A 53898-nucleotide genomic window follows, 5' to 3' on the forward strand; every position below is an offset into this window, starting at 1 on the left:
AGGAATAATGTCATTGAGATATTTTAAGGTTTTATTTTTGTTGAGCAATTCCTGCTGGCGTTCCTCAAAGTCCCAGAATCCTTTTTGTCCCATAGTCCTGATGAGAAATGAGTGATTTATATTATCTATGATCTCATCTTTTTGTGTCTATCGACTATCTCTTTAAGAATCCAAATACTAATGATCAAATATTGGACTATTAGCAAATATTTCAGGAGTTTGGATTTCGGCGTGAGTCTCATTGTGAGACAGTGTCTTCAGTATTTTTCGAGGTGCCCTATTAGCAAATATTTCAGGAGTCTGGATTTCGGCGTGAGTCTCATTGTGAGACAGTGTCTTCAGTATTTTTCGAGGTGCCCACCAGATGGTGCAGTACTACCGCTGCCGAAGCTGCGTTCACAACTTTAACGAACGCACAGGCACCCCAATGGCTCGCCTGCGTACCTCGTCCACGGTGGTCGAATACGCCCTCAAGAGTCGGAGCGAAGGGATGGGGATGCGGGCCACCGGACGGGTGTACGGCAAGTCCCATGCGACGATTATACGGTGGGAAGAGCGGTTAGCCCGTCAGGGAGAGGCGTGGTCACCGCCCGCCCCTGAGGGGAGCGAGATCACGCTAGAAGGGGATGAACGGTACACTCGCGTGGGCGAGAATTTTCCCCCCTCAGGCGAGTCAGGGTTGGACGCTGACGTTTTTGGAGCGGGAGAGTCGTTACTGGGTAACAGCGCAGGCGGGGCGCAAAGATGAGACCCTGTTTACCCAGGGGACTCAGGACACCTGGGCCTGGGCGCAAGGGGCCAGCACCATCCGCTGGTTCACCGACGGGGAGCGACGGTATGGCAAAGCCCTCTGGCCTCTGGCCAGTGAGCGGTTGTCCCACCAGGGTTTAGCGGCCACCTATCCCTTCCGCAAGGTGTGGCGGGAAGGCTTGGAAGTAGCGATCAAGATTAAGGGTTCCCAAGGGCAACGGCGGGTCGTCTGGCTCAAGGTGGATCATCCTTTCACCGCCCTAAGTCCGGCATCCGAGGTCCATGCGAATCATAACGAGGCGAACAATGCGGCCCTAAGGCGACGCTGTAGTGCCTACCGCCGCCGCCAAAACCTCTATGCCAAAACCACCGAGGGCTTACAGCGCAGTTTGGACGTTCAGCGGTTGATTCATAATTGGGTACGCCCCCACTGGGGACTCCAGGGCAAGCAGACCCCCGCGATGGCGATGGGCTTCACGACTCGCCCCATCTCGATGGCTGAATTGCTCAATCCCAGGGGCTTTGAAGCCCTCCCACTTTAACGAACCAGTGCCCTGTGGAAAAGTCGACTTTGACTTTTTTACCGCTCTTATGTGATTAGATTCATGCAAAACTTAGCCGTTGGTCAAAATCATCTTGAATAAAATCGACATTCCGCAGGTTGGCATTTATTTTTTCTTGTGTGGGCACCTCGATTAATTCCTTATTGCGACTCCCTGGATTTCAAAACCATTGAAATCTTGTTGTCATTCTCAATAGGATTTGTATTTTTCGAGGTGCCCCGCTCAGAAGCGTTCAGATGGGTATAACTCATAGGGTGTCTTTTTGTTGTGGTAAACATCAGACTATCCTATGAGCCCCTCTACGGGACGCTTCTAGGTGTTGCACTTCATTCTAGAATTGGCGACCCTTTGAAATCTTGAGTCAGCACCGTCTTTCCACCAATGATACTGTTGGCGAAGACATTCTAATGCCCCAATATCCTAAACAAAGGTGTCCCTGGATGGAGGCTCTACTCATCGTAGGCATAGCTCAAAATGGCTAAATGGCTCGCCGTGCCGCTGCAAAGTCATCCTCTCAGGGCAAACGTATACTAAATCGATTTCGGCGCAAGAATAAGGCTTTCAGCCATTGGAAGCCATCAAAATGGCCCCATTATTCTCAACAAGCTAGCTTTTCAGGCTCCTTATTGAGAAAAGCGCGAGTATGCGTTTGCCCTGGGGGGGCGCAGGTATTGATTGCTTAACCTATGGCTTTTGTCGTATGCTGGTAAGGTTGTAAAGTTTATCGTATTGCAGCCATGGCGGTTCCTAAGAAGAAAACCTCCAAACAAAAGCGCGACCAGCGTCGGGCTACATGGAGACGCACCGCTACCCTTCAGGCCCAAAAGGCGCTGTCTTTGGGTAAGTCGGTGTTGACGGGTCGTTCCACCAGCTTTGTCTACCCCTCCGATGAGGACGACGAAGACGAAGAGTAGCCGCTCCCTTTCGCACAGGCGTAACCATGGGAATCCGACTATTGGTGAGCAGGGCAAGCCTTTTGCCCTGCTTTTTGCGTAGGTTGAATCATGCCTAGCCTCGGCCAAAATGATCCGGTTATCGCCCTCAGGTTCCTGAAGCGCTGAAATGTACTACTATTCACTGTCATGACCTCAGACCTCCAAACCATTCAATCCACCCAAGGCGCTGTGTTTGATGCACCCCAGGGGCCACCGCTCAGCTTTGGCAATGACGAGGTGGCCTTGGCGGCCGTGACGACCGGAGTCGTTCTCGTGGATCGTAGCCATTGGGGGATGTTGGAGATGACCGGGGCGGATCGGCTGCGGTTCATCCACAATCAAACTACCAACGCCTTTACCCAACGCCAACCAGGGGAGGGCTGCGACACGGTGTTTGTCACCGCAACGGCCCGCACCCTAGATTTGGCAACGGTCTACGCCACGGAAGACAGTCTGTGGATTGTGACGTCTCCCGGCCAGGATCAGCGGCTACTGGACTGGATGGATCGCTACATTTTTCCGGCGGATAAGGTGCATTTGACCAACTACACCGGACAGATGGGGCTGTTTTCCTTGCTGGGGCCAGGGAGCCAAGCCCTAGTGCAATCCCAGGGGATTCGCCTAGCGCCGAATAGCCCCTACGGCCAGCATTCTCCCCTGGGGGCAACCGGATGGCGAGTAGCGGTGGGCGGTGGCCTGGGTGGGGCGGGATATACCCTGTTTGGCCCGCTGGCTACCGCCGCTGAGGTGTGGCAGCGCTGCACCCAAGGCGGAGCCATCCCTGCCGGAGAACGCCTTTGGGAAGGGTGGCGGATTCAGCAGGGGCGTCCGGTGCCCGGTGCCGAACTTACCGAGGAGGTGAACCCCCTGGAGGCAGGGCTGTGGCACACCCTGTCCTTTGATAAGGGCTGTTACATCGGCCAAGAAACCATTGCCCGCCTGAATACCTATCGGGGGGTGAAGCAACAGCTTTGGGGGCTGCGCCTCAGCCAGGGGGTTGCCCCCGGTGATCCCCTCTACCTGGGGGAGAACAAGGTAGGATGGGTAACCAGCGTTATTGACACCGAATCCGGTGTTCTGGGTTTGGGGTATCTACGTACCAAGGCCGGGGGGCAGGGGTTAACTGTCACCGCTGGGTCTGCCGTGGCCGAGGTGGTCGAGGTTCCCTTTTTATCACGGGGCTATCTCGCGGAGGAAAGCCTGACCAGCCAAGTCTAAGGCTGGAGGTTCACAGGCAGGACGCTTGGGTCGTTGCTGCTAACTTCTGCGGCTTCCGTGGGTACCCTGAAAAGTAAGGTGATTCTTGTATTGATGGCCCCACGGTCGGATGGACGCAAAGCCGCCCCGGTGGAGAAAACAGCGGTGACCTAACCACACCAGAGCCCGTCTCTGCCCAGTCCATCACCTTCGCATTACCGATTTGTATATGAGATAAGACAGCTATGAGCCAACGCAAGCGTGCATTATTGACGGGTATTACGGGGCAAGACGGATCCTATCTAGCCGAGTTGCTGCTAGAAAAAGGCTACGAAGTGCATGGCATCATCCGCCGCACCTCCACCTTCAATACCGACCGCCTGGATCATGTCTACGTTGACCCGCACAACGAAGAAGCACGGCTATTTTTGCACTACGGCGACCTCACGGATGGTACCATGATGCGTCGTTTGCTGGAGCAGGTGGAGCCCCAGGAGGTCTACAACCTAGGAGCCCAGTCCCATGTACGGGTCAGCTTCGATTCGCCGGAATACACCACCGACACCGTGGCCATGGGCACCCTGCGCCTACTAGAGGCCATCCGCGATTACCAACATCGGACGAACTCTGAGGTGCGCTTCTACCAGGCTGGATCGTCGGAAATGTTTGGTAAGGTGCAGGAAATCCCCCAGAAGGAAACCACCCCCTTCTATCCCCGCAGCCCCTACGCCTGTGCTAAGGTCTACGCCCACTGGCAAACCATCAACTACCGCGAGTCCTACAACCTGTTTGCCTGCAACGGCATTTTGTTTAACCACGAATCCCCCCGTCGGGGCGAAACCTTTGTGACTCGCAAAATTACCCGCGCCGTGGCCCGCATCGTGGCAGGGCAACAGAAGAAGCTGTACCTAGGCAATTTGGACTCGAAGCGCGACTGGGGCTACGCCAAGGACTATGTAAAGGCCATGTGGCTGATGCTTCAGCAAGACCAGCCCGACGACTACGTGGTGGCCACCAACGAAACCCACTCCATCCGCGAGTTCCTCGATATCGCCTTCAACCACGTCAACCTCGACTGGCATGACTATGTGGAGTTCGACCCCCGCTACCTACGCCCCGCCGAGGTGGAACTGTTGATTGGCGACTCCACCAAAGCCCGCCAGCAGCTCGGATGGGAACCCACCGTCACCTTCGAGCAACTGGTGCATCTGATGGTCGAGGCGGATCTGGAAGCGGTGGGCATCACCCACGGCAATGGCCCCACCAACGACGTGGCCACCCTGCGCAAGGAAATGCTGCATCTGTCGCCCCAGGGCTAGGGGAGCGGCGTTTTCTCGGGTGCTTTTGGGAGACGCCTTTTGGGGGCACTTTTTGGGGGCGCTTTTCTGGACACTTTTCTGGGGGAAAGGTCTTTTCGCGAGAGCTTTCCCTTAGTATGGAGGTGTCCCATGGGCTGAGGGGGATCATCATCTGTTTACTGGAAGGGCTTTTCCCCGACCCCAGGGCTGACGGATTCGATGATCCTGTCTCGGTTGTCCAATTTCGGTTGTCGATTTAGTACTGCGATCTATGGCTGACGAAAAGACTCCTCAAGCGGCCCCTGCTGCCGATGCCAAGCCCGCCGCCAAGGCTCCTAAAAAGGAAAAACCCCCGGCCCTAGAGGATAAACCCTTCCCGGAATTTATCCAGCAGCACTTCCTGCCCACCCTCGAAGCCGCCCTGAAGGACAAGGGCATGGGCGATATCAAGCTCAGTTTTGCCCAGCAGCCCCTCGCGGTGTTTGGGGTTGCCGATGGCGAAGCCTACTGGCAGGTGAAGGGCCAATGGCTAGGGGATAGCCGCCAGTTCACCATCGCCTTTCTGAAGGACAGCATCACTAGCCCCAAGCTGTTTTACCTAGCCGATGGCGGTAGCGAACCCAGCACCATCGAGCAATTCATGGGCGACGAGCGCAAAATCACCCTCGATTTGATGGTGCTCTACACCCTGCAACGACTCAACGGCCAGAAGTGGCTGGTGCGCAATTAATCCTGTCATGCCCAAAGGGTTGGAGAAACATCGCGTAAGGGTTGGGCTGCATAGGCGGGGCTGGCTAGGGCTGCCCTAGCCCTAGCCACTGCTGCAACTGTTCCCACAGATCGGCGGGGCCAATGCCCCACAGCACATAAAGGGCGGTGAACAAAAAGGCCACCAGCAGGATGGTTTTGACGGTATTTTTAATCAGCTTAAACACCCACCCCACAATCAGCAGGGCCAGGATGATGGCTCCCAGAACAATCGCCCACTCCATCGGACACCTCCCTCGTGCGGTTTGAAGTTAGTGGGAAACGACCGTGGGCCTCGACAAGGACTGACTGACGCTAATCACCTCAGATCTGGCCCATTGGTCAGCCGCCAGGATATCGGCCAAAACGGGCTGGGCGACGTTGTGGGATTGGTGTCGCTCACAGACTCCTTCGATCACCTTGGGAATGTCCAGGAAGCGGATTTTTTCGTCCAGAAACAGGGCGACAGCTTGCTCGTTGGCGGCGTTGAGCACGGCGGTCATGGTGCCCCCGGCCCGTCCGGCGGCGTAGGCCAATTCCATGCAGGGATATTTGGCGTGGTCGGGTTCGCGGAAGGTGAGATTGCCCGCCTTCACCAAATCCAGCGGTTCCCAGTCGGTGTAGATGCGCTCTGGCCAGGAGAGGGCGTAGAGCAGGGGCAGACGCATATCCGGCCAGCCCAGTTGGGCCAGCACCGAGGTATCTTGCAGCTCAATCAACGAGTGAATGATACTCTGAGGATGGATGACGATGTCGATATGGTCGTAGTCTAGGCCAAACAGATAGTGGGCCTCGATCACCTCCAGGCCCTTGTTCATCAGGGTGGCGGAATCGACGGTGATTTTGCGGCCCATCGACCAGTTGGGATGCTTGAGGGCATCAGCCACGGTGACTTGAACCAGCTTTTCCACGGGCCAATCCCGGAAGGCACCGCCGGAAGCCGTCAACAAAATGCGCCGCAGCCCACCCTGGGGCACCCCCTGTAAGCACTGAAAAATGGCGGAATGCTCCGAGTCGGCGGGGAGTAGCTTCACCCCATGCTTTTCCACCAGGGGCAACACCGCTGGGCCTCCGGCGATCAGGGTTTCCTTGTTGGCAAGGGCAATATCTTTCCCGGCCTCAATCGCCGCCAGGGTGGGCAACAATCCGGCACAGCCCACAATCCCAGTGACAACGGCCTCCGCATCGCCATAGCGGGCCACCTCCACCACGCCCTCTTCCCCAGCCAAAATTTGGGGCATCGGGTCTAACCCCGCCAACGCCTCGCGCAGTTCGCCCACCCGTTCCGCATTGCAAATCGCCACCATTTCGGGCCGAAACTGCCGCACCTGCTGGGCCAACAGATCTACGTTATTCCCTGCCGCAATTCCCACCAGGCGAAACTGATCGGGGTGGTGCTCCAGAATATCCAAGGTCTGGGTACCAATCGACCCGGTTGATCCAAGCAGGGTGATAGCTTTCACAGGCGTCCTCAGGGCTAGGTGGGCAATGACTCTAGAATCTCATGTTACGGGAATCAACACTCGGCTCCAACGCCCAAAGGCTAAAAGCTTTACAGGCGCTTGAAGGCCGAGGGCGGCGTAGCCTCCATTCAGTGCATGGGGGTCTTTGCCTAGGGGGGTGGCCCAGGTTTCCTGCTGACGTTAGGGCGGCGATGAGGGGAATAACCTGCGAGGGGTAGGGCCGTCTGAGCCGAATGGCGGATGGTGGGGCTGGCGTCGGGCTAGGGGGTGAATTTTAGGTTTGGGCTGGGCACACTAGCGATGGCATTTGCAAGGGGACGCACCATGTTGGCCAGAGTTTGGAGTGCATCGTTGATGGGCATTGATGCCCTCAAGGTTGGGGTGGAGGTAGACTTATCCGGTGGATTACCAGGGGTGGTGATTGTGGGTCTGCCCGATACCGCCGTACAGGAATCGCGGGAACGGGTGAAAGCGGCACTGAAAAATGCGGGCTTTCCCTTCCCTATGCGCAAGGTAGTGATTAACCTTACCCCAGCGGACTTGCGGAAGGAAGGGCCAATTTTTGACCTACCCATCAGCGTGGGCATCCTCGCTGCCGCCGAACAGGTGCAAACCGACGCCCTGAATGATCTTCTCTTCCTAGGGGAAGTTTCCCTGGATGGCAGTTTGCGGGCTGTAGCTGGGGTGTTGCCCATTGCTGCCGCTGCCCAAAAATTGGGAATACGTGGCCTTGTGGTACCTGCCGACAATGGCCGAGAAGCCGCTGTGGTGCCCGGTCTAACGGTTTACGGCTTCAAACATGTTTCGGAAGTCGCAGATTTTCTCAATAATCCTGGCAACCATAGCCCCGTGGTCAACGATGAACGCAGCCTAGAAACCAACCACGCCGGAGCCCTCGATTTGCGGGATGTAAAGGGCCAAGCCCAGGCCCGACGCGCCCTGGAAATTGCCGCCGCTGGGGGCCATAATCTGATCTTCGTGGGGCCACCCGGTAGTGGCAAAACCATGCTGGCTCGGCGCTTACCCTCCATCCTGCCGCCGTTGCAGTTTGAGGAAGCCCTGGATGTCACCCAAATTCATTCCGTGGCCGGACTGCTGAAGGAAAAGGGCACCCTGGTCAACACTCGCCCCTTTCGCAGCCCCCACCATTCCGCCTCTGGCCCTTCCCTGGTGGGCGGCGGCAGCTACCCCAAACCGGGGGAAATCTCCCTGGCCCACCGTGGCGTCCTTTTCCTAGATAGCTAGACAATGGTAAATTCATTGGCTATGGCTAAACAGATTGGTTACGCAAGGGTTAGCAGTAGGGAACAGGCCGAAAACAGCCATGCCCTAGAGCAGCAGATGCAGCGGCTCCGGGTAGCTGGGGTGGAGGAAATCTACTCTGATGTGGAGTCTGGCACCAAGGACGACCGCAAGGGCTTCAACCTGGTCATGGACTTGGTGAGAAGCAGGGCCATCGATGAGGTGGTCATTACTCGACTTGACCGTTTCACCCGCTCACTGATTACCCTACGCAAAGTGCTAGACGAGTTCCGCGAGAATGGGGTCAACATGAAGGCTCTCGACGACAGCGTGGACTTATCCACCGCAGCAGGGAAGTTTCACCTGAATATGCTGGGTGCCCTCGCAGAGATGGAGGTGGATCGGCTATCTGAGCGGGTACGGCATGGGTGGTCACATTTGAGGAAGCGACAGGTTGCGATGAATCCTCCCTTCGGCTATGTCAAGCTAGGCGATAAGCATTGTCTCGACCATGAGCCATGCCTATGCCTCCTAGATACCAGGCAAGAACGATCTAGGGCTGAGATCGCCCGTGAGATTGTAGAGACCTTTCTAACGGAGAAAACCCTGAGAAAGTGCCTGCGGGTGATTAACCAGAAGTACGGCATCTACACTTTTTCACATAATCAAGGCCCACATCGCCGAGGTGGGCGAGCGGCACGAGGGCTATTCCACTTCAGTCCTGGGGGGCTGCGAGAGTGGTTAATCAATCCTGTCCTTCAGGGACACCTCTGCTACCTACGAAAACAGGATGGCCAACGTTTACCTAGGCAAGATTGGACAATCCACCACAATACGCACCCCGACCAGCGGATGGTGTCGGATGAAGAGAGCCGAAAAATCGAGGCTATTTTGCAGCACAACCAGCGGGTGAGGGGATTTGGCAGTACAGCTTTGAAGTATCCCCTGTCGGGACTGGTGATCTGTGGTGAGTGTCGGAGTTCCTGCTACTCGCTCACTGGGCAGAGGAACTACCATCGAGCCAAGCGCCTGGGCATTGAGCCGGAGATTAACTACTACTTTCAGTGCAAAAACTGGCGGATGCGGTCATGCAATCAGAAATCAGTCGTGCGGATGGAAAAAGTAGAAATAGCGGTCATCGAAGCTTTAGTCAGTCGGGCGGGAACGATTAGTGCGACGGCTGAAGCCACCGAGGAACAGGTCGATCCCCCCGAACTACAGGCTCTCAAGGTAGAGTTGGCCTACTACCTCAATGCTCCAGGCAGTCGTGCGGCGGTAATTGTGGCAGACCTAAAACAACAGATTGACGCTTACCGACACAAACAGCAGGCATCCACTACCCTCAGTTCAGGGCAACGGGATCTTTTGCTCCAGACCTTTGGTGATCCCCTGTACTGGAAAACCCTCACCCCTGAGCAAAAGCGCGACCTCTACCGAGAATTGGTGGAACGGGTGATCGTCAGGGATGGACAGGTAGAGCGAGTGGAGCTACGGGTTTAATGCCCCACCCACTGAAGGGGGATCGTTAGACTGAAGGAAATAGCACAGGTTAGGCCATGAAGCTAAGTCAGGGACTATTGGTGTTGGGGGTGATTGCCCTTGGCGTTACTGTGCTGGCCCTGGGGGTTCGTAGTGCGGCCTCCGCGCCCCTGCCAGACGGGTTTCCAGCCCCTAGCCCAGAGGGACAGATTGAGGTTAAGCATTACCCACCCTACCGAGCCGCGACCGTCCAGATGACGGGCGACTTAGAGGATGCCCCCTCCCGTGGCTTCTCCCCCCTGTTTCGCCATATCAGCAGCAATGATATTTCCATGACCGCCCCCGTTGAGACCCGTTACCCCGTGGCCACCCTAGAAGGACAGACCACCGAGGGAGAAGCGGCAGTATCTTTCCTCTACCGCAACCTCGACATCGTGCCCAGTGAGGTGGCCCAGAACATTGTGGTTGAAGACATCTCAGCCATGACCGTGGTGAGCATTGGCACCAGGGGTCGCTACGATATAGCCAGCTACAGCACCAGCCTGCAACAACTTCAGGCATGGTTAGCGGCTCATCCAGAGTATGAAGCCATTGGCCAACCTCGGCGGTTCTTCTACGATGGCCCCTTCCTACCCGACATAGTGAAGCGTAGCGACGTACAGATTCCCGTTCAGGTCATTGATAGGACAGCAACAGGCGGCTAGGTGATGGAGATATGGGTTGACGCGGACGCTTGCCCCAATGTGATTAAGGAGATCCTATTTCGAGCCGCAAAACGGGTTGAGATCAAAACAACATTGGTGGCCAACCAGGAGCTACAAATTCCTGGCTCCCCCTACATTGAATTTGTGCAGGTGCGCTCTGGCTTAGACATTGCCGATAACTACATCGTGCAGCATCTACAGGCCGGGGATCTCGTCATTACGGCTGATATTCCCCTTGCTGCTGAAGCCATCGATAAAGGAGCCTTTGCCCTGAATCCCAGAGGCGAATTCTACGACCAGGGCAATATCCGAGAACGATTGTCCATGCGAAATTTCCTAAATGAATTACGCAGTTCTGGCGTAGATACGGGTGGCCCTGCCCCCTTTAATCAGCGGGTCACAGGAGCCTTTGCGAATCAACTAGACCGTTTTTTGACCAAACATTGCCGCTAGTGGTGGCAACGATCTACTACACAGGGCACCTCGATTAATTGCCTTATTGCGAATCTGAAGAGCCTGGAACCATTGGAGTCTCGTGCCCATTCTCAATAAGATTTGTATTTTTCGAGGTGCCCTACCAATTACCATCTTACCCGAACACCTCGTCCATCAACATGAACTGCATTGGGAACCGTAGATGATTTAGCTAGACCACCACGACTACCCCACCAGGAATCGAGTTTTTCATAAAGCTCTTGGCTTGACATCCCTTCTGTAGAAATAATAACCGCATCTCCCAAAAGATGTCTTGACAGAGAAGCCCCACCAATACTGGTATTATATTCAGGCGATCTAAACCATGAATGTATAGTGACAGGCTTACCAACAAGACTTTCTACCTCTTTCAAGACAAGGGCCATCTTAACAATGTTGTCAACAATATTTTGGCTAGTAGGAATAGACTCCTTTCCTGTCGGTGAAATAATAGCATCCTTCCATAAAAATCGTGTTTCCTCAGTGATAGGAGAATTAGAATCATAGGTAAACATAAATCCTGAAGAGGGAACCGTCACGGTTTGCGAATCCTGGAAACGCTTCAAATCTCTTTCTTTCTCACTAATTAATCTTTCAAGGCTTTCAATCTCCTCTTTATTCTTGGCTGGATCTAAGGATAATTCAGCAATTTGATCCCTTAGCTCATCGATATCTGCTTCTTTGCTTTCCTCTAGCCTGATAGCGGATTGAACTCTATCCTTGTAAGCAGTCCACCTAGCCCGCGAACTCTTAGAGTGAGCGATTGTTGAAAGATAATCTGCAAAGGCATAACGATTTCTTAGGTCAGCCTGTAAGGCTTGCTCAGCAAAGCCAGCGATGTATTGTTGTTCACTAGATAGTCGTTCTATTTCAACCTTTTGATTTTGAAGCTGCCAACTTATGATGCTAGTTATCAAAGTGACGGCTACACCTGTAGTTAAAACCTTAAATTTTTCAAGATTGTGATTCAGAGTTAAGCTTTTTTCCTGAATTTCAAGTTCTTTCTTCTTGAGGTTTAGCTCCAGCAGCTTTAACTTTAGTTCACTATCTTGAACTTCAATGTCTGTCGGGGACTCTTCTACGTCTTTCACAGGATCAAATCCTTAGCCTAGGCAAGATTCAATCCATGCTAACAGCAGGACATCTCGCTACCCAGAACACTTAAGAATCCCTTAAAAAGAGGCAAAGAAAATTTGCGCCATCAGCCGCGACTGTTGAGCATTCGTAATGCCACCTAGACTGACTATGTTCATGGTCTGGCCTGGGACTGAGCCAGCGCGTCTAGCATGGAGACCATCTGCTGAGCCAGGTCAATGAGATCCTGGGCGGCGTCCTCGCTCGGAATGTTGAAAAATAAACAGTCGATGCTGAGTCCTTGGATCGAGGGATGGTAGATGGCATAGACCCCAGAACCTTCACAACAGTAGAGTTCTAGGGCGATGTAGCCCAAAGAGATGCGGTCGTGAATCAGGTAGCCTTGGGTGGCCAGCCAGTCTACCCAGTTGCCGTCCCCGGTGGCGGGGAGGTCGAATTTATCCTCCGTCTGGAGGTCAATGGCCTTGATGATCATGGGTTCATCTCCCGAAGTTTCTGCCAGACCTGGTAAATGAGCGCCTGCTGCTCGGCTGTCCTAGGGCCAAAGGCATCTTGATAGAGGATCTGGGCGGCCTGGTCAGCTTCGTTCAGGGGAATACCTAGATTCAGCAGTTGAAGGCTAAAACCAATCTCGGTGATGGGGCGGGGGTCTTTCATGATTTCTTCTTCTCCCCAATGAAGGCCAGAATCTCAGCCACAGGTCGCCGCTGCTGGATCATCTCGTTGACTCGGTAGACCTTCCCGGCTGGCACATACCGCTTGCGGCAAACTCCCTCTTCCAACCAACCGTAGTAGTAGCTAATGCTAGGAGTCTTGCGCTTCTTGTTGCCCTGGCGTTCCTCCAACCACCCAGAGGCTTTCCCCTTCGGACTATGGCGGCGCTGGGGCCGTTTCCGCACCACTGAGCATCGTTCTAGACAATCCACGGGAAAGGGTAGCTCTACCGTCCGGTGGCTGTGGAGGATGGGCAGCTTCACCCAAACACGGGTACGACTCAACCGATGAACAGTCCCCCGCTTGCCAATCCACGCCTTCGACTGGTGGGGCTGCACATCTAGAATCTTCACCTCGTCCCCAATGGCAAAGGCTTGTTCTGGGGATGGTGGCCGCTGGCCATAGCTGGGGGGTTCCTCCGCCACCACTCGGCGCAACAGATCTCGATGGATCATGGCCAAGGGGCCAAGCAACGGTTCTGGGGATAGAGGATTGTCCAAGACAGTCCCGTAGGACTGACCCGTAGGACAGGACTGGGCCGGATTGCTGAGCCAGTAGGGATCGACTTCGGGCAGCAGGGCGAGTTGTTGACCAATCAGGGGTTTCATTCCATGGCCTCCATGAGGTTGAGTTGTCCAAACCATTCGCGTTTCAGGGCGCGTTGCCTCGCACGGAACTGGCGGTCATAGCGCAGGTGGCAGACCGTACAGAGGGCTTTTAAGTTGTCTCCAGAACAGTTAGTCGGGTCTTGATCCAGGTGGGCCACCGTCAGCAGGTATTGTCGGGGCTTGGCCCTACCAATCCGGCGCTGAAAGTGTTCTGGGGATTCATCGGGCCGCTGGCACTGGCGACCGCATTCTTGGCAGCACCAGTTAGTCCGTTCCTTCACCGCCAGGGCGATAGTGGGCCAGGTGGCGGGGTATCGGGCCTTAATCATCGGCATCGCGCACCTCCAGGGCACTCTCTGGAAACTTCCCCGGCTGTCCAGCCACCTCGTACCACCAGGCCCCGTTGTCCCAGTCGAGCCAACGCCGGACAACACGGGTGGCAAAGTATTGGTCATTCCAGGCCACCTCTACCAACTCGTACAGGTCAAATTGGGGGGGCTTCACTTGGGTTAGGGGTTGGGTCGTCATCGGTCTTCTCCTTTGGCCCATCGGGGCCGATAGTGAGGTTCCAGTCAGGGTTTTCTTCAATCGCTCGACGAATGCCGCTACGACAGACCGGGTTTTGCCACAGCGCTTGGTAGCGCCTCAGACGGTCATCGGGGTCTTCTTCAACGGGGGGCGGTAGGCGGGGTGGGGGTGGGCTGTCATTGTGGCCTGGGCTATCCCTCTGCGGCCCAGCAAGCCACGTTCGGTACTCGGCTCGTAGCTGTGGGCCATGTTTCTCTATCCAGCCCTTAGCAGCGCTTCTAGGGGAGGCTGGCCGCTGGGGGAGGCGCGGGACTTTGTAGGTCAGCACCCAATCAAAAAAATCGTCCTCGGCGGCGGCGGAACATTTTGTCCCCTCCGGTGGCTCCTGGGGTGGTGGGGGACTCTCGGTTGGCTCTGACCAAGGGGGACAGTCTTGCGGTATCGGTTCGGTGTGCTCGTTTTTTGTTACACCTGTGGAAAACTTTTCCGCTTCTCTCTCTCTTTCTTTAAAGCTGTAAGAGATCTGTAAGAGATCTGTAGGGTCTGGAAAGCCTTGCTCAGAGCCAGTTTCGAGCGACAGTTGTGATCCGTGTGACACAACCTGTGATCCTGGTGACACACCTTGTGATCCTGGTGACACAGGTGAGTCAAATTGACTCACATCGGGAATCCGTAGGTCGATGTTGCCAGTGATACTTTCTTCGAGCTTGCCTATCAGTATTAACTCGGCCTTCACTCGATAGAAGGTGCGGCGGTTGAGTTCCCACTTGCGGCAAAAGTCGGAGATATTGTCGATGCGATACCACCAGCCCTCGCGGCGTAGGGCCAGGATGAGGTGATAGAGGTAGCCAGCGGGGGTATAGAAGTGGTTCCGCCAATTCTCTAGGACTTCTTCTGGGGTGAGCCGTAGGTGGGGGGCTACCCTCTCATCAGAGGATTTTGGGGGAGATTGGAACTCCCGTTTTGATTGATTTTCTGGCATGATCAGTAAAGCATTATTACGAAAACGCCCCTGGATTTCTGGCCAGAGGCGTTTTTTTTGGCCACTAATCAGCGGAGGTCGCGGCTAAGTCCAGGCGGATGCTCTCCGACTCCTCCAGCAGTTGTTTGGCCCGTTCGATGTGGTCAACAGCGGTCTGGTCATCTTCACGGCGTAGGGCTTCTGCGGCCTGGTGTAGGCTGTCGGCGGCGATGTGTTGCTGCTGCCTTTGGGCTGATGCTGGGTTGTTCTGGGTCATCGTCGTTTAGATGCACGTCCTGGTTGGCCAAAAGCTGAACGGTTTCCGCCACCAGCTTTTCAAAATCTGCTTTAGACACATCGGGATGTTCCGCCAGCACTAACCGTCGAGCCTCCTGGTACCGTGCAGCCGTGCGCCGCAATAGGTCTGCCAGCATTAGGCCACCTCAAGATTCAGATAGGCCCGAACGGCTACCTCGAGCAAGTCACTGAGGCTGATCCCCTCCTCAATGGCCACTTGGTGGGCTTTCTGCTTCAGCTTTGGGTTCATCCGAATCGTAAAGTTCTGTCGCTCACTCTTGTCGTCCATGATTAGCCAACCCCTCAAAATCAAATGATTGATTGATTAATCAAATATAGCAAATCAAGTAATCATGTGAGCGGCGGCTATCGAGGGAACTGTGATGATCTGTTAACCTAGTTACAAAGTGAGTCTGCAAGCCAGCATGGGCTTGATGCTGTCTCTGTACCCATCACGCTTTGCTGAGGTTCCCCCTTGGATGAGGATTTCCGTCAACGGTTGGCCCGGATCGTCACGCAAGCTCGTGGCGATATGAACCAGCGCGACTTCGGGACGAAACTAGACGTTTCGCAAGCAACGGTGGTGGGTTGGGAGCGGGGACAAAATATCCCCACCCTAGAAAACTTGGCTAAACTGGCAACCTTGCGAGGACAATTGCCAGAGGAATTACTCGCTGAGTTGTACGGTAGAGCTTGCGGCTCTGATTATCCCCTCGAAGAACGGGTCAAAATCATGACAAGGGCACAGCTCATAGAGTTGCTGAATACCTTGGCGGATCAACTGAGGCAAAAAGATTTATAGCTATTGAGCTATAGATTTATTAAGCGATTAGATTTTTGAGTCTATAGAGAAATACGCACGGGCTGATCCGTCTTTTTACTGACTTTTCTAACTTATGTGGGTTAGATCGGTCATTAGGCTTAGTGCTCAATCATTCGGCGTAGTAAATCGCTGGCTCCAATAGAAAAGCCCCTACGGAGGGCGGTAGGGGCTGGTGAGTCAGGGGAATTGGGGCTAGAAGTCGATGGCTTCCTTGACCACCTTCACCATTTGGAGTTTGTGACCCACAGCGGCCACCAGTATCAGGGCCGTATCGAGCCGACAGCCTCCGGTTTCAAAGACGCGCAACAGTTGGCTGCGGCGGTTGTTGTTGGTGAGTTGCTTGTCTTCAGGAAGGGATTGGTTCTCCAGCCTGACGTAGGCGCTCAGCAGTTCCTTGAACCATTTATCCTCGCCCCATAGCTCAATGGCACGGGCTTTGATGGCCTCTAGGAATGCGTCGGAAGATTGGGGAGTCACAACTAGCAATAGATGATAGGAACGCTAATTTTAGCTTAGGTCTAGTCTATCGTTGCCGTTGTCCCAAGCCACAGGCTATGACTTGGGGCCAACATTAAACTAAAAATAGATTAGTCTTCATCCCCATGGGCAAAGGTGAGGGCGTGTTTGGCGCGGGTCAGGGCCACGTACTTCAGGTTCATCTCCTGCTCCTTCTCCCAGGGCTTCGTAGCATTGGGATGGGGCATCAGGTGAGGATGTAGCACCACGACATGATTGGCCTCCAGCCCTTTAGCCTTGTGAACACTGGATAACCATACCTTCGCCCGTTGGTCACTGAAGATCATGGCAATCTCTCGCCCTAGGTCAGCTATCGTGTGGGGCCGGGTAGCCTGGTAGATCGCAAGGATGGTTGCTACTCGGTCTTTGACATTAGCCATGGCCATCTCTAGATCATCTGGCTCCATGCCCTGCCGTAGTTCCCGCTGCTCTGCCACATACTTCTGCAAGTAGACCTCTAGGCGGCTCATCTGGAACCCCTGCATCTCTTCAATCTGGTGAAGGATACTGATCAAGTTTTTGCCGATGTCTGTCCCGCGAATCCGGGCCGGAATCCCTGCGCGGATCAGGCTAAAGCAAACGGCCACTAGGGGGGCGTTGGTGCGGCAAACAATCAGATCACCGTCGTGGACGTGCTGAATGATGTCTTCCTCGTCGATGTCCCTCACAGTGCCCTGGGGTGCCCCTGGTCGGGCCTCGATACCGGGATAGACTTCGTTGGCTAACGCAATGTGTGAGGTGGGGCAACGGTAGCAGATCGACAACGGTAACACCTGGGCCTGGGTGCGTTGGGTGATGTTGGCGATACTCTGGGTGTCGGCTCCCGTAAAGCCGTAGATGGCCTGTCGTTTATCGCCCACAAACAACATTCGTCCACCGTTGGCGCGGGCCTTCAGCACTAGCTCAAGCTGGGCCTTATTCAAGTCCTGGGCCTCGTCCACAAACACCCACTGCGCGGCCCTGGGCGCTAGTCCCATCACATAGGGCAACCACACCATGTCGTTGTAGTCGATCACCTGTCGGGCCTGGTCGATGCCCTGGTACAAAATCGGGGCGATGGCCTTGCAGGTAAAGTCCCAGTCCTTGCGGTCAAGGTCGAATCGGGCCGCTAGGGCGTCTAGGCCGTCCTGGTTGTCGGCTTCGGTCAAGGTGAGCTGCACCACATTCAGCAGGGCTTTAATCCGGGCGCTGGCCTTCTGGGCGGTTTCATAGTCGGTCACACCATGGTCGGTTAGGTATTGGCGGATCAGTTGGCTATACTTGCGGCCTTCCACATTGGGCCGTCCGATGGAGGATAGGGCCGATAGTCCCAGGGAATGAATGGTCTGTGCCCTCATCCCTTGGAGCTTGGTCTTTAGCTCGTCGGCAATGTGCCGATTGAAGGCGCAAAACAGAGCGTTGCGGGACTCCAGGCGCTTCGATGCCTCAACACAGGTGGTCGTCTTGCCGCTGCCAGGGACGGCATCCACCACGGCATCACCAGCGCCGCTGGTCACAAAGTCAAAGATGGCAGTCTGATAATTGGAGGGGTTAAACATGGTCGTTCTGGGGGAGATAGAGGGAATAAAGTTAGGCGGCAAGGTCTGTCTCGTTCGTCCAGTGGACAATGGCCTGGGCCTGGAAAACTTGGATCTGAGCGGTGACGATCACGGGCTTGGAGTAGCCCAGCACCCCCAAGATTTCCCTAATATCGGCGGGGGTGATCGGGGTCTGTCGTAGGTGGTCGTCTAGCTCAATGTGGATGGTGTAGTGGGTCATTGTTCTGGGGGAGATGTGGGGGAATGCCCCTGTAGGCAGGGGCTAGGAGTCAAGGCTACTTAGCAGGGAAAGATCGCATCGATCTCTACATCAAGATGCGCTTCAAGGACTCGTGGTGAGCGCATGGGCACACTGGCGCTGCGGCCATAGGTGCCTTGCAGTAGGGGCGTAATTTCCAAACCCCTCAGGGCCGCTTCCATCACGTAGGGCTGTAGTCGTTCATGGAACAATTCAAGGCTTTCCTTGGCCCGGTCTTGCATGGATGCTTTGCTAAATTTGGGCTGAAAAACGGCGATCAGTGGATCGTCCAGTTGGGGATTGGTCAACACCTCAACCGCAACCTGGATCTTGCTAGCCAATACGCGGATCGTATTCATCAAGTGGTCATCGGTCATGCAGCAAATCAGAAGGGTATCGCCGTTGGCCGTGGTGTGAACGTCGTACATGATTGATGTCTCCAAGAAAGGTTAATAGGGGTGCCCTGGAAGGCCAGGGCGGTAACTAGAAGTCGTTATGCAGAGGGCAGTTGAGGATTTTGGAGAGACTGCAAGACCTGGTGGGGAGTCAGTTCAGGCTCCAGCTTGGCCGTGTCTACCATCTGTTGCACCAGCAGGGACGGCAAACCATCGACACACATCATTTCGCGGGTGCCGTCCAAGTCAAGCAACTGGGGCTTAGATTCCACAAACTCAACAATCTGCTTGAGTTGTTCCTGCTCTTCTTTGCCCTTACGCTCACGCCAATCAAATTTGACTGAGGCATAGTTACGATCCCCGTTGATATGGCGCTGGAAGCTCACCTTAAAGATGCCCTCGGCGGGGTTCACCCCTTCACCCACTAGGCGGGTCACAGTCTGCTGTAGGGCACTCAGAGAACGGGTTTTGATGTAGCTCACACAGACCGTATTCGACGGCAATACTTCACAACCGGGGGCGGGGATATAGAACAACTGCATCCAAGCCACATTGCGAGCTTTGCCCAAACTCCCAAAGTAACGGGACACCTTGATTACTGAGATTTCAGCTTCATTGCCCAGAAAATCAGCCTCACTTAGGGCCAACTGTCCAGATTGACAGTTGAACCGGACGGCGTAGGGGGCATCGGGCAAGTAGATAGCATCAGTGGGCTTACTACCAAAGATGTCAGATAGAGCATTCGTCATGATCGTTGTCCTTCTTCGTTCTGGATGGATAAAGCCCGTGTGGTCGTCACGGGGGCGGCTTTTAGGGACTTCCACCACAGGTCACAGGGGTTAGAAAGTCAGCTAGTCCAGGAAAAACAGTGGCTCGACAGCAAGACGTTCAGCAAGTCGAAAGATAGAAGATACAGGGACTTTCAGGAGATCGGCATAGCTTTTCAAAAAGTCCAGAGAAGGATTCTTCTTCTCCTTTTCAACCTCGCAGATATGAGATTTACTGACGCTTAAAGCTGCCGCTAGATCTTCCTGATTCAGTTCTTTTGCGGTTCTTATTAAGATCAATGCTTGTCCTAATTTCATGGGTAATACCTGCTCAGACTTTAGATATTGATCGTGTGGTCGTCATGGATGGGGTAGTTTTAGGCCATACCCCAGGGCGGCGGTTTAGGCCGCTAGCTGGGCCTGAACCATGAGCTTGGCGACCTCAAGCTGATTCATCGCAAGCTGGCGGTCAACCTTGAGGGTTTGATAGTCCTCCTGGGCCTTCTGTAGCCGTTGCTGGGCCTCTTGGTAGGCGTCACCCTGCATCAATTCAGACCGCCTAGCCTTGCGCTGCTGGTCGTTCTTGAGGGCGCTATCCTCGGCAATGGTGCGCTCAATCTCAGCGGTGGCGGCGTCTAGTTTGGCCTGGGCCTGGTGTAGGCGGGTTTCATTTCGTAGCACGGCCTTAGACAAGCGATGGATCTTCCCTGGTAGGGGCAACAGCAGATCCGATAGGGAAAGCTGGGCAGTGCCTTTGCAGTGGTAGCAATCCTCCAGGTCATCAATGGCATTAGGGTCGGTGGTGGGCACCGTTCCGCTGGCTTCGCAAAATAAACAGTCCATGGGTTCGCATCCTTCAGCTAAAAGTAACGGGTGGGCAGATCGGCTCTGCCCTGGCCATGGGGGTCTAAAATTCGCAGTCGCAAGGGTTGGGGTCGTCGTAGTGACCAGACAGATAGGCGCGGCTAGGAACGCTCCACTGCACCTTTGAGCCGTCTTTGCTGATCCGTTCGTGGATCTCTGCAATTTCGTGAAGGACAGTCTTGATGCCCCAACGCTTCACCACTTCCTCTAGGGCTAGGGAATCCAAGTCCCAAGCCTCGGCCTGTTGGTCTTCGGCGCTCTCGCGCTGGGCCTGGTCGCGTTGGTAAGCCATCTCTAAGGGTTCGCGTACAATCATGGGTAGATCCTCTACTTCGTTCTGGGGATTAGCTTCTGCCTTGCTTGGTCGCTGGGCAGTTTTTTTGTGGGCCTTTTAACGCCTTGCCCAGGGCGGCTAACTAGGCGGCTAGGGCTTCGTCCTCGGCCAACATTCCGGCATTACTCAGCAGGTATTTAGAAGCCTTCTGGGCTTGGCTTGCGGCCTGTAGAAATGCCTTCTTGTCGGACTTGAGAATTTCAATCCAATTCGATAGATAACTAGCGTGGTTTTCAAGCTGGCTGGTCATGGCCAACTCATTGCAGATAAAGGCGGCGCTTAACTCTGCGATCAACTCTTCAAAGGCGTAGGCTTGGGAACCAAACTTATTGCCCAACTTGCGGTCTAGGCGGGTGCTGTGGCCTGTCCAGTGGCTTAGTTCATGGGCAAAGGTAGAATAGTAGGCTTCAGCGCTGGTAAAGTCGTCATAGTTGGGCATTTGAATCTTGTCTTGGCTGGATGAATAACAAGCCATATCACCGCCAAACCTGACCTTTGCTTTTTGGGCGGTAATAAATTTCTCAGCCATATTTAGGCGGGGTTCTGTGTTGCTGCCACCCTTGCGGAATTTAGAGAGATAATGTTCCTTCTTGGTGTCGGCTTCGCTGTCGTCGATGCAATCCAGATTGAATACACTCAACCACTTAAAAGCATTGAAGAATTGCTTGCTAACTTCTCCGGTGGCTTCGTCCGTGACCTCTTTAGAAGCTCGTCCACCCCAGACTAGACAGGTGGCCTTGCTGCCTTTGATGATCTTCCAGTTCAACGCCTTGGCCTGACTAAACCCAACAAACAACGTGCTTTGGTAGTCGTTCAGCATGACATCAACTGTTGCAATCAAGGGGTTCATCCCTCGGTATTGATGCCCGGTGATCGCGTTGGCGTAGGGGGTAGAATGCCAAGGCTTCACCCATGGGGTCTTCCCGGCTTCCATCAGGGTCAAAATCTTATCGGTCAATAGCTGAAACTTGTCTGTAGCTTGGGCTTTTTTAGCCATGATCGTTATCCTTCTTCGTTCTGGGTGAATAACTGTGTGGTCGTCACAGTGGGCCTTTTAGCGCCTTGCCTAGGGCGGCTAGACTAGACGATGGATAGAATCAACTGGGTTAACTGCTGGGCTAGGTTGCTGCCTAGATTGATGCAATCTAGATTGCCTTCTTCGACGATCTCTTTAAGCTCCCAAGCTTTGTACTCGGGTAGGTGATAGGTGATATCTAGATCGCTTTCCCAATCTGCATCGGGGCTAGTCTTGACTTCTTCGCTTTCTAGAATCTTCTTGAGGTCGCTACCGTGGCTGTAGCGATCTCCAATCCAATCAATCGCTTGGCGGTCGTCTTTGGTCAGGGTCATAAAATACATAATCTTTCTCTTCGTTCTGGGGGAAATAAACCTGTGTGGTCGTCACAGAGGGCAGTTTTAGGCCATGTCCAGGGCGCAACATTAAGCGGCGTAAAGGGCTGGCCTTTCTGCCACATTTGGGAAAGGAATAATGGTTTTAGCTTGGATGTAATCTCGTAGCGAACTAAAGCCAAGCTGGGCTAAAACGGCGTAACCGTGTTTGCAACATCCTCGGCCAAAAAACTCAAGCTGATTGTTTAAGTCATCGCAGGTGCAAAAGACACCTTCCCGGCGGACTTCAACGACATAGAACGTATCTTTTCGCAGGTTGCGGACGGTGTAGTGATTCGCCATATCTAGGCGCTCCGTAACCTTCATGCCTTTGCTGCTGGCTTTCCGAAAATCAACAAAGTGATTTAGAAACACGCGCTTGCTGATAAAGGTGGGGCGCTTGCCCTTCACCCATACCCAAATGACTTTGAAGAACTCGCGGATCTCCACTTGGGCCGATGACTTCAGACCCAACAGACGGCGGACGGCGGCGGCGGAAAACAGAAGGTTAAATGCTGTGACCATGGCTAAATCCTCTCAACTCATCTAATTATAGATTATTTATCATCTAATTTTAGATGACTTAAGAGGATTTAATACAAATGAACCATTAGAATAAGCTGGGCTGAACAATGGCGGGGGCGGCGTGGAACCATCCACCACCCAGAGGCACCAGACCCCAACCAGCCGGGGCGGGGACACCAGAGGGCAGGAACACCAGACAGGGAACCCCAGAACCCAGGGCAAAAGCCAACGATGCCCAGGTGCCAGAACCCAGCCCAGAGAAGGCCACAGGCGACCGCCCAGAGGGCCGCAAACCAGCGGGGCAAGGGGAACCGGGGAACGACACCCACAAGCCTCCAGAGGCCGCTACAGACCGAACGCAGGCCACAGAACGGGCGGCAAAGGAACCCCGCCCAGACCCAAATCTGGACGCCTGGAACACCTGAGCACCGGGGAAAGCCTGACGAGCGGCCTGATCGATGCCAGGGGCGCAACCCACCACCACAGCAGCACCGGGGGCCACAGCGGGAACCAGCCCAGCCAGGGCCGACAGGGAAGCAGCAGCAGGGGCGCGGGAACCCGAAAAACCCACACAAGGGAAACCAGCGACCAAAGCAGCAGCAGACATAAAACCACCTGAAAAACTTTCTGTATTTTAATCTATTTTTAGATGCTAATTCATCTATTTTTAGATTATAATAAGAACAGGCAAGGGGGCGACACCAGCGCGAAGGCCACCACACTAGGGGAACCGCTAGCGGGGAACCGGAAACCCGGCAGGGAAGGGCAGACCCAAAGTAGGCGCAAGGCTAGCCAAGCCACCTAACAGGCGGAAACCGACCGGAGTAAATGCGAGAGCCACCCAGGGGCGCAAGGGAGGCAGCAGCAGAGCAACGGCAGCAGACGCAAGCCTGAGAGGAACGGCAACCCACCCACCCCAAAGGCCACGGGGCGGGATGCCCAACCCACCACCACCGACCGGAACCGCTACGAGGGGGACACCCTACCGGAAGGATGGCAGGGGGGACACACCACCAGCCGGGGGCCGGGGCCGCAACCACCGAGGGCAGCGCCGGGGGCCGGGGGGCCGCTGCGCGGGCCGACCTTCTTCTCCTGTTTTGTTTCTTCTGGGGCGGGTGGGCGGGGGCGGAGGAGGTCTTACTCCCTCTCCCTCTAAAAACAAAAGACTTCCCTTGGGGGCGGGGTGGCGGGGGGTGTTGAAAACTTCTCCCAAAGACAGCTTCTTCGCTTTGCACTGAAGAAAGCCTTGTCGTTTGACGCCTTGGTTCGTTTTCAATGCCCCCTGCCGGGGGCCACTGGACACAGCAGACAGCCTTTCGGTTTTGCGACCCCCCGCCCCCCGATAAATTATCGGGCCAAGCAGATAACCCCCCAACGCTTGCAGGTTTCTGCCTGGGTTTTGCTTCAGCCTGGGTGTTGGTATCCGGGGGGTGGATTGAGGGGCATCGGTCTTCCGATGCCTGGGGTGCCGGGGCTGTGGGGCGGCAACCTCCCCGCACACGCCCCAAGCGGTTAGGGGGCAATAAAAGCCCGAAGGGCAACCTTATCCTCTCTGGGGTGTGGTTCCAAGTGATGTTTCACCGCATGGGATAAGTTGGCGTGGAACAGCGCGGCAGACGCTAGGAGGCGGCGCTCTCCCCCTGGGACGACGGTGGCCCCTACAGCCGGATCGTTGCCAAGGAAAACTCAAGGGGGGCACGGTCGTCCCAGTCTGGGGTGTCCTACAGCAAATAGCTTACTCCTGTGATCTTTCCCCTCAGCCAGGGAACACTCAACCCAGAAACTTCTAACGACTCTCCCCTCACCTCAGCGATGGCGTGGGGGGTTTCTTCGTGCCAAAGCAAAGCCCCTGGTCAGTGGCAAACCAAGGGCTAAAATGATTGGAACGTCAGTTAATAGTTGCGATCTTTGATATTCCGCAGGTTGATGGTCGCTAAGGGATCTTTACCTGAACTAAGCTCATAGCGCCGCCTTCTGGACTAGATACAACCACCTGGTTAGTTGCAGGGATAAATTCAATTCCCTCTGGCTCAAATCCAGCGGCTTGATCCGATCCGACCACATCAGGATTCAGGATAACGGTATCGAGTAATTGAATGTTGGTCGGATCAGAGATGTCATGGATGGTCATCGCATCTGAACGCTCAATGGCGACAAACGCAAGGGTGCGGCCATTGATGACACCCACCGCAACAACCTCTGGCTCTGGGCCTTTACTATTGCATCGTTGGGGTAAGCCTAGTGCGAGGATGCTGTCCTCAATGGAATTACCACTATCACCCAGTAACTCTCCGGTATTGGCATCAAAGACACTGATGCTTCGAGATCCATGGGGACTGATCTCCACGCCTTCATAAGACTGGCTGTTCACGCTAGTCAGGTTATCCTCGTCGGCAGTGACAAAGAAACGCCCATCTGGAGTGATCGCAATACCATCTGGCTCACGGGCCGAGGTAAATTCTTGCCTTAGGGACAGGTCATAGAGACTAGAACGACAGTTCCCTGTGCCTACTCTATCTTGGGTGAGTCCCAACCCTGTCCGAAGGCCCAGATCAAACGTTTGCACTGCAAACAGGTCGGGCGTTAGGGTGCGAGGCAGTGGCGATGGAATGTCAATACGAGCCACCGCATTGTTCTCTTGAAGGGTCGCTACGACGAAAGAGCTATCTTCTGCAACCCGAACGGTCTCAGGCTGTGGATCATGGGGAAAGAAAGGGATGTTCTCAGCCGGAATCGGTATCTCTACCTGACTCATCCGATGGGCACCATGGCGAAGGTCAATCATCGAAATCGTACCAGGACGATTCTCAGGATTTAGTAGGTCTTCCTCGTTTTCTTCGTCTTCATTGGCGACGACGGCAAATTGTCCATTCGGAGCAATGGCTACGGAGTCTGGGCCACGACCTACGGTGACTTGGCCAAGGGGGGCAAGGGTTGGTAGGGCAAGCGCTACAACCTTCCCTGGAACCTCAGAAAACGTCGCAGAATTGGCCTCATCGACATCTCTCACCCCGACAAGGGCAAAATCACCGTCTGGGCTAATGGCGACCCCCGTTAGTTCAGCCGCCGTAGAACCTGTGGGTAGAAACGCCTCCGTTAAAACCCAGGTGCCTTTGACCGTTAGTTTATCCTCTCCAATGGACACCAGCGTAACGGTCTCTCCGCCAACGACCAGGGCGTGCTGACCATCGTTCGAGACAGCCAGCATCTCTGCTCCGGCTAAACCCGTTAGGGTAAACAATACTTCTCCCCTTATAGGGGCGTTCTCTGCGCTCACCCTAGGTACTCCGATCCCAAAGGGAAGACCAACCAACGCCAAGATGAACAATGCTTTAGGGTTAATCGGCTGCATGAACCTCAATGCTGACATCAAAAGGCATTTCAGGTTACGGGAATTCTGCTCCATTGCGGTGACTGATATTCATTAAGGACATAGAGTTAACCATACCGGATGCAATGATTAAGCACATTAAGAAGTAAATAAGTAAAGATTAAGGCTGGCCAAAATTTCAAAAGCCGAAAGATTGATCCCTCAGTTTTTATACTCTATCACCGAAATAATTGCTGATCTTTATAAACCTAAATCGCTTTGCTATTGAAACCCTTTTCAAATAAGTTTTTCAGCTCTTAATAGAAGGAATACATAGAGAAATAACTAGCCTAAATAATAGGAATATCATCATTAGGCGACATCAAAATCAGACTTCATCGTGTCTATATTCCTCATTATGACAGCCATAGAATAAGCTTCTTCATACCAAAACAAAGCCCCTGGTCAATGGCAAACCAAGGGCTAGCGATTTCAAGGGTGCATCTGCGGCCACTAGAGATAGGATGCCCAGAATCACCGGGTAGATCACCATCTAAGTCATTTGGCTGATGAGTGGGCTGTTCTATAGGACTGACCCGTTGGATCGGCCCGTCTAAGTCTAATGTCGGGCACGGCGCAGCGGCCCGCCCTGGCGGTACACCACAGACCGTAGGCCGGGGTCTTTGCCACCCACCGATAACCCCAGTGGGGGCGATGTGTGCCGCTTGCGTCCCACGAGCCAGAGACAAGCCCGACACAGAACAGCCCACCACCACCAGGAAGCTGGCCACGGAGGGCGCGGAGGGGGCAGGCTAGGCCACGGTGTCCAGGATGCCTTGCAGAGAGCAGGTGCAGACCTCAGATAGGGTTGATAGCCTGACCCCTCGGCGGGGTGTGGGGTTGGGGTCTTGGAGGATAACTTGGCGTAGGGTAAGGGCGGCGCGGTTCGGGGCGCGGCCCGTGTTGCCTCCAGGGAGAAGCCACCGCTCATTAGATTCCACAGACCTGCTGCCCCCAGTTGATAAGCCCATGGCCTTGTCTAATCCATTCTTCAACGTTAAGACAGGAAAAGACAATGGGGCCATTACTTGACCACCCGATTCGGTCTGAATGTCCTGTTTGATAAATGCTGAAGTCAACGATACCGACTTCATCACAGGCTCCCAAAATACTGGTTGCGATACTTCTCATCAGCACAGGAGAGTTAAACATATTATCAACCCCTGTTCCTTGCATAACAATCACGAAGAGGATCGTTTTGCCTGCGGGTGGATTGCGATATTCCTCTAGCCCCCAAATCTTGATATCAGCAACCTCAATATTTTCAAGGATATTAACTCGGAAAATTGTTTCAGTAATGGCATTTTCGCAAGCATCAGACTCATCATCAGCCAAAACGGTACCCATGGACTCTAAACCTGTAATTCCGTTGCTTACATGAGAATTTGAAGATAAAGAGACTGCATGACTTTCAGTCAGATTATTCAGACGAGATAAGTCTGAAGCAAAACTAATGAAATTGAAGTTAACCAAGACTAAAGATAAGAGGAATGTGCAGCTTCCTAGAGGAAATAGCTTAAGCATTGGAATTACACTTCAAAACATTACACTTAGAAGCAAGCCTACATTAATTAATACATTTTATCTTCAGTGCATTTACTTAGTGTCTTATGGCTGGATATCGACTTAGAACATTGTTTTCGCTCCCCGAGAGCATGAAAGCTCATCAACCAACGCACAAAAAAAGGGGCCGAAGCCCCAGAGAAACTAAGCCACGAGCCGACAGCGAACCCGGCCACCACGAACCCCACCGACCAGAACGACCTGGCCACAAGGAACCGAACAAGGAACCGACACCGCAAAGCGCCCCGGCCCCGAAGACACCGAGCGCACCAGCACAAAGTAGCCCACGACAGAAGCCCAACGAGCCGCAAAGCCCGAAGGCAACTCAGCGAACCACACCTCAGCCACGAAACCTGTGAACGAGCGTTCCGACTCCCTCCAGGCGCACTCAACCGCACCGAACTCAGCCGCCAAACCCTGAACGAACTCAAACGGAACATGAAGCATGACAAAAACCAAACGCAACAGGCTTTAATCACGCGCTCCAGAAGGAAAGTTACTCCCAAGAGTAGGCGCAAGGGCAAGGCAGACAAAACAAAAATCGGCGAAGCACCTTATCTGCCGCAGCATGGCCCCGACCCTTGCGCCGATCCTCAGCGCGTATCATAGAAAAGCCTGCGTTGGTTGGCTTACAGAGTAGTTCGCCTCCACAGGGAAGCTCTACACCGAATTATCAACCGACACCAATCACGATGACTTCTAGAAGTTATCAAACAAGCCAAATTCAAGTACATTCCGAACAGAATCACCAAAGTCTGCACCCTCACGAATACCTTGTAAGGTTTCATAGATAGCTTTATCGGGCATATCGTAGGTAACGACCTGAAAGCCTACACATCAAGGAAATTGAGAAACCGACCCAGGCTCCGACAAGGAACCGCTTTCAACCCAAAGCCTCCAGGGTCGCAAGATCGTCCTCTAGTTCTTCCTCGTCATAGCTGCGTTCAATCCCTTCCTGACTCAGCAGTTCATGGAACTCCCACTTGCTGAGAGCCGCCAATTCACGGGCTTTGCCAAAGGATAGTAGACCTTTTTGGTAAAGGCGAATCGCAAGTTCTCGCTGAAGCCGAGGCAGGCGCTCATCCTCAGGCAAACGTAAGGCTTCGGCTAGGTCGCTGGAAATTTCTAAGGTGAGCTTACTCATTGGGGTAGGGGATGGAGACAACTTTGATATTCCAAGGTGATTTACTTCTTAGTTTTCCTACACCGAATCATCCACCCAGCCGCAATACTCACAGTCCCAATGCACACGGGGCGGCTCGGTCTGACGCAAGGGCATCTCACAATTAGAGCATCGTCCCGTAAACAGGGGGTGGCTATCCAGCAGGTCTAGCCGCTGCTCTAGGGTCATCTGCTGCACTGGCTCCAGCACCAGGTCATCCCCGTAGTAGCTGGCCCCCTCCGGTTGCCACTGTTCCCCATACCAGGCCACGGCCTCATCATCGGGAATGGTCAGGTCAAGCTCAAAGTCTGGGCAAATGTCCCCCTCTACCCCGGCAGGATGTAGCGTACAGACCAGGTGCGGGCTGCGGGAATAGAACTTACAGCGATTACAGCAATCCAGCTTCATTGTCCACACGCCTCAACGCCATAGGACTCAGTAACCGTGCCATCGGGGGCCATCGTGGCACACCAGACCCCACCAGCCCGCCACAGTCGGTAATGGTGTCCACCCGCATGAAGCGCTGTCGTCAGCAGCAGCAGGGCCACCCCGCCAGCCGCGACCGCTCCCACCACTCGCAGGGGTCTGATGGTCGTTAGGGTAATTGGAACGTCTTTCATATTGCACCCAGATTCATTGAGCCTAGAATGCCCAAAGGCAGCATCGAACATCATCCCCACGCCAATAAAAAACCCTCGGCAGTGCCAAGGGTAGTTATCTCGCAAGGTGTTGAGTTTATGATTCCCTGGGAATCGCCCCTAGACCCATACCTCCGCCATTCGGCCTAGGGCTACGCAACGGCAACCTGTTCCTCATCCGTTTCAGGCCGTAGCCGTAGAAAGCCCTTCTCCGCCAGGTGCTTGATACGGGAAATCAGGGGCCGATGATCCCTTAGCCCTAGAGCCTCCAGTAGGTCAGCCAAGGGTACATCGCCGCCCTCCGCCATCTTGGCCCTGAGCAAGTCATAGGTTTCTAGCTGAAGTGGGGTAGCCACAGCCCGATCCACATTGTCGAGAAATTCGATAATCATGCTAATCATGGTTCCTAATCTCCACTCCTGCTGATCTTAGCGTACTCCAGTACTCATCAACCTCGTCAGCGGTAGATGCCTTGAGGTCAGTTTGAGGTTCTTCCTCACGGTAGTCCTTCTCAAAGTCTCCCCAGTCCTCAAAGGTGCCCTCTGGGGTAACGCCCTCCTTCATGTTGCAGTCCATCTCATGCCGGGTATCGGCATCCATGTCATTGCCATCAAACTTTCGACCCATGGGATACATCTCCTGAATACAGCGTGAACTCGTTACGGATTCGTTGAAGCAGCAGGGTTGAGGTGGCCCCCGACTCCAAGGACACCACCCAGTCACGATTCGCCTGTGCCCTGCATCCGCTGATGCCGTAGGGCGTTGTAGGCTCCTAGTTCCGCCTGGGTTTCCACCTTGAAGCGCTTCACTCCTCGCATGGCTCCCTTGGTCTTGAACATCTGAAGCTCCGCCTCAGAGAAGTCATCCTCGGCGGCGTTCAACTGCTCCACAAAGGCTTGGATGTCCGCCATCTCCCGCTGGTAGGTGGTCTGTAGGGCGTTGCCTTGGGTCTGGATCAGAGCTAGGGCGTTGCTCACCTCCTCCGGCATCAACTCGCCATCAATCACCCCCGCCGAACTCCATTCATGGGAATAGCGGCGTTTGGCATCCTCCACCCACGCCTTCGAGTCCATGTCCTCGCGCTTCACCCGCTGGGCAAAGTCGTCAAACAACTCGGCGGCTAGGGCGGTATAGCGATGGTCATTCTTCAGCAATGGCTCTGGGGCCACCCGTCGCAACCACTCAAACCAACGGGTTCTGATGGTGACTTCCTTTACCCCAATGTCGGGATAGCGACTAGCAATGTCCTTGGGGGTGTAGGTGTGCGCCCCCGTGCGTTCTGGTGTGCGGTTACTGTGCGGGGGGCTGTGCGGCTGCACATCGGGGGTTACAGTCTCAACGTGCAATGGTGCGTACTGTGATCCGTTTTCCATCGGTGCTTCCTTCTAGGAGAACTCGTCAAACCCCCTGTCAATCGGGGTTTTGAGCCTGTGCGCCGCCTGTATCACCGCTGCACTGCTGCTGTACTAGGGTTGTGCGTTAGGTGTGCTGTCCTTGTGCGCCAACCGTGCGCTAACTGTGCGGACGGGTGTATCAGGTGTGCGCTTACTCCCCTGTTCGATAGCACGGGTGTACTCAAAGGTAAAGTACTTTAAGGTAAGGTACATTACCCTACGGTACTTTCAAGGATTTAGGATTATGGCTATCCCCAGAACATCTCCCATGGCCACCACAAAAGAAGTTCTCTCGGTTTACCTCGACTCGGATCTGAAGGAAGACCTAGCCGCTATGGCTAAGGCAGAGGAACGGTCAATGGCCTACATTGCGGCCAAAGCGATTGAGAAGGCCGTCCAGGAATGGAAAGCCAGCCAGCCAAAATAAACCCCCATTGGTAGCCAGTGGGGGTGTTGTGTAGGAAGGGAAGTTTTAGAGGAAAGCCGTTATTCCATGGGGGCGTAGAAGGTTCCTTCTACCTCAAAGATGTCATCCTGATTGAGGCGATCCACCTCGACGATGGTGCGGGGTGGGTAAGGGCCACTGCCCCACAGTTCCTCCTGCACCTTGTTAACCAGGGGCCGATAGCGGTACATATCCGTCACATAGACCACGATGCGAACGGCATCCTGAAGGCTGGCCCCCTCCGACTCAGCAATCAGTTTCATGTTCATGAAGGCTTGTCGGATACGGGCTTCAGCATCAGGGACAAGGGTATTCGTCGCTGGGTCAATGCCGCGCATTCCCGCCACAAACACATAGTCCCCCGCACGGGTGCCCAAATTCCAAGTGCCCGTCGGCTGAATGGCTCCCTCCGGGGCTAGGGTTCTGACGCCGTTGGGGGACACCATACCGTGGTCATCCGCCCTGATCTCACCCGCGAACGCCGCCATCAGACCTAGGGTTGACGCTAGTGCCAAAATCGCCCGATTCATCGCGTTATCTCCATCACACCAGGCAGCACTATAGGCACTACTGAGACACCCCAACGTAACCATCATTACGAAATCTACGGTTATCCCCAGAACAGCCCATGAAAAAGCCCTAGGGGAGTTGTCCTAGGGCTAGCGTGGGTGAAGTGTGATGGTACAAGCTTACCATGTCGTTCTGGAGTTCACAGTAACGGTCATCGTGGGTAGGGTGGCAAGACAGTCCACTGGACAGACCTGCCATGACAAACCTTACCGTTGATGAACTGCCCCTCCAAAGCTTGCCAGACCGCTATGGGGTAGCCCGTTCCCAGGTCTTCAACCGCATCAAGGCGCTGGGCATCAAGACGATTAAGCGGGACAGGAAAGCCTACGTCAACCAAGCCCAGTTGGCCCAACTTGATCACCTCCATGACCTCATCCAGCAGGATATGACCATCGAGGAGGCAGCGGCTATCGTCAACCCCAGCACCAGACAGTCCCGCGAGACTCCAGGACAGTACCTCGTCCCGGCAGCGGGAGCCATGGTAGGACAGTCCTACGGGACAGGACAGCTAGAACTACTGCAAGCCCTGGTGGCTACCCTCACCCAACAACCACCCTCGCCCCCCATCAACCCCCTGGCCCGATTCGAGCAGCTTCAGGCCATGGCGGATCACGATTGGCGACCCAGCACTAGGGAACTGGCTGACATCCTGGGCCTATCCTCTCTCCCTGGCCCCACCTTCGAGCGTTACGGCTTTCGATTCACCAGGGCTGGAAAGAATGGGGCACAAACCGCTTGGAAAGTGGAGAAGCTGTAGTGATGGACTATAGGCTGACCCGCCATGCCATTGAAGAATTGAGCGAACGCCGCATTCCGCTCCAGTTAGTGGAAATGGTCTTAGCCGATCCAGAACAGCAGTTCGAGGAAGATGACCTTATGGTTTACCAAAGCAGATTTGCGGGGACTCAGGGGAAAACCTATCTCCTGCGGGTCTTTGTCAACATCACGGTTGCCCCCGCTAGGGTTGTTACCGTTTATAAAACCAGCAAACTCAACAAGTACTGGAGATAGCCATGCAAGCCAAATACGACTCTGAGGTAGACATTCTGAGAATCCGTTGGTCAGAGGCTCCTATCGACGAAAGCGACGAGGATAAACCAGGGGTGATCCTCGACTACGACAAGGACGGCAACATCGTTGGGGTCGAGATTTTGAATGCCTCTAAACGCATCGAGGACATTGCCCAACTTTCGATTCAGGCCGCTCAGGTTCCCCAGTAATGGAGACTGCCCTATGCCTTCTAAACCCCAAGACCTCGACCGGGGCGACCTGGTGAAGCTCCGAGACCCCTACCAAGGCCGCTACGGCTATGGCGTGGTGGTGGAGATTACCAGCCGTACCCGCCATGGCCACCCGCGCAACGTCAGCATTCACCTCTACGACGATGAGGGACAGCTATTCATCCACCCTGACTACATCGCTAAGGGGCTACTGGTGCCCAGCTATGTAGACTTCCATGTGTCAGAACTGGTCTGGTATCGACGGGCTAGCGACCAGGGCTACCATACGATTCCTAACCCGCCGGATTGGTCGGTGGATCGGTATCTGGCCTAGGGAAGATTAGACTACCCTTAGCACAACATTTTGGAGTGAAGAATGGTGGAGTCTTTCAGCATTTGTGATGCGGTTCACTGCCCGTATAGCGGCGTTGATGGGTGCAAGCGCTACATTCACGCTTCCCACTGTCACTTGGCCTACAGTGCCCCCGGCAAGGTTAGGAAAGGGGTGCTTCCTCAAGCAAGCCAATACTGGCTCTATGCCACCGATGACTACGATTACCAGGAAGTCCAGGCCGCCCAGGATAGATTTCTAGACTCGCTCGAAGAACAGAGCCGAGCCGCAGCCATCGTCAGTTACTCCACTCCGTACCCAGTCACTTGGCGACAGGCTTAGCCGAGTTCAAGGAGCCTCCAGCTACACTACTGCACCATGACTAACCCGCCGGATTGGTCGGTGGATCGGTATCTGGCCTAGGGATTGTCCTGCGGGATGGCAAAGGGGTCTGAGTGGATTGAGCGATGTTTGGCAATCACCTGACGCATCTCTTCCCTTGCAGCTTGATTCCCTTGGTTCTTAGTATCCAGAGGTTCTGAGAAGTCTGGGGCAACTAGGAAGGCATTGCCCTCCTTATCAAAGGCCAACCGCATCTCGGTCACATTGACAAAGGGTTCTAAGTCTCGCAGGAGATGTCGGAAAGTTTCGTACATCTGAGCGATTTGCAGTTTTGACAGCATGGCTCTGGATCACTAGATATGGACATTCATACTAAACGGTGGACAGTCCTACAGGACAGCCCTCTAGAGCACCTGGGCGTAGGGCGTTGTTGCCTCCGGTCGGCGCTGCTCCTTGAGAATGGACACAAACTCGGACACCACCTGCTGAGGTTGCTGTAGACAGTCCTTAGCCGTAAACCGCACCGTAGGCAGTCCCGCCCTCAACAGCACTCGGTCACGGGCATAGTCGCGCACCGCCTGACCCTGTTCATTGTGGTGTTGTCCATCCACCTCCAGAACGAGACACACCCCCTGGTAGAACACCATGAAGTCCACCTCCACCCGGCCCGTAAGCTGGCTATCGCTCACGAGGGTATCCTTCAGCCCCACTCGCCCCCGGACATTGGCAAAGTAGAGTAGTCCTGTCTCCTCCAGGGCTTTAGCAATGCGGATCTCAGCTTCAGAACGAAGGTACAGCCCGCCCCATTCTTGGGTATAGTTGCCCCCTGGCCCACCCTGAGCATTGCCAGGGCCGGGAGGTGGGGTAGACGTTATCCCGACGATAAACTCAACCTGGGCCTTGTATGCCTCATTACAAAAGATGTGCCAATGGTGTTGAGACCCTGCGCCCCCTGGTTGACCCGCATAGGCAATGTGGAACACCCCTTCTTTGACCAGGTAGACGAATCTAGGACGGGTATGGTTGTAGAGCCAAGCATTAAACTTTTTCCGTGCCTTTGCCCTCGCGGCCCCCTTGAGGTTGCGGCCCGATGCACTCAGGGCCAAGAACACGTCCAGCAGCTTTCCAGTGGGCACGAGATAGGAATAGGGTAGGTTGCCACCAATGGAAACAAGGGTGTCACTGGTTCCTGAATGGCCATTGGCATTGAGGTTGATGTCTAGTGACTGAGGATCATCCGCTGGAGAAGGCATCGTTACACCCTGACCTACTCCCCTAGCATTCCCAGGATGGTAATCAAGTGAAACAGTCCTGTAGGACTGTCCTATGGGATTGCGCCGAAAGTAATACCCATCGAACGTGAGGCTAAGCACCATCCAAGGGCTGATAGTCCCAGTATGGTGGCTTCCCGCCCTTGGGAGAAGAAAAAAGGGTTTGAGCTTAAATTCGCCCAAACCCTAGACCTTAAACGGCAGACAGCTTCTAAAGCAGCGCAAAGAGAAAAATAGTTCCGAGAAATGCTGCAAGAACCCCCCCAGGGCCACCCTGGCTACCCGATACATCATGGCGAAAACCACATTGATGGTCGAGGCAGACATAGGTACTATCGCCGTGCAAAACAACAGTTTTTTTGCCACATCGAGGGCAAACAAGTCCCTCATTGTCGCGAAGAGGGCCAATCATCATCATGCACCTCCTTAGCAAATGCAGAGTAAATTTAACCACGCTCCGACCATAACACACATTACCTAAAGTTCTTTAGGCTTTTTATTTTACGCTAAATTCTTTACACAGGGCTATTTATGCCATATACTTGCGGCAAGACACTTTAGGTAAAGCCAGATCCGCTAAGGCTTCCAAGAGTCCATAGATATAGAGGTTTGCAATGGATTGGGAATACAGGCCGCGAATTGCATCCCTGCGAGAGGGAAAACAGCTAACTCAGCTAGAGCTAGCTCAGCAAGTGGGCGTGACAGAGACCACTATCGCAAATTGGGAGAAGGGGAGGAGTGGTGTTGAGTGGTTAGACCGACTCATTCGCCTATGCGCGGCATTAGAGTGTACGCCTGAAGATCTGCTCAGTTATATTCCTCGTATCTCAGAAGGTGACGAATCTTTTAGTGCCATGGTTCGTCTTATAGAGGATTCCCATCAGGATTCGCAGCTAGCCTCTAGCGAAGAGGAGGACAATATTAGTTCACAGCTAATCCAGGAAATTACGGAGAATGGAGGTACTTTCTCTCAAATAGTTAAATTAATTGAGGTAGGACAGCAGGCCCAAGCCAAGCAGCTATCCATGAAGGCCATACTATCTCCCATGAAAAGTTCAGCCAGAATCAAGGTTAGGAAATCAACACCATCGAAATCCTAGTACCTTTGCTCTTGGTTGAAGTTTTTATTGTCGTTTGTTTTAGGGCGGCTCGATAGCTAGTTAAAATAGTAAGAACTAGCTCAGGGTGTTATAAACAATCAGCATCTACTATCAACCAGGAGTACTTATGAAAGTTCTGGTTCACTATCCAACCCTCCTCCATAATTTGCTTCAGTATGGTACGAACCCACCACTTGAGCATGTTGATAGGCTTTGGCATCGCTTAAAAACTAGCCATCTTCAAGTTTATATCTCTCAACGAGGTCTAAACGTTATCAGAAATGAACTTTCTAGCACCATTGCGAACAACGTTATGGGAAGGATTCAGGATGTCTTTCAGGTTTGTCCAAATCCAAGTCCACTACAGCTAGAAGAGGCGAAACGGAGTTTTATCGGTGGCAACTATGAAGAATTAGTAGAAATCTGTAGTACTCGATTGATGCAGATAGACTATATTCTTTCCGATATCCCTTGTGCGTTTCATTCATTTGGTTTGAGAGAGATTCAGTTAGACCGTGATATTGTCACTGTACTGCGAGGAGAAAACAGTTCCTTGAAATCCTTCCCTGCTTTAATGAAAGGGAATTTCTCAAGTCTTTGGTTTCTCGAAAATTATTTAAGAGAAACACCAGATTACTCAAGTAAGACCACGTTAAGTCAGTGGTTTAGAGAAAATCGTTCGGCTAGAAACTGGCATCCTCTTGAAGCCTTCAATGTCAAATCCTATGTCGAGACTACCGCAAGAAGTAGAAAATTTAGACGAGGAAAACTTATTCATTTGGGGCCACCACATCTAAACAACGCAAATTCTGTGATCTTAGTTATTGCAGTTGCAAATCCTCAACGAGAGTTTAACGTTACTATGGAAATCCTGCCCAGCCAAAGTAATTCCGTGTTGCCAAGGAACTTATTATGTCAAATATTGGATGTGACAGATACATGTGTTGCTCAAGAGGAAACTGGCTACAACACACCAGCAATCTCGATGGAAATAGAAGGAGAAGCAGGTGAAAGAGTAAGTATCCTTATTCAGCATCAAGGTTTTATCCATAGAGAAGACCTTGTAATTTGATTGATTTTTCAGCAATACTAGGTGTTCACAATGAATAAAATAGTTGTTTTAAGGCTAGATTATCTATCGGATAGTAGTCTATACCAAGTTACTGCTGAAATAGGGAATGAAGGGCAAGCTTCCAGCATGGTAGTTCAAGGTTGGCTACCTAAAATCTCAGACGGCTTTTTGAAAATCCTCAAGGATTGGAAAATAGCTTTTAGTAAATTAGACACACCAAGACGCCTCAAAGTAAGGAAAGTACTCATAGATCAGTCAATTGAAACTTGCCCAGGTAGTTCATCATCTTTATCTATTGATAAGTTAAACCTCTCATGGAATGAAGTCTGTAGACAACTGGCCGGAAAACTAAGTGCTGAGATGAATGTGTGGCTGAACTCCAGTGGTTTTCAACCGATTAGGCAAAAACTCAATCAAGAACTTCACTTTAAAGAAAACATCCAAATTATTGTTTGTCCTAATGACAGCATCATCTGTGATCTACCCTGGCTTTGCTGGGATGTCCTCAAGGGATTTCATAACGCAGAGATTTGTTTTGATTTAGGTGATGAAAGCTATTCAGATACTTACTCCAAGAATCTGAGATTAAAGAGTCGTCTTGAAGGGTTAAAGTTTCTGATTGTCCTCGGAGATAATGAGGGCCTTGATCTTGAAAGAGACGAATGGATCTTAGATAACCAGATCTTTAAGCAAACAGATGTTTTTTCAAAAATATTGAAGCCTTCCAGATCAGAATTTGTTGAAGCCTTAGAATCTGGCGCTTGGGATATATTATTCTTCTCTGGCCATAGTGAAACCATCAACGGTGAAGGGATTATTTATTTGAAAAATGGAGAAGCTGTTTGTCTATCTGAGTTAGGCTTGAGCTTTAAGAAAGCCATATCAATGGGATTAAAACTAGCTATCTTCAACTCCTGCGATGGTATAGGTATTGCAAGGAGTCTTCAAAAATTACAACTTCCTCAATCTATTGTTATGCGTGAACCTATTCCAGACAAAGTAGCGCATGACTTTCTAACAGCCTATATTAGAACTCTTCAATCTCTGAATAGTGACTCACCTCTGTATCTTGCTTCAAGGCGTTCTAGAGAGGTTCTTAAGGATAGTATTGTTTGTGCCGACTGGCTACCAATAGTATTTCAAAGCCATAAGACAGTATCACCAGTTCGTGGATTTATCGAAAAATCACGGCCTGTAGTATTTGACAACCAGAATTCAGAATCAATCTCTTCAAGTCAAATTAGTCCAGAGTTTCAATTTGAAGAGCATATTTATGACAAAGGAGAGAAGAGAGAGAAGGAAATATATAAAGTTGTAGTTCTCGATCCAATTGGAGAGCACTCAATTGGCAAGATTCAGTACATGGGCGTTTTGTGGAAAGCCAAAATGTTACCACTTAAGAAGTTTAAGAAATATGGATTCGAGAAATTCAACAACATTTCCTTAGTTTTCCCTGGCGACGAGGTTTCCGCCGTTGCGAGGGAAGGTAATATCTACTTTGTCCTGCCCAAAAATTTAGCTGAATCTGAATCTTTTAAGCAACTAAAATTGAAGTTCCAAGAGGACACAAGACCTAGAAAGAGAGAATTTCTTATACCCTTTCTTATGTTCCCTTTCATATGTTTTTCTCTTGCTATTTTGATTTTTTACAACTCCTCACGGGAAGAGAAAGTTACTCAAATTTCTCCAATTTCCCTGGAAAACCGATATGTATAGCACATTTCGTTTTCGTGAAATTGGACTAGAACTGCTTAATCCCTTGGTTAGCAAGTCTTATAGTGAGCTTGAGATGTTCTGACCATGGGAAACTCTCTTGCATCGCTACCCCCACAAACTCCTCAACGCCTCATCCGCCTCCTGCTGCCCAATCTCTAGGTATCGCGCCAGGTTGCCGATGTCCTCATGCTGGGTGATCTTCTGAAGGGTTCGCAGGGAGTAGCCCTTCTCAAAGTGCATCATCGTCAGCAGTGAGCGCCGGAAGCTATGGGTTGAGACACCCCGAACGCCCAAGTAATCGAGCGTTTGCCGCAATGCTTTGTCACAGGCGCGGGTGGTGATGTGGCCCTGAAACCGTCCAGGGAATAGATAGCCCTGCTTGGGTAGATCCGCATCGGCCAAGATTTTTGCCAGCGGTGGGGCAACGACCACCGAGCGGGTCTTTTTGGTTTTGGTCGTCCTGGCCCGATAGACCACATAGCCGCCTACGATGTCTCCGGCCTGAAGCTGCACCACCTCACCAATGCGAGCAGCGGTGTAGTAGCAGATCTGAAAAATCACGTCATGGGGTGGTGGCAGGAATTTAAACACCTCCTCCAGTTGTTCACCCCCCAAAACGGCGGCCTGACCATTGCGATTGACCTTGGGCATGGGTCGAGTTCCGAATCCGGCATTTTACGAACTGATATTTCTTGATTTTACGTTGGTTTAAGCCCAACAGGTCAAACGCACTATCGCTTATTGAGAATTATTCCTACAGCTTGTCGAGGGGAGTTTTGGATCAGGGGTGGCCCGAATCGGGTCAGGTGCCCCGACAGCGTGGTTCCCCTAGTCCACCCGTTTAGGTTTACCCGTTTCACCCGTTTAGGTTGGGTCTAGGCTGTCTCACCTAAGACAGGCTGAATCACCCGATTAGGTGGGTGGGGTTCACCCGGATAGGGGGGTGTGAGCTTTCGCCCGATTCTGGGCACAATAGCTCCAACCCCATCAGGTTTAACCATGTACTCCGGCACATTAACAGCTATCTCGAACGCCACAGACTTCCTGGCCTACTTCCGCAAACTACCCAGAACCCAGCAGGATCTCATTGCCCCGCACCTCGACGAACCCCAGCGCATGGCCCTGAAGGTTCTGAACTGCTGTAGTGAGTTGGAAGGGCAGAGCGTGGGGGTGATCGCTAACCTAGCCGAGCTGCACCAGGAATCGACCAGGGCGATCCTCAAGGCGCTGGAGGGTAAGATGGTGGCCGCTGAAGTGACGGCGATGGGTAAGCTGTGGCGGTTGAATGGCTAGGGCCGATGACTAAATTTAGATATTTTTTGGCCTAGATGTTGCTTTAGTGCTGTTCTGGGGATAACTAAGCTTAGCCAATCACTTAAGCTTCTATGGCACTTACCATTCCTGCTAGTATCCCTTCCAAGGCCAGCCAGGGCGAAAAGATGCTCTTTAGTATCCTTAAAACCAAGCTGCCAGAGGATTTCACCGTTTGGTATGAGCCTAGGTTACAGGGCAATCTCTATCCCGACTTTACTATTCTCAGCGCTACCTTTGGCCTCCTCATCATTGAGGTGAAGGGTTGGTATGCTGGGAGCATCGTTGAAGCTGGAGAGCGCTTCTTTAAGGTCAAAGGTAAAGATGGAATCGTTGAGAGCCATCAGTCCCCTCTTCGGCAGGCTCATGGCTACTTCTGTGAGGCCGCAGAACGCTTCAAGGGCTACCCCATTCTGCGCCAGCCTAGCGGTGACTACCAGGGCAAACTATCGTTTCCGGTGGGTACGGCGGCTGTAATGAGTAACATTACCGAACCCCAGGCCCATGAGGAACACATCTACAGTTTCCTCCATCAGCCCCAAGTGGCTTACCGGGATGAACTTCTAGCGTGGGGAGACTATACCCCAGAGATGCTGATTCAACGGTTGCGGGATATGTTTAAGGTCTACTTCAGTTTTCCTACCCTGACTGTGGATCAGGTGAACACTATCAAAGGCTGTCTGCACCCGGAAACAGTCATTAAAGAGAAACCTGCTGGGTCTGAGAGCGTTCCGAAGGGGATTGAGATACCTAAAAACAGCACGGTAATTGTTCCCCTTGACCTTGATCAAGAACGCATGGCCCGCAACATGAAAGATGGCCACCGCCTGATCTCTGGTGTAGCAGGTTCTGGCAAGACTCTTATTCTGGTGGCCCGTGCCAAAGTATTGGCCAACCGCCATCCTGACCAGCGCATCTTGATCCTGTGCTTCAACATTACGCTGGCAGCCCACCTGCGATCACTGTTGTATAGTGACACCCTCAACCCCCACTACCAAACCTGTATTCAGGTGATGCATTTCCATGATTGGGCCAAAAGCCTAATTAAGTGGCTTCCCCGATACGACAGCTTCAAGACCGAGGAAGAATGCAACGCCTACATGGGGCAACAGGTACTCACCAAACTTCAATCTCTTTCCCTAGATCAGCGCTGGGACTCTATCTTAGTTGATGAGGCCCACACCTTTACTCGTGATTGGTTCCTGTGCTGCGTAGCTGGCCTCAAAGACGTGGAGAACGGCGATTTAGTAATTGTGTCTGATGGCAATCAAAGTCTTTACCATCGGTCTAAGTTCACCTGGAAGTCCGTTGGCATCAAGGCCCAAGGGCGATCCATGAAGCTGACTCAAAACTATCGCAATACCAAGGAAATCCTAGAAGCAGCCTGGACGGTGGTACACACCACTGATCAAGACCTAACCGATGATGCTACTTTTCCCACCATTGTCCCTGACGCTGCCCTCAGGTCAGGGCCTCGCCCAACCCTCTACCAAGCCGGGTCTAGAGTCACCGCTGTAGATGTGACTATTGAGCAGATACAACATCTAATCAGGCAGGGCTACAGTCCCTCAGATATTGCCATCCTTTACAAATACAAGGGAAGTAAGGAAGCCGCAGACTTTACCACCCTCCTCAGAGGTTTACAAGCTCTGGGCTTGCCCATCTACTGGGTCACACAAAACCAAAATACCAAGGTTAACTACAGTGCCAAACAGCCAGGGATACGAGTGATTACCTGTCTCTCATCCCTAGGTCTAGAGTTCAAGGTAGTGGTGCTACTGTGGTTGGATCAGTTCTGGGACTGTAATGCCAATGATCTAGAGAAACAAGCCCTGGCGAGGCGGCAACTCTACGTAGCCATGACCAGGGCACAGGATGAGTTATTTCTAGTAGCGGGGGGACGCGCTGGCGTTGTGACCGCGCTTCAACAAAGTGGGGTTGTTGACAATCGAATCTGTAGCGCTATCAAGGTATAGAGCGATGCAATTGCGAGAAAAGATCAGTAGAGAGTAAAACCTCGGCACATCAAGAACAATGAAAAACAGGTATTTGGTAAGCTCATTGATTGTCGCAGCAGTAATCGTAGGCTGTAACAGTCCAACAACCGTTCAGCCAGAGAACCTAACTCCCCAAGACCAGGTGGTGATCGTCCCGCCCCAGGTCGCCGAAGACCCAGAGCCGACCCCAGAACCCGCCCCACCAGCGTCAGTCACCACCACAGATCCGGCCCCCGCCCTGGCCAGCCTCAACCTTCCGGTGGCCACCGTTGTCTCTGTGGGCGACGGCGACACTTTGAGGATGGACTACCAGGGCCAAACCGTCACCGTCCGCTTTGCCTGTATCGATGCCCCGGAGACCTCACAAACGCCCTGGGGGCCAGCCGCCACAGAACGCCTACGACAGCTTACCCCTAGGGGTTCCACCATTCAGTTCCGAGAGGCCGATACCGACCGCTATGGGCGCATGGTGGCGGAAGTCTACGCAGGGGGCCAGCTCGTCAACCTCCAGATGGTGCAGGAAGGTCATGCGGTGGTCTATACCCAATTCCTAAGTAGTTGTCCCGACACCAGAGATGCCCTGCTAGCCGCCGAACAACAGGCCCGACAGCAGCGCCTCAACTTTTGGAATCAGGACAATCCTGTGATGCCGTGGGATTATCGCCGGAGCAATCGTTCTAGCACCGCACCAGAGGCCACCCCAGAGCCACCCAAGGTCACCACCACCAGCCCAGAGGCCAAAGACCTTACCCCCAGCCGCGCCCCGGTACAGGGTAGCTGCGAATGTCCCTACGACACCGATTCAGCGGGCCGTTCCTGTGGGGCAAGGTCGAGCTATAGCCGCTCTGGGGGGAGTGAGGGGAGTAGTTGCTATTTGTAGGCGCTGATGCTGCTCTAGGGGGATGAGTGCTTGAGGACTCCCACTGCCACAAAGATGAGGTGGAGCATTCCTTAGTAAATCCTCTTAGGAGCTAGCTATAGTCCTAGTTTGCTTGTATTTAGTTGAAAAAGTAACGGTTTTCTTAACAATGGGATTTTCCTTGGCTATCGGTGAAAAATACTGGCTATAGCAGTGTTTATCGAGTGACCGTGAGATGGCTAACCAAGAACAAGTGAATTTGCTGAAACAGGGTGTTGAGGAATGGAACGATTGGAGACAGTCGAACGATGAAATTGAGATTGACCTGAGCGGGGCCGACCTGCGCGAGGCCGACCTGAACGGAGCCGACCTGAACGGAGCCGACCTGAACGGAGCCAAACTGAACGGGGCCAGACTGAAGGGGGCTAACCTGAACAGGGCTAACCTGAACGGAGCCAAACTGGACGGAGCTAACCTGTTTAGGGCCTACCTGGACGGGGCCAGCCTGTTCAAGGCCAGCCTGCGCTATGTCATCCTGCACCAAGCCAGCCTGTGCTACGCCGACCTGAACAACGCTGACCTGGGCAAATCCGACCTGCGCGAGGCAAGACTGGACGGGGCTACCCTGAACGGAGCCATCCTGTACATGGCAACCCTAAGCAGAGCCACACTGGATGAGGCTGACCTGCGCGGGGCTGACCTGCGCGGGGCCAAACTGGATGGGGCCAAACTGGATGAGGCCAAACTGGACGGAGTTCTCCGCTAAACCACGAGGGGACTATTACCTCCACGGCCTAGCCCGTTCACGATCAGCTACCACTCACAGGAGTAGCCCCCTAGCTGGAGTCGAGCCGTTCTGGGGAGAATGAAGGGGCTTGTTTTTTGTAGCCGGGGACTCCTGCCGCTAGGGGCTTCTACTCCAAATGGCCTATTGTTCTCAGCCGATGGATGTTTGTTTTGATCATTGGGAAAGCTAAACCTAGTAGCTAAACACAGTTACGATGCACCCTGATATTCCCCCACCGAGCCTCAGTAGCCACGGTGGGGGTTTTGTTTGGTCAGGCGCTAGGACAGATCCCTACTCGTCCTCGTCCAGATAGGCTTCATCCTCGTCCTCCACTTCAATCTCGACATCTCCGTTGGCCACCACCCCGCCGCTGATCTCCAGCTTCTCCCGCACCTGGGCCTCTACCTTCTTAGCGAACTCAGCATCCTCAAGCAGCCGCTGCACGGTGTTGTCTCGCCCCTGGGCCACGTTATCGCCCTCGTAGCTGTACCAGGCTCCCTTACGGACGATCACCCCATGCTGCTCGGCTAGGTCAACCAAACAGCCCATGCTAGAGATGCCCTGGCCAAAGAGAATGTCAAACTCGCCAATGCGGAAGGGCGGGGCCACCTTGTTCTTGGCCACCTTCACCTTGGCCCGAATCCCATACTCTTCGGTGCCCTTCTTCAGGGTTTGGATGCGGCGAATGTCTAGGCGCACCGAGGCATAGAACTTGAGCGCATTCCCCCCGGTGGTGACTTCAGGATTGCCGTAGGAGATGCCAATCTTTTGGCGTAGCTGGTTGAGGAAAATGACCGTACACTGCGACTTACCAATGCTCCCGGTAATCTTCCGCAGGGCTTGACTCATCAGCCTTGCCTGGAGGCCAACGTGGGCATCGCCCATCTCCCCCTCAATCTCCGCACGGGGCACGAGGGCCGCCACGGAGTCCACCACCACCACATCAATGGCCGATGACCGCACCAACTGATCCACCACCTCTAGGCCCATCTCTCCGGTATCCGGCTGGGAGACCAGCAATTCATCCACATTCACCCCCAGGGCAGCGGCATAGATGGGGTCGAGGGCGTGTTCAGCGTCCACAAAGGCCGCGACCCCACCCATCTTCTGCACCTCAGCGAGAACATGCAGCGCCACGGTGGTCTTCCCCGAACTCTCAGGGCCATAGATTTCAATAATCCGCCCCTTGGGTAGACCACCGCCTAGGGCCAGGTCAAGGGTCAGCGCCCCGGTGGGAATGGTTTCTACCTTCATCCGGGCGGCATCGCCGAGGCGCATGATGGCCCCTTTGCCAAAGTTGCGCTCAATCTGATTCAGCACCATCGTCAACGCCTTGGCTTTCTCCACCTGCTCCGGTGTTGCCTTAATGGTGTCATCCGCCGACTTGCTACTCTTCCGACCTGCCATAATTCCCTCAGTACGATAGAACAAGACCCCTGAACCCCAGAACAGTTGCCTTTAGAGAAACAGTTTAGTACACTTGTTCCAAATCGCAATAGGTAGTTATCCAGACCACAGAGGATGACTGAGCTTGAACCTCCCACTGTCAGGGGGTAGACATGGCCAAGCAGACCGTGACCGAATTGATTGCCTTCCCCGACTGGATTGTGGCTGTGACCCATCGCCGCACCACGGGCTTTTGCTGCTGGGTGATTACCCCTGAACTCACGACCCTCACCGATGGCGAAACCTACCCCACCAGCCAGGATGCCCTCGAAGCAGCCTGTAGCCTGGTGTACTGCTCGACGGGGCCACAGATTGACTTTAGCCGCTGCCGTCTTGGTGACTAAAATTTAAAGAGTCCAATTTTGTTGGTCTAGTTGGGAGCTAACTCATGAACATTGAGAAGACATCGGTTAGTTATGGATCGCTAGCAGAAGGAGAATATTTTGTCTTCCCTGGCGGTACTGTCGCCTATCGGAAGTATAACGACACCTGGGCCGAGCCACTTGTTGAAGGTGTGGGCAAGCCTATGGCTCCATCTGACCCGGTGTACAGGGCTACTCTATAAGTTTTTCAGACTTTGGTTATGGCATTGTGGCTAATCCGCTAGGGACTGAAATCTATGCGGTGCAGATGTTTAGCTTTCCGGCACAGTAGTGATCGTCAGTCCTCAGTCCCCAGACTTACACCGCACCCGTGAACCATCACTGATCGCATTCACCGGGTAGGCATGAAACACTCGCTGTACCCCCTGCTCATAGCCCTCGAAGGTATAGGCCGGGGCAGTGGCCAGCAGTGCCTCAATTAACTTCTGGGTGAAGAAGGGCGACACGGTGAAGAACCGCAGCGCTTTGACTGTCATTCCTGGCCAGTCGGTCAAAATGACGATGATGCCTAGGCGGGCCTCTGGGATAGTCCTGAAGTCGTCAAAGTGGGGTAAAACATCGGGGTGGAATCGGGCCAGGTGGAAGGGGCATTCATGCCAGGGCAGTACTACTTTTCCCCGCTGTGGCCGCCCAAAGCCCTTAGCGCCCACTACCTCAAAAACTCGAAAGCAGACAAAGGGCATGGACTCCACCACATTCAGCCCAAACTCAAACACCCCCTTCTCTACGCCCTTCACCTCCGCTGGACGTAGCCCACTGAGGCTAATCATTAGTTCACAGTGGTCTTCTACCCAGGTAAACCGCGCCCCCTCCGCTTCCTGGGGTGGGTCGATGCGATCTCCAATGCTGATGGGCTTTAGGTAGTCAGGCATGGCCATGGCTCCGTGTGGGCAGTAGCAGCATAGCCCAAGAGAGGCCACCCACAAAAAACCACCAGGGCAGCGGGTAGGGTGTGGAGTGATGGCCCACCAGCGTGGGGACAACGACATACGCATTTTATGGGGTGGTCTGTTCTCTCTGGTTCATCCCCACCAGCGTGGGGACAACGTAGAACCAGCCATCCCATCGAGCAAGATTCCGGCGGTTCACCCCCACCAGCGTGGGGACAACGGCCTCTCGGTGAGGGTGGACACCCTTGCCGTCGTCTGGTTCACCCCCACCAGCGTGGGGACAACTTGAAGTTTTTGACAACCCGACAGGATTTGAGGACGGTTCACCCCCACCAGCGTGGGGACAACGCCAGGGCAAACAGCCAAGGGTGTAACGGCCCGCCCGGTTCACCCCCACCAGCGTGGGGACAACGTACCAAGTGGATACTAAGTAGGGTTGATTTTGGAACGGTTCACCCCCACCAGCGTGGGGACAACCCTGTTAACAGCAAAGCCGTAAACGATGACGGGACGGTTCACCCCCACCAGCGTGGGGACAACTGAAGGTTTCCCCCAAAGGGGGTGTTGCGTCGTCCGGTTCACCCCCACCAGCGTGGGGACAACGCGGCAATGGTTTGAGGCGTCAGTCCGATGTATCCGGTTCACCCCCACCAGCGTGGGGACAACGTAGCCTGCACCGGAATCCTGATCGACCGTGCCTCGGTTCACCCCCACCAGCGTGGGGACAACTCTCTACAGCGGTCGCGTATGGGGCACAGGTCGCCGGTTCACCCCCACCAGCGTGGGGACAACTTCAGACGGTGCTGACTGAACTACCCAACCCTCTGGTTCACCCCCACCAGCGTGGGGACAACTATGGCGAGGATTCCGATCATGATGCCTCCCATACGGTTCACCCCCACCAGCGTGGGGACAACTTGAAGTTTTTGACAACCCGACAGGATTTGAGGACGGTTCACCCCCACCAGCGTGGGGACAACGGCCCGCTGCACCGCCACAAGCGACTCAGTCAGGTCGGTTCACCCCCACCAGCGTGGGGACAACGCCCTAGCTGTGATGGCCGCTCCTACTGTGCTGACGGTTCACCCCCACCAGCGTGGGGACAACGCCTCTTCTAGGTGCCAATCCTCTTCTAGCCAATCGGTTCACCCCCACCAGCGTGGGGACAACCAGCCCTTAAACTCACAGGCGTAAGCAGGAAACCCGGTTCACCCCCACCAGCGTGGGGACAACCTAGAAGCCGAGGCACGGCAACGCAAGGGCGCGGCGGTTCACCCCCACCAGCGTGGGGACAACTGATTCCACTTGCGACCCCATTCTGCTGCCAAGGCGGTTCACCCCCACCAGCGTGGGGACAACCATGGCCCCTCGTGGAGCACCTGAGCGGGGATTTCGGTTCACCCCCACCAGCGTGGGGACAACGAACTTGGGACGACCCCGCCTAAGTTTGGCGTCCGGTTCACCCCCACCAGCGTGGGGACAACGTCGCATTTAGGTCAGCCAGAATGCCGGACAACCCGGTTCACCCCCACCAGCGTGGGGACAACATGGCGCGGATCTCTGCTAGCGTTAGGGCTTCTTCGGTTCACCCCCACCAGCGTGGGGACAACGGTCGTTTGGCTAACCCAGCGGTAGGTCTGGCGGGCGGTTCACCCCCACCAGCGTGGGGACAACGGGATGCCACCGCTCTACCTTTTCCCGATGGCAACGGTTCACCCCCACCAGCGTGGGGACAACGTGGCACCCAGTACCCACCATGCGCGTCGGTGCCGGTTCACCCCCACCAGCGTGGGGACAACTCCACAGCAACAGCGTTTGATTTTGCCAATAAACGGTTCACCCCCACCAGCGTGGGGACAACCCTTTTCGGCCCCCTTCTCTGAGCGGGTTGGAACCGGTTCACCCCCACCAGCGTGGGGACAACCTGTCAACCCCATACCTCTGACACCGGAGCAATAACGGTTCACCCCCACCAGCGTGGGGACAACGGATGGTTAGATCCTCCCAGTCCACCGATACGGGCGGTTCACCCCCACCAGCGTGGGGACAACTGGAACCGTCCGGCAGATAGTCCACGCGGGTGAACGGTTCACCCCCACCAGCGTGGGGACAACCACATTGTGCGGCGTCGGTGGCGTCGTTGAAGAACGGTTCACCCCCACCAGCGTGGGGACAACCAGTCAGCCCCCCGGTGTTCTGCACCCGGACGGGCGGTTCACCCCCACCAGCGTGGGGACAACGAACCCGGAAAGCCCTCAAGATTTTGCCCTACGGCGGTTCACCCCCACCAGCGTGGGGACAACGTGGAACTTGGGGCCGGATACCGTGGCTAGGTCGCCGGTTCACCCCCACCAGCGTGGGGACAACGATGCGTTCCTGCTGTTTGGGATTATCCTTCGCCGCGGTTCACCCCCACCAGCGTGGGGACAACCGTGACTGATAACCCGTTAACTCCTATCGCTTAACGGTTCACCCCCACCAGCGTGGGGACAACGGTGGCTCGGCTAGGTTGTTCAGCAACAGGGCGATCGGTTCACCCCCACCAGCGTGGGGACAACGTTCCACGGTATCGAGAAGGTAGGAGAAGAGTGACGGTTCACCCCCACCAGCGTGGGGACAACTTCTCTCTTAATTTATCGACTAAAACGCCCTGAGCGGTTCACCCCCACCAGCGTGGGGACAACTTGGCGTGTGACTGATGGCCAATACTTCAACCTACGGTTCACCCCCACCAGCGTGGGGACAACTCCCAGAATGGTATAGCCAATGCGGCCCGGTCGGCGGTTCACCCCCACCAGCGTGGGGACAACGTCGGCGCTATGCCGTTGCCCTCACCGGGGTGCAGCGGTTCACCCCCACCAGCGTGGGGACAACCTACAGAAGGGCTAATGAGCGACGCACCCAAGACCGGTTCACCCCCACCAGCGTGGGGACAACGTACACCCTTAACTGGAGAGTAGTACACCCCTGCCCGGTTCACCCCCACCAGCGTGGGGACAACGCGGCTTCCTTGTCGGCTTGCTCTTTGGAGCAGCCGGTTCACCCCCACCAGCGTGGGGACAACGCTACCTCATCTGGTCAGGCGGCGTAGGCTATCCGGTTCACCCCCACCAGCGTGGGGACAACGATAGTCATCTATTTGTCCTCTGGGTGGTGGTGCTCGGTTCACCCCCACCAGCGTGGGGACAACGGGGTGAATCGCTGAAACCATTGTAGCGCAAGGGCGGTTCACCCCCACCAGCGTGGGGACAACCTGGCGAGGTGCAAGTTGCGGCGGGTACGTTGACCGGTTCACCCCCACCAGCGTGGGGACAACTCGGTGAACTGCCCTTCCCAGGTCTTGCCGTACGCGGTTCACCCCCACCAGCGTGGGGACAACGCCCACCAGGCCCGCGCCCTCAATCGTGCGCACGTCGGTTCACCCCCACCAGCGTGGGGACAACTTGAATTGCTGAACGGCAGCGGCCCAGGTTAATACGGTTCACCCCCACCAGCGTGGGGACAACCCTTGCACAGGTTCTAGGTATACGATCCCCATAGCGGTTCACCCCCACCAGCGTGGGGACAACGTCAGGGCACGGTGCAGCAGGCGGGCTTGGCTGGTCGGTTCACCCCCACCAGCGTGGGGACAACGTTGATTCGGTAGCCATGGACGCCCATGCTAGCCGGTTCACCCCCACCAGCGTGGGGACAACTGTGCCCAAACGGCCCCGTGGGCAGGGTCAGCAGCGGTTCACCCCCACCAGCGTGGGGACAACGCCCCCACCATTAGTTAAGGGCGGAAGTGGCAATCGGTTCACCCCCACCAGCGTGGGGACAACGTGATCGGGATGGATTTTCCGCAGTAGGCCATTCGGTTCACCCCCACCAGCGTGGGGACAACGTCGGGAAAGTATGCTCATAGCAATCCCGGTACGGCGGTTCACCCCCACCAGCGTGGGGACAACGTCAATTCTTGCCCGTCCTGGAAATCATGACAGGCGGTTCACCCCCACCAGCGTGGGGACAACGCAGTGGGAACTATCACTGCTACATTACCACTATCGGTTCACCCCCACCAGCGTGGGGACAACTCAACGCCCGAAGCCTTTGAGGATCGAGTCAAAGCGGTTCACCCCCACCAGCGTGGGGACAACTCAACTCGGATGCCGAGATGTTGAGGGCTTGGGCCGGTTCACCCCCACCAGCGTGGGGACAACTGGCCTGGTCGTCCCTCGGAATCATTACCCCTAGCGGTTCACCCCCACCAGCGTGGGGACAACGCATTCCAGAATAGCCGAATTTAGGGGGTTCTGACCAGTAGTAACCCCTCTATGTCTACAAGAGACCTAGAGGGAGTCCCCAGCATTCGGGCTGCAAAGCCTTGTTCTCCGCGTTGGGGAAAGATCATCACGGCAGAGCCTTTGCCGAGTTTCTGCTCGATGAGATCCCAGAGTTCATCCCTCACCAGGGCAGATACCCGTCCTGCAAAGACACCAGCCTTGATTTCAAACAGCCAGCGACTCAACTCACCCCGCAGTGTAGGTTTGGCATTCTCCAAAATGAGCACAATCACCTAGTTGTCCTCCTCACCCCAGTTTTTCCCACCTTCCACCCACTCCAAAACGTCATCCCATAGGAAGGCAATGGGTTCGTTATCTTCCTCCTCACCAAAACCCAGCACCCGATCCACGTCCTGCACCAGGCGATTCATCAGGCGATAGTCGCTAAATCGCTCTCGACACTTGCGGCGTACCAGGGTATCAAGATCGAAATAGGTTTCAGCCACGGCCTCAAAGGCGGCTGGAATCGTCGTTTCCGCTTTATATAAATCCGCCACATCATAGACAAAAGACAAGGGCTTGCCAGTATGAATGAAGCCCAAGGCTGGGGAGTAGCCCACCGAGTGTAGAGCGGCCTGACAGACGGCATAGAGACAGGTGTTAGCGATGGAAAGGGCTTGGTTGATGGGGTTAGCGGCATCCCAGTTGTCTTGTTTGTAGTCGCGCCCACTCCATTCCACTCCCGTTTTTTGGCTCCAGTGTTGATAGAGGGTTCGTACTCGCACCCCTTCATGGCCACGGATTTGTTGCAGGGTCAGGTCTTCACTCAGGGGTTCCTCAAATCGGAACAGGTACATCCGCCGCACCACCGCCAGCCGCTGCATGGAGTCAGCCCACAGGGTTGCCTGATGAATGAGTCTTCTAGCATTGTTGGCCCCGCTGCGGCCATGGGCATAGAAGCGCATTAAGCCTTCACCCACCCACTGCACCTGGCAGGCATTGTCCGATAGGGTTTTGATGGCCGCATGGGTGATTGATGTTCCTGGCCCTAGGAGCAGAGTTGAAATGGCCGCACAGGGCACAAAAAACTTACTTTTCTCTTTGAAAACGGCAATCGCTCGGTCATCCTGTTCGATGCGGCAATGTTCAAAGTACAGGAAGCTGATGCGATCACGCGCCTTTGGCAATGTTCGCAGTCTAGACATGATAGTTAGATTGTGGAATAACGATGTTTCAGGAAGGGAACACTAAGGAACTTAGGCGCGAAGTCGGGCAAGTGACAGAAGGCCACACCCATAGGACTTGCCGCGACCAATACCTTGCTGCACAGCCGTCATAAACGTGCTGGGGGCTGTCACCTCTAGGGTGCCTTGGTAGAGGGCGGTCGTCAGCCGTACCGGAGCTTGCCCCTTTTGCTTCGTCCCAAACACATTGGGCGAGGGAATAATATCAACCTCAAGCAGTCGGAATCCCTGGCATTCTCCCTGGCGTTCTAGCCAAGCCAGTTGATCCGGGCGGTGGTAAAACCCAGTAATCTTCTTGGTTTTGAAGTCCCGCTTACTGGGGTTAGCCCGAAGACGGAACTGAAAGCGCCCCTCCGGGAGTAGGTTCATTGATTTGATCGAATGGTTATTTAGATACCCAATTGGTAGCTTATGCCAGTCGGGTTCAATCTCAGACTGAACTAAGACCACATCACTATCTGGCTCGTGGCGAAAGAGGATGTGCCAATCTTGGCGGGGCTGAGCACGGTCTTCCTCATCAGGAAAGGCTTGCATCATCCGCTGGTGAAACTTGTGGGCATTGCTCAAATCTCGCAACACCACCGTTTCACGGGGATTGAGGATTAGCTGGGAAAGGTACATAAGACCTCCGGCGAATGATAGGTGGTGGCAACAGTGCGGCGACCAAAGCGGCGACGTTGCCAATCGAGGGGCACATCCTGACGGGTATCGGTACCATCCTCAGCGTCTAGCACCAGGCGCAGGGGAAATGGCGGAGCCTTTCGGCCTCGATGCTCATAGGTGGCTGTTTGCAGGGCAATTAAAAGGGGCTGTTTCACAATGCCCACTCGGATAGGATGGCTAGGGATAAAGCTTTTGCGACCAAAGTACAGTTGCCAACAGGGAGATTGGAGAGCTGCGTCCAGTTGAGTGAGTAATTCAACCTCTCCCTCTAGGCCCACTAAGTAATCGGCATCGGCCACATAGTAGCGCTCACTCAGGGTGGTGTTGGCCTTTTCCTTATCCCACAGGTTGTCCTGCACAGTGTGATAATCCCGCTGCAAGACACCTTCCTTGTTCACGCGCACCCCCATCTTGAGAGCGGCGAGGTCGTAGATAGATTCCCATCGGGGACGCCCCAGGGCGGCACAGAGCAGTCCAATCACCGCAGATTTAGTCGGCTCACGGCGGCTATCCCGGTGGCCAAACTGGCTGTGGTCGCCCCAACTCATCATCGGTGCCCGGAGTCGCATCAGGAGAGTGGACATCCTACTTTCCTCCGTTGCTGAGAGCAGCTTCTAGAGCTTCCTTCAGAAGTGTTTCCACTGACTCTCGTTCTACCTCGGCCAGGGCGTTAAGTTGCTCGGCTAGGGTTGTACGGGTAACAATGCCTTTATAGACTACGCCAGCCTCGCCATACATTTTGGTCAGATCGGCCCAGTGAGTATCCAGTGATTTAACGGCATTTTCTAGTAGGCTCCTTCCACCCTTCGGGGCAATGGGATCTTCAAAGGCATCGACTAGGGAAACAGGTTGCCCTTGACGGACGATGGCCACCACCGCAGCGGGACGAGTGTGGGCAGCAAACCCATTTTGATGGCCGCTGGGAATCGCTTGAACAAAGGCATCAGCAAAAGCTTTGATCACCGCATCTAGGTGATCCGTCCCACCCAAATTTTGGGCCAGTTGGTTGGTATCTAGGGTGGCAAAGCGATAGTAGGTAGAGCTGTTGTAGCCCGTTTCGCCCATGTGGTCGGCTCCGGTTTCGTCGTTGCCGCCTAGATCGTCCACAGCGGTAAAGAAGTCAAACTCCTGTTGTAGGGTGTTGACGCTGATAGCGTGGGCCATTTGCACAGCAGCATCCACATTCACTGTGGGTAAGGAAGCCATCATACGGCCAAAGAGGGCTACATCACCCGGTTTGCCAGTTTCAACTAAGGCTTTTTGGATGGTCTTGGTAATCTCCTTGGGTAGTTCTGGCTTTTCTCCAATGAGTCCGGGCTCAATAGTTACCCAGTTGTTGCCAAGGACATTAGCGATGGCCGCGAGTTCTGTCTGTCCTAGGAAAACAATGGTCGTCGCTTTGCCTTCATCGTTAAATT

Annotated in this window: 65 protein-coding genes, 2 pseudogenes and 1 CRISPR repeat array (1 of these 68 only partly in view); of the genes and pseudogenes, 23 read left to right on the forward strand and 44 right to left on the reverse strand. The window is 54.1% G+C overall.

The features are described 5' to 3' along the window. Window positions 1-364 precede the first annotated feature (364 nt). From H6G62_RS05175 to H6G62_RS05195, 5 genes and pseudogenes are all read left to right on the forward strand, one after another. A pseudogene (locus tag H6G62_RS05175) lies at window positions 365-1292 on the forward strand (IS1 family transposase); the annotation flags it as partial. A gap of 758 nt (window positions 1293-2050) precedes the next feature. Continuing rightward, complete coding sequence (gene rpmF / locus H6G62_RS05180) at window positions 2051-2227, forward strand: 50S ribosomal protein L32 (RefSeq protein WP_190493054.1); 177 nt, start codon at window positions 2051-2053, stop codon at window positions 2225-2227. A gap of 168 nt (window positions 2228-2395) precedes the next feature. Continuing rightward, complete coding sequence (locus tag H6G62_RS05185; protein WP_190493055.1) at window positions 2396-3466, forward strand: folate-binding protein YgfZ; 1071 nt, start codon at window positions 2396-2398, stop codon at window positions 3464-3466. Between the two features lie 224 nt (window positions 3467-3690). Next, on the forward strand, window positions 3691-4764 hold the full coding sequence (gmd, locus tag H6G62_RS05190) for a GDP-mannose 4,6-dehydratase (RefSeq protein WP_190493056.1): 1074 nt from the start codon (window positions 3691-3693) through the stop codon (window positions 4762-4764). 250 nt (window positions 4765-5014) lie between these two features. Then, window positions 5015-5473 carry a DUF2996 domain-containing protein gene (locus H6G62_RS05195; RefSeq protein WP_190493057.1) on the forward strand — a complete coding sequence of 153 codons (459 nt, stop codon included), beginning with the start codon at window positions 5015-5017 and terminating at the stop codon, window positions 5471-5473. A 64-nt stretch (window positions 5474-5537) separates the two neighbouring features. On the opposite strand, the gene H6G62_RS05200 is transcribed toward H6G62_RS05195, so the two are convergent. Both H6G62_RS05200 and dxr read right to left on the reverse strand, forming a co-directional pair. Next, on the reverse strand, window positions 5538-5735 hold the full coding sequence (locus H6G62_RS05200) for a hypothetical protein (RefSeq protein ID WP_190493058.1): 198 nt from the start codon (window positions 5733-5735) through the stop codon (window positions 5538-5540). Between the two features lie 27 nt (window positions 5736-5762). Further along, on the reverse strand, window positions 5763-6953 hold the full coding sequence (gene dxr, locus H6G62_RS05205; RefSeq protein WP_190493059.1) for a 1-deoxy-D-xylulose-5-phosphate reductoisomerase: 1191 nt from the start codon (window positions 6951-6953) through the stop codon (window positions 5763-5765). A 324-nt stretch (window positions 6954-7277) separates the two neighbouring features. On the opposite strand from dxr, the pseudogene H6G62_RS05210 reads away from it, so the two are divergent. The 4 genes and pseudogenes from H6G62_RS05210 to H6G62_RS05225 form a co-directional block, all read left to right on the forward strand. After that, window positions 7278-8192 (forward strand): annotated as a pseudogene (locus tag H6G62_RS05210) (YifB family Mg chelatase-like AAA ATPase); the annotation flags it as partial. A gap of 27 nt (window positions 8193-8219) precedes the next feature. Next, window positions 8220-9695, forward strand: coding sequence for a fdxN element excision recombinase XisF (xisF, locus tag H6G62_RS05215; protein ID WP_190493060.1), 1476 nt, complete (start codon window positions 8220-8222; stop codon window positions 9693-9695). Window positions 9696-9751: 56 nt separating this feature from the next. Beyond that, a complete protein-coding gene (locus tag H6G62_RS05220) occupies window positions 9752-10378 on the forward strand; it encodes a heme-binding protein (protein ID WP_190493061.1) in 627 nt (208 codons plus the stop codon). Window positions 10379-10381: 3 nt separating this feature from the next. Further along, the gene (locus H6G62_RS05225) at window positions 10382-10831 is read left to right on the forward strand and encodes a YaiI/YqxD family protein (protein ID WP_190493062.1); all 450 of its coding nucleotides are present in this window, start codon (window positions 10382-10384) and stop codon (window positions 10829-10831) included. Window positions 10832-10959: 128 nt separating this feature from the next. Here the strand turns inward: H6G62_RS05225 and H6G62_RS28525 are convergent, their stop codons facing one another. The 9 genes from H6G62_RS28525 to H6G62_RS05270 form a co-directional block, all read right to left on the reverse strand. Then, entirely contained in the window at window positions 10960-11943 is a 984-nt protein-coding gene (locus tag H6G62_RS28525) for a D-Ala-D-Ala carboxypeptidase family metallohydrolase (protein ID WP_190493063.1), read from the reverse strand. Between the two features lie 158 nt (window positions 11944-12101). Further along, window positions 12102-12422 (reverse strand): hypothetical protein, encoded by a 321-nt coding sequence (locus H6G62_RS05235; protein ID WP_190493064.1) that lies wholly within the window; start codon window positions 12420-12422, stop codon window positions 12102-12104. Then, complete coding sequence (locus H6G62_RS05240) at window positions 12419-12604, reverse strand: hypothetical protein (RefSeq protein ID WP_190493065.1); 186 nt, start codon at window positions 12602-12604, stop codon at window positions 12419-12421. The genes H6G62_RS05235 and H6G62_RS05240 overlap by 4 nt, the downstream gene beginning before the upstream one ends. Continuing rightward, on the reverse strand, window positions 12601-13269 hold the full coding sequence (locus H6G62_RS05245; protein ID WP_190493066.1) for a hypothetical protein: 669 nt from the start codon (window positions 13267-13269) through the stop codon (window positions 12601-12603). Before H6G62_RS05245 ends, H6G62_RS05240 begins: the two co-directional genes overlap by 4 nt. Next, window positions 13266-13604 (reverse strand): hypothetical protein, encoded by a 339-nt coding sequence (locus tag H6G62_RS05250; RefSeq protein ID WP_190493067.1) that lies wholly within the window; start codon window positions 13602-13604, stop codon window positions 13266-13268. The genes H6G62_RS05245 and H6G62_RS05250 overlap by 4 nt, the downstream gene beginning before the upstream one ends. Continuing rightward, window positions 13591-13797, reverse strand: coding sequence for a hypothetical protein (locus H6G62_RS05255; RefSeq protein WP_190493068.1), 207 nt, complete (start codon window positions 13795-13797; stop codon window positions 13591-13593). Before H6G62_RS05255 ends, H6G62_RS05250 begins: the two co-directional genes overlap by 14 nt. Then, on the reverse strand, window positions 13754-14779 hold the full coding sequence (locus tag H6G62_RS05260; RefSeq protein WP_190493069.1) for a hypothetical protein: 1026 nt from the start codon (window positions 14777-14779) through the stop codon (window positions 13754-13756). Before H6G62_RS05260 ends, H6G62_RS05255 begins: the two co-directional genes overlap by 44 nt. Before the next feature lie 64 nt (window positions 14780-14843). Next, a complete protein-coding gene (locus H6G62_RS05265) occupies window positions 14844-15035 on the reverse strand; it encodes a hypothetical protein (RefSeq protein ID WP_190493070.1) in 192 nt (63 codons plus the stop codon). A gap of 156 nt (window positions 15036-15191) precedes the next feature. Then, complete coding sequence (locus tag H6G62_RS05270; protein ID WP_190493071.1) at window positions 15192-15344, reverse strand: toxin-antitoxin system HicB family antitoxin; 153 nt, start codon at window positions 15342-15344, stop codon at window positions 15192-15194. 186 nt (window positions 15345-15530) lie between these two features. Here H6G62_RS05270 and H6G62_RS05275 point away from each other — a divergent pair, with 186 nt between their 5' ends. Then, window positions 15531-15857, forward strand: a complete 327-nt coding sequence (locus H6G62_RS05275) for a helix-turn-helix transcriptional regulator (RefSeq protein WP_190493072.1) — start codon at window positions 15531-15533, stop codon at window positions 15855-15857. Between the two features lie 213 nt (window positions 15858-16070). Here H6G62_RS05275 and H6G62_RS05280 read toward each other — a convergent pair whose 3' ends face one another. From H6G62_RS05280 to H6G62_RS05385, 22 genes are all read right to left on the reverse strand, one after another. Beyond that, window positions 16071-16355: a hypothetical protein gene (locus tag H6G62_RS05280; protein ID WP_190493073.1), complete on the reverse strand. Its 285-nt coding sequence runs from the start codon at window positions 16353-16355 to the stop codon at window positions 16071-16073. A gap of 110 nt (window positions 16356-16465) precedes the next feature. Further along, a complete protein-coding gene (locus H6G62_RS05285) occupies window positions 16466-17932 on the reverse strand; it encodes an ATP-dependent helicase (RefSeq protein WP_190493074.1) in 1467 nt (488 codons plus the stop codon). A gap of 31 nt (window positions 17933-17963) precedes the next feature. Further along, on the reverse strand, window positions 17964-18152 hold the full coding sequence (locus H6G62_RS05290; RefSeq protein ID WP_190493075.1) for a hypothetical protein: 189 nt from the start codon (window positions 18150-18152) through the stop codon (window positions 17964-17966). 59 nt (window positions 18153-18211) lie between these two features. Further along, window positions 18212-18598 carry a hypothetical protein gene (locus tag H6G62_RS05295; RefSeq protein ID WP_190493076.1) on the reverse strand — a complete coding sequence of 129 codons (387 nt, stop codon included), beginning with the start codon at window positions 18596-18598 and terminating at the stop codon, window positions 18212-18214. Window positions 18599-18663: 65 nt separating this feature from the next. Then, on the reverse strand, window positions 18664-19314 hold the full coding sequence (locus H6G62_RS05300) for a hypothetical protein (protein ID WP_190493077.1): 651 nt from the start codon (window positions 19312-19314) through the stop codon (window positions 18664-18666). Window positions 19315-19416: 102 nt separating this feature from the next. Then, entirely contained in the window at window positions 19417-19650 is a 234-nt protein-coding gene (locus tag H6G62_RS05305; RefSeq protein WP_190493078.1) for a helix-turn-helix transcriptional regulator, read from the reverse strand. A gap of 84 nt (window positions 19651-19734) precedes the next feature. Further along, a complete protein-coding gene (locus H6G62_RS05310; protein WP_190493079.1) occupies window positions 19735-20175 on the reverse strand; it encodes a hypothetical protein in 441 nt (146 codons plus the stop codon). Window positions 20176-20239: 64 nt separating this feature from the next. Next, window positions 20240-20512: a hypothetical protein gene (locus H6G62_RS05315; RefSeq protein WP_190493080.1), complete on the reverse strand. Its 273-nt coding sequence runs from the start codon at window positions 20510-20512 to the stop codon at window positions 20240-20242. A 100-nt stretch (window positions 20513-20612) separates the two neighbouring features. Further along, entirely contained in the window at window positions 20613-21527 is a 915-nt protein-coding gene (locus H6G62_RS05320) for a zincin-like metallopeptidase domain-containing protein (protein WP_190493081.1), read from the reverse strand. An 83-nt stretch (window positions 21528-21610) separates the two neighbouring features. Beyond that, entirely contained in the window at window positions 21611-21880 is a 270-nt protein-coding gene (locus H6G62_RS05325) for a hypothetical protein (protein ID WP_190493082.1), read from the reverse strand. 90 nt (window positions 21881-21970) lie between these two features. Beyond that, the gene (locus H6G62_RS05330; RefSeq protein ID WP_190493083.1) at window positions 21971-22444 is read right to left on the reverse strand and encodes a hypothetical protein; all 474 of its coding nucleotides are present in this window, start codon (window positions 22442-22444) and stop codon (window positions 21971-21973) included. Between the two features lie 85 nt (window positions 22445-22529). Further along, window positions 22530-23051: a hypothetical protein gene (locus H6G62_RS05335; protein WP_190493084.1), complete on the reverse strand. Its 522-nt coding sequence runs from the start codon at window positions 23049-23051 to the stop codon at window positions 22530-22532. A gap of 1326 nt (window positions 23052-24377) precedes the next feature. Beyond that, complete coding sequence (locus H6G62_RS05340; RefSeq protein WP_190493085.1) at window positions 24378-25850, reverse strand: hypothetical protein; 1473 nt, start codon at window positions 25848-25850, stop codon at window positions 24378-24380. 716 nt (window positions 25851-26566) lie between these two features. Further along, the gene (locus H6G62_RS05345) at window positions 26567-26755 is read right to left on the reverse strand and encodes a hypothetical protein (RefSeq protein ID WP_190493086.1); all 189 of its coding nucleotides are present in this window, start codon (window positions 26753-26755) and stop codon (window positions 26567-26569) included. Then, entirely contained in the window at window positions 26745-27338 is a 594-nt protein-coding gene (locus H6G62_RS05350) for a hypothetical protein (RefSeq protein WP_190493087.1), read from the reverse strand. The genes H6G62_RS05345 and H6G62_RS05350 overlap by 11 nt, the downstream gene beginning before the upstream one ends. A 183-nt stretch (window positions 27339-27521) precedes the next feature. After that, window positions 27522-27824: a hypothetical protein gene (locus tag H6G62_RS05355; RefSeq protein WP_190493088.1), complete on the reverse strand. Its 303-nt coding sequence runs from the start codon at window positions 27822-27824 to the stop codon at window positions 27522-27524. Window positions 27825-28260: 436 nt separating this feature from the next. Next, window positions 28261-28542, reverse strand: coding sequence for a UPF0175 family protein (locus tag H6G62_RS05360; RefSeq protein ID WP_242051839.1), 282 nt, complete (start codon window positions 28540-28542; stop codon window positions 28261-28263). 36 nt (window positions 28543-28578) lie between these two features. Continuing rightward, window positions 28579-28947: a hypothetical protein gene (locus H6G62_RS05365; protein WP_190493089.1), complete on the reverse strand. Its 369-nt coding sequence runs from the start codon at window positions 28945-28947 to the stop codon at window positions 28579-28581. Beyond that, entirely contained in the window at window positions 28944-29159 is a 216-nt protein-coding gene (locus H6G62_RS05370) for a hypothetical protein (RefSeq protein ID WP_190493090.1), read from the reverse strand. Before H6G62_RS05370 ends, H6G62_RS05365 begins: the two co-directional genes overlap by 4 nt. A 170-nt stretch (window positions 29160-29329) precedes the next feature. Next, window positions 29330-29578: a hypothetical protein gene (locus tag H6G62_RS05375; protein ID WP_190493091.1), complete on the reverse strand. Its 249-nt coding sequence runs from the start codon at window positions 29576-29578 to the stop codon at window positions 29330-29332. Further along, entirely contained in the window at window positions 29571-29804 is a 234-nt protein-coding gene (locus H6G62_RS05380; protein WP_190493092.1) for a hypothetical protein, read from the reverse strand. The genes H6G62_RS05375 and H6G62_RS05380 overlap by 8 nt, the downstream gene beginning before the upstream one ends. A gap of 92 nt (window positions 29805-29896) precedes the next feature. Continuing rightward, window positions 29897-30550 carry a hypothetical protein gene (locus H6G62_RS05385; RefSeq protein WP_190493093.1) on the reverse strand — a complete coding sequence of 218 codons (654 nt, stop codon included), beginning with the start codon at window positions 30548-30550 and terminating at the stop codon, window positions 29897-29899. Between the two features lie 289 nt (window positions 30551-30839). On the opposite strand from H6G62_RS05385, the gene H6G62_RS05390 reads away from it, so the two are divergent. Then, window positions 30840-30998 (forward strand): ribbon-helix-helix protein, CopG family, encoded by a 159-nt coding sequence (locus H6G62_RS05390; protein WP_190493094.1) that lies wholly within the window; start codon window positions 30840-30842, stop codon window positions 30996-30998. A 59-nt stretch (window positions 30999-31057) separates the two neighbouring features. On the opposite strand, the gene H6G62_RS05395 is transcribed toward H6G62_RS05390, so the two are convergent. After that, entirely contained in the window at window positions 31058-31546 is a 489-nt protein-coding gene (locus H6G62_RS05395; RefSeq protein WP_199324759.1) for a RidA family protein, read from the reverse strand. Window positions 31547-31782: 236 nt separating this feature from the next. Between H6G62_RS05395 and H6G62_RS05400 the strand changes: the two genes are divergently transcribed. From H6G62_RS05400 to H6G62_RS05420, 5 genes are read left to right on the forward strand one after another with little or no spacing between them, the layout of a single operon-like run. Continuing rightward, complete coding sequence (locus H6G62_RS05400; protein WP_190493095.1) at window positions 31783-32343, forward strand: hypothetical protein; 561 nt, start codon at window positions 31783-31785, stop codon at window positions 32341-32343. A gap of 2 nt (window positions 32344-32345) precedes the next feature. After that, window positions 32346-32597, forward strand: a complete 252-nt coding sequence (locus H6G62_RS05405) for a DUF4258 domain-containing protein (RefSeq protein ID WP_190493096.1) — start codon at window positions 32346-32348, stop codon at window positions 32595-32597. 2 nt (window positions 32598-32599) lie between these two features. After that, window positions 32600-32806 carry a DUF2283 domain-containing protein gene (locus tag H6G62_RS05410; RefSeq protein WP_190493097.1) on the forward strand — a complete coding sequence of 69 codons (207 nt, stop codon included), beginning with the start codon at window positions 32600-32602 and terminating at the stop codon, window positions 32804-32806. Window positions 32807-32819: 13 nt separating this feature from the next. After that, the gene (locus H6G62_RS05415) at window positions 32820-33140 is read left to right on the forward strand and encodes a hypothetical protein (RefSeq protein ID WP_190493098.1); all 321 of its coding nucleotides are present in this window, start codon (window positions 32820-32822) and stop codon (window positions 33138-33140) included. Window positions 33141-33182: 42 nt separating this feature from the next. After that, window positions 33183-33479, forward strand: a complete 297-nt coding sequence (locus H6G62_RS05420; RefSeq protein WP_190493099.1) for a hypothetical protein — start codon at window positions 33183-33185, stop codon at window positions 33477-33479. A 77-nt stretch (window positions 33480-33556) separates the two neighbouring features. On the opposite strand, the gene H6G62_RS05425 is transcribed toward H6G62_RS05420, so the two are convergent. Then, window positions 33557-33793, reverse strand: coding sequence for a hypothetical protein (locus H6G62_RS05425; protein ID WP_190493100.1), 237 nt, complete (start codon window positions 33791-33793; stop codon window positions 33557-33559). Window positions 33794-33883: 90 nt separating this feature from the next. Beyond that, a complete protein-coding gene (locus H6G62_RS05430; protein ID WP_190493101.1) occupies window positions 33884-34732 on the reverse strand; it encodes a DUF559 domain-containing protein in 849 nt (282 codons plus the stop codon). Window positions 34733-35977: 1245 nt separating this feature from the next. Here H6G62_RS05430 and H6G62_RS05440 point away from each other — a divergent pair. Together H6G62_RS05440 and H6G62_RS05445 are read left to right on the forward strand one after the other, a co-directional pair. Next, the gene (locus H6G62_RS05440) at window positions 35978-36922 is read left to right on the forward strand and encodes a DUF1822 family protein (RefSeq protein WP_190493103.1); all 945 of its coding nucleotides are present in this window, start codon (window positions 35978-35980) and stop codon (window positions 36920-36922) included. Between the two features lie 30 nt (window positions 36923-36952). After that, on the forward strand, window positions 36953-38638 hold the full coding sequence (locus H6G62_RS05445; protein WP_190493104.1) for a CHAT domain-containing protein: 1686 nt from the start codon (window positions 36953-36955) through the stop codon (window positions 38636-38638). Between the two features lie 105 nt (window positions 38639-38743). On the opposite strand, the gene H6G62_RS05450 is transcribed toward H6G62_RS05445, so the two are convergent. Beyond that, on the reverse strand, window positions 38744-39289 hold the full coding sequence (locus tag H6G62_RS05450) for a tyrosine-type recombinase/integrase (protein WP_190493105.1): 546 nt from the start codon (window positions 39287-39289) through the stop codon (window positions 38744-38746). Between the two features lie 348 nt (window positions 39290-39637). Here H6G62_RS05450 and H6G62_RS05455 point away from each other — a divergent pair, with 348 nt between their 5' ends. From H6G62_RS05455 to H6G62_RS05470, 4 genes are all read left to right on the forward strand, one after another. Beyond that, on the forward strand, window positions 39638-39931 hold the full coding sequence (locus H6G62_RS05455; RefSeq protein ID WP_190493106.1) for a hypothetical protein: 294 nt from the start codon (window positions 39638-39640) through the stop codon (window positions 39929-39931). 92 nt (window positions 39932-40023) lie between these two features. Continuing rightward, a complete protein-coding gene (locus H6G62_RS05460; protein ID WP_190493107.1) occupies window positions 40024-41925 on the forward strand; it encodes a 3'-5' exonuclease in 1902 nt (633 codons plus the stop codon). Between the two features lie 85 nt (window positions 41926-42010). Then, the gene (locus H6G62_RS05465; RefSeq protein ID WP_199324760.1) at window positions 42011-42826 is read left to right on the forward strand and encodes a thermonuclease family protein; all 816 of its coding nucleotides are present in this window, start codon (window positions 42011-42013) and stop codon (window positions 42824-42826) included. 214 nt (window positions 42827-43040) lie between these two features. Continuing rightward, window positions 43041-43571 carry a pentapeptide repeat-containing protein gene (locus tag H6G62_RS05470; RefSeq protein WP_190493108.1) on the forward strand — a complete coding sequence of 177 codons (531 nt, stop codon included), beginning with the start codon at window positions 43041-43043 and terminating at the stop codon, window positions 43569-43571. A 312-nt stretch (window positions 43572-43883) separates the two neighbouring features. On the opposite strand, the gene recA is transcribed toward H6G62_RS05470, so the two are convergent. After that, a complete protein-coding gene (recA, locus tag H6G62_RS05475; protein WP_190493109.1) occupies window positions 43884-44999 on the reverse strand; it encodes a recombinase RecA in 1116 nt (371 codons plus the stop codon). 152 nt (window positions 45000-45151) lie between these two features. On the opposite strand from recA, the gene H6G62_RS05480 reads away from it, so the two are divergent. Next, window positions 45152-45382, forward strand: a complete 231-nt coding sequence (locus H6G62_RS05480) for a hypothetical protein (protein ID WP_190493110.1) — start codon at window positions 45152-45154, stop codon at window positions 45380-45382. Between the two features lie 323 nt (window positions 45383-45705). On the opposite strand, the gene H6G62_RS05485 is transcribed toward H6G62_RS05480, so the two are convergent. From H6G62_RS05485 to cas7e, 6 genes are all read right to left on the reverse strand, one after another. Next, a complete protein-coding gene (locus tag H6G62_RS05485; RefSeq protein ID WP_190493111.1) occupies window positions 45706-46293 on the reverse strand; it encodes a hypothetical protein in 588 nt (195 codons plus the stop codon). An 83-nt stretch (window positions 46294-46376) separates the two neighbouring features. Further along, window positions 46377-50573: direct repeats of the CRISPR family, unit length 29 nt; unit sequence CGGTTCACCCCCACCAGCGTGGGGACAAC. A 20-nt stretch (window positions 50574-50593) separates the two neighbouring features. After that, a complete protein-coding gene (cas2e, locus tag H6G62_RS05490) occupies window positions 50594-50866 on the reverse strand; it encodes a type I-E CRISPR-associated endoribonuclease Cas2e (RefSeq protein WP_190493112.1) in 273 nt (90 codons plus the stop codon). Then, entirely contained in the window at window positions 50867-51760 is an 894-nt protein-coding gene (cas1e, locus tag H6G62_RS05495; protein ID WP_242051840.1) for a type I-E CRISPR-associated endonuclease Cas1e, read from the reverse strand. 69 nt (window positions 51761-51829) lie between these two features. Continuing rightward, window positions 51830-52438, reverse strand: coding sequence for a type I-E CRISPR-associated protein Cas6/Cse3/CasE (gene cas6e, locus H6G62_RS05500; RefSeq protein ID WP_190493114.1), 609 nt, complete (start codon window positions 52436-52438; stop codon window positions 51830-51832). Further along, window positions 52420-53064: a type I-E CRISPR-associated protein Cas5/CasD gene (gene cas5e, locus H6G62_RS05505; RefSeq protein WP_190493115.1), complete on the reverse strand. Its 645-nt coding sequence runs from the start codon at window positions 53062-53064 to the stop codon at window positions 52420-52422. The genes cas6e and cas5e overlap by 19 nt, the downstream gene beginning before the upstream one ends. Before the next feature lies 1 nt (window position 53065). Then, window positions 53066-53898 carry the 3' portion of a type I-E CRISPR-associated protein Cas7/Cse4/CasC gene (cas7e, locus tag H6G62_RS05510; protein ID WP_190493116.1) on the reverse strand. 301 nt of this gene lie beyond the right edge of the window, so only the last 833 of its 1134 coding nucleotides appear in the window; its start codon lies off the right edge, out of view — the gene reads right to left on this strand; it ends in the stop codon at window positions 53066-53068.

Origin of the sequence: Phormidium sp. FACHB-1136, from assembly GCF_014697375.1 — a bacterium.
Classification (GTDB): domain Bacteria; phylum Cyanobacteriota; class Cyanobacteriia; order Phormidesmidales; family Phormidesmidaceae; genus Nodosilinea.

What these genes read in the sequence shown, in the direction of transcription:
- H6G62_RS05415 (WP_190493098.1), top strand. Translation starts at nt 32,820, where the DNA reads ATGCCTTCTAAACCCCAAGACCTCGACCGGGGCGACCTGGTGAAGCTC.
- H6G62_RS05260 (WP_190493069.1), bottom strand. Translation starts at nt 14,779, where the DNA reads ATGCCAGAAAATCAATCAAAACGGGAGTTCCAATCTCCCCCAAAATCC.
- rpmF (WP_190493054.1), top strand. Translation starts at nt 2,051, where the DNA reads ATGGCGGTTCCTAAGAAGAAAACCTCCAAACAAAAGCGCGACCAGCGT.
- H6G62_RS05375 (WP_190493091.1), bottom strand. Translation starts at nt 29,578, where the DNA reads ATGATTAGCATGATTATCGAATTTCTCGACAATGTGGATCGGGCTGTG.
- H6G62_RS05220 (WP_190493061.1), top strand. Translation starts at nt 9,752, where the DNA reads ATGAAGCTAAGTCAGGGACTATTGGTGTTGGGGGTGATTGCCCTTGGC.
- H6G62_RS05295 (WP_190493076.1), bottom strand. Translation starts at nt 18,598, where the DNA reads ATGTACGACGTTCACACCACGGCCAACGGCGATACCCTTCTGATTTGC.
- H6G62_RS05330 (WP_190493083.1), bottom strand. Translation starts at nt 22,444, where the DNA reads ATGGTCACAGCATTTAACCTTCTGTTTTCCGCCGCCGCCGTCCGCCGT.
- H6G62_RS05195 (WP_190493057.1), top strand. Translation starts at nt 5,015, where the DNA reads ATGGCTGACGAAAAGACTCCTCAAGCGGCCCCTGCTGCCGATGCCAAG.
- H6G62_RS05455 (WP_190493106.1), top strand. Translation starts at nt 39,638, where the DNA reads ATGTACTCCGGCACATTAACAGCTATCTCGAACGCCACAGACTTCCTG.
- cas6e (WP_190493114.1), bottom strand. Translation starts at nt 52,438, where the DNA reads ATGTACCTTTCCCAGCTAATCCTCAATCCCCGTGAAACGGTGGTGTTG.
- H6G62_RS05485 (WP_190493111.1), bottom strand. Translation starts at nt 46,293, where the DNA reads ATGCCTGACTACCTAAAGCCCATCAGCATTGGAGATCGCATCGACCCA.
- H6G62_RS05380 (WP_190493092.1), bottom strand. Translation starts at nt 29,804, where the DNA reads ATGGGTCGAAAGTTTGATGGCAATGACATGGATGCCGATACCCGGCAT.
- H6G62_RS05340 (WP_190493085.1), bottom strand. Translation starts at nt 25,850, where the DNA reads ATGGAGCAGAATTCCCGTAACCTGAAATGCCTTTTGATGTCAGCATTG.
- H6G62_RS05250 (WP_190493067.1), bottom strand. Translation starts at nt 13,604, where the DNA reads ATGCCGATGATTAAGGCCCGATACCCCGCCACCTGGCCCACTATCGCC.
- H6G62_RS05430 (WP_190493101.1), bottom strand. Translation starts at nt 34,732, where the DNA reads ATGCCTTCTCCAGCGGATGATCCTCAGTCACTAGACATCAACCTCAAT.
- H6G62_RS05395 (WP_199324759.1), bottom strand. Translation starts at nt 31,546, where the DNA reads ATGAATCGGGCGATTTTGGCACTAGCGTCAACCCTAGGTCTGATGGCG.
- H6G62_RS05460 (WP_190493107.1), top strand. Translation starts at nt 40,024, where the DNA reads ATGGCACTTACCATTCCTGCTAGTATCCCTTCCAAGGCCAGCCAGGGC.
- H6G62_RS05245 (WP_190493066.1), bottom strand. Translation starts at nt 13,269, where the DNA reads ATGAAACCCCTGATTGGTCAACAACTCGCCCTGCTGCCCGAAGTCGAT.
- H6G62_RS05390 (WP_190493094.1), top strand. Translation starts at nt 30,840, where the DNA reads ATGGCCACCACAAAAGAAGTTCTCTCGGTTTACCTCGACTCGGATCTG.
- H6G62_RS05270 (WP_190493071.1), bottom strand. Translation starts at nt 15,344, where the DNA reads ATGGACGACAAGAGTGAGCGACAGAACTTTACGATTCGGATGAACCCA.
- H6G62_RS05305 (WP_190493078.1), bottom strand. Translation starts at nt 19,650, where the DNA reads ATGAAATTAGGACAAGCATTGATCTTAATAAGAACCGCAAAAGAACTG.
- H6G62_RS05365 (WP_190493089.1), bottom strand. Translation starts at nt 28,947, where the DNA reads ATGAAGCTGGATTGCTGTAATCGCTGTAAGTTCTATTCCCGCAGCCCG.
- H6G62_RS05235 (WP_190493064.1), bottom strand. Translation starts at nt 12,422, where the DNA reads ATGATCATCAAGGCCATTGACCTCCAGACGGAGGATAAATTCGACCTC.
- H6G62_RS05425 (WP_190493100.1), bottom strand. Translation starts at nt 33,793, where the DNA reads ATGTACGAAACTTTCCGACATCTCCTGCGAGACTTAGAACCCTTTGTC.
- H6G62_RS05310 (WP_190493079.1), bottom strand. Translation starts at nt 20,175, where the DNA reads ATGGACTGTTTATTTTGCGAAGCCAGCGGAACGGTGCCCACCACCGAC.
- H6G62_RS05325 (WP_190493082.1), bottom strand. Translation starts at nt 21,880, where the DNA reads ATGACCCTGACCAAAGACGACCGCCAAGCGATTGATTGGATTGGAGAT.
- H6G62_RS05255 (WP_190493068.1), bottom strand. Translation starts at nt 13,797, where the DNA reads ATGACGACCCAACCCCTAACCCAAGTGAAGCCCCCCCAATTTGACCTG.
- H6G62_RS05350 (WP_190493087.1), bottom strand. Translation starts at nt 27,338, where the DNA reads ATGCTTAAGCTATTTCCTCTAGGAAGCTGCACATTCCTCTTATCTTTA.
- xisF (WP_190493060.1), top strand. Translation starts at nt 8,220, where the DNA reads ATGGCTAAACAGATTGGTTACGCAAGGGTTAGCAGTAGGGAACAGGCC.
- cas5e (WP_190493115.1), bottom strand. Translation starts at nt 53,064, where the DNA reads ATGTCCACTCTCCTGATGCGACTCCGGGCACCGATGATGAGTTGGGGC.
- H6G62_RS05405 (WP_190493096.1), top strand. Translation starts at nt 32,346, where the DNA reads ATGGACTATAGGCTGACCCGCCATGCCATTGAAGAATTGAGCGAACGC.
- H6G62_RS05370 (WP_190493090.1), bottom strand. Translation starts at nt 29,159, where the DNA reads ATGAAAGACGTTCCAATTACCCTAACGACCATCAGACCCCTGCGAGTG.
- H6G62_RS05300 (WP_190493077.1), bottom strand. Translation starts at nt 19,314, where the DNA reads ATGACGAATGCTCTATCTGACATCTTTGGTAGTAAGCCCACTGATGCT.
- H6G62_RS05285 (WP_190493074.1), bottom strand. Translation starts at nt 17,932, where the DNA reads ATGTTTAACCCCTCCAATTATCAGACTGCCATCTTTGACTTTGTGACC.
- H6G62_RS05185 (WP_190493055.1), top strand. Translation starts at nt 2,396, where the DNA reads ATGACCTCAGACCTCCAAACCATTCAATCCACCCAAGGCGCTGTGTTT.
- H6G62_RS05450 (WP_190493105.1), bottom strand. Translation starts at nt 39,289, where the DNA reads ATGCCCAAGGTCAATCGCAATGGTCAGGCCGCCGTTTTGGGGGGTGAA.
- H6G62_RS05225 (WP_190493062.1), top strand. Translation starts at nt 10,382, where the DNA reads ATGGAGATATGGGTTGACGCGGACGCTTGCCCCAATGTGATTAAGGAG.
- H6G62_RS05420 (WP_190493099.1), top strand. Translation starts at nt 33,183, where the DNA reads ATGGTGGAGTCTTTCAGCATTTGTGATGCGGTTCACTGCCCGTATAGC.
- H6G62_RS05400 (WP_190493095.1), top strand. Translation starts at nt 31,783, where the DNA reads ATGACAAACCTTACCGTTGATGAACTGCCCCTCCAAAGCTTGCCAGAC.
- H6G62_RS05440 (WP_190493103.1), top strand. Translation starts at nt 35,978, where the DNA reads ATGAAAGTTCTGGTTCACTATCCAACCCTCCTCCATAATTTGCTTCAG.
- H6G62_RS05385 (WP_190493093.1), bottom strand. Translation starts at nt 30,550, where the DNA reads ATGGAAAACGGATCACAGTACGCACCATTGCACGTTGAGACTGTAACC.
- H6G62_RS05410 (WP_190493097.1), top strand. Translation starts at nt 32,600, where the DNA reads ATGCAAGCCAAATACGACTCTGAGGTAGACATTCTGAGAATCCGTTGG.
- H6G62_RS05200 (WP_190493058.1), bottom strand. Translation starts at nt 5,735, where the DNA reads ATGGAGTGGGCGATTGTTCTGGGAGCCATCATCCTGGCCCTGCTGATT.
- H6G62_RS05290 (WP_190493075.1), bottom strand. Translation starts at nt 18,152, where the DNA reads ATGACCCACTACACCATCCACATTGAGCTAGACGACCACCTACGACAG.
- H6G62_RS05470 (WP_190493108.1), top strand. Translation starts at nt 43,041, where the DNA reads ATGGCTAACCAAGAACAAGTGAATTTGCTGAAACAGGGTGTTGAGGAA.
- H6G62_RS05480 (WP_190493110.1), top strand. Translation starts at nt 45,152, where the DNA reads ATGGCCAAGCAGACCGTGACCGAATTGATTGCCTTCCCCGACTGGATT.
- H6G62_RS05445 (WP_190493104.1), top strand. Translation starts at nt 36,953, where the DNA reads ATGAATAAAATAGTTGTTTTAAGGCTAGATTATCTATCGGATAGTAGT.
- H6G62_RS05265 (WP_190493070.1), bottom strand. Translation starts at nt 15,035, where the DNA reads ATGACCCAGAACAACCCAGCATCAGCCCAAAGGCAGCAGCAACACATC.
- H6G62_RS05355 (WP_190493088.1), bottom strand. Translation starts at nt 27,824, where the DNA reads ATGCTTCATGTTCCGTTTGAGTTCGTTCAGGGTTTGGCGGCTGAGTTC.
- H6G62_RS05240 (WP_190493065.1), bottom strand. Translation starts at nt 12,604, where the DNA reads ATGAAAGACCCCCGCCCCATCACCGAGATTGGTTTTAGCCTTCAACTG.
- H6G62_RS05315 (WP_190493080.1), bottom strand. Translation starts at nt 20,512, where the DNA reads ATGATTGTACGCGAACCCTTAGAGATGGCTTACCAACGCGACCAGGCC.
- gmd (WP_190493056.1), top strand. Translation starts at nt 3,691, where the DNA reads ATGAGCCAACGCAAGCGTGCATTATTGACGGGTATTACGGGGCAAGAC.
- H6G62_RS05320 (WP_190493081.1), bottom strand. Translation starts at nt 21,527, where the DNA reads ATGGCTAAAAAAGCCCAAGCTACAGACAAGTTTCAGCTATTGACCGAT.
- H6G62_RS05335 (WP_190493084.1), bottom strand. Translation starts at nt 23,051, where the DNA reads ATGTCTGCTGCTGCTTTGGTCGCTGGTTTCCCTTGTGTGGGTTTTTCG.
- recA (WP_190493109.1), bottom strand. Translation starts at nt 44,999, where the DNA reads ATGGCAGGTCGGAAGAGTAGCAAGTCGGCGGATGACACCATTAAGGCA.